Source organism: Abyssibius alkaniclasticus, from assembly GCF_020447305.1.
Taxonomy (GTDB): domain Bacteria; phylum Pseudomonadota; class Alphaproteobacteria; order Rhodobacterales; family Rhodobacteraceae; genus Abyssibius; species Abyssibius alkaniclasticus.
This window is the reverse complement of the sequence record NZ_CP095732.1, coordinates 1,645,979-1,702,743: the sequence shown is the minus strand read 5'-3', so window position 1 is coordinate 1,702,743 and position 56,765 is coordinate 1,645,979. Positions and strand designations below refer to the sequence as shown.

52 protein-coding genes (2 of these 52 running past the window's edge) are annotated in these 56,765 nt (G+C 62.3%); 31 read left to right on the top strand and 21 right to left on the bottom strand.

Annotated elements, in window-relative coordinates; all coding sequences use genetic code 11:
* On the bottom strand, positions 1-194 hold the 5' end (the start) of the coding sequence (locus LGT41_RS08470; RefSeq protein WP_274126436.1) for an ABC transporter ATP-binding protein. It extends 1,531 nt beyond the left edge of the window; only the first 194 of its 1,725 coding nucleotides appear in the window; it begins with the start codon at positions 192-194; its stop codon lies off the left edge, out of view.
* Positions 195-311: 117 nt separating this feature from the next.
* On the opposite strand from LGT41_RS08470, the gene LGT41_RS08465 reads away from it, so the two are divergent.
* Positions 312-1,511 carry a pyridoxal-phosphate-dependent aminotransferase family protein gene (locus LGT41_RS08465; RefSeq protein WP_274126435.1) on the top strand — a complete coding sequence of 400 codons (1,200 nt, stop codon included), beginning with the start codon at positions 312-314 and terminating at the stop codon, positions 1,509-1,511.
* Here the strand turns inward: LGT41_RS08465 and LGT41_RS08460 are convergent.
* The 6 genes from LGT41_RS08460 to LGT41_RS08435 all read right to left on the bottom strand — a co-directional run bounded on the left by LGT41_RS08460 (position 1,508) and on the right by LGT41_RS08435 (position 7,599).
* A complete protein-coding gene (locus LGT41_RS08460) occupies positions 1,508-1,972 on the bottom strand; it encodes an ureidoglycolate lyase (protein WP_274126434.1) in 465 nt (154 codons plus the stop codon). The genes LGT41_RS08465 and LGT41_RS08460 overlap by 4 nt on opposite strands.
* 2 nt (positions 1,973-1,974) lie before the next feature.
* Positions 1,975-3,078 carry a pyridoxal phosphate-dependent aminotransferase gene (locus tag LGT41_RS08455; protein WP_274126433.1) on the bottom strand — a complete coding sequence of 368 codons (1,104 nt, stop codon included), beginning with the start codon at positions 3,076-3,078 and terminating at the stop codon, positions 1,975-1,977.
* The gene (locus LGT41_RS08450; protein ID WP_274126432.1) at positions 3,078-3,866 is read right to left on the bottom strand and encodes an aldo/keto reductase; all 789 of its coding nucleotides are present in this window, start codon (positions 3,864-3,866) and stop codon (positions 3,078-3,080) included. The genes LGT41_RS08455 and LGT41_RS08450 overlap by 1 nt, the downstream gene beginning before the upstream one ends.
* 17 nt (positions 3,867-3,883) lie before the next feature.
* A complete protein-coding gene (locus LGT41_RS08445) occupies positions 3,884-4,111 on the bottom strand; it encodes a hypothetical protein (protein WP_274126431.1) in 228 nt (75 codons plus the stop codon).
* 36 nt (positions 4,112-4,147) lie between these two features.
* Positions 4,148-7,078 carry a valine--tRNA ligase gene (locus tag LGT41_RS08440; RefSeq protein WP_274129695.1) on the bottom strand — a complete coding sequence of 977 codons (2,931 nt, stop codon included), beginning with the start codon at positions 7,076-7,078 and terminating at the stop codon, positions 4,148-4,150.
* A 77-nt stretch (positions 7,079-7,155) separates the two neighbouring features.
* Positions 7,156-7,599, bottom strand: coding sequence for an Lrp/AsnC family transcriptional regulator (locus LGT41_RS08435; protein WP_274129694.1), 444 nt, complete (start codon positions 7,597-7,599; stop codon positions 7,156-7,158).
* A gap of 80 nt (positions 7,600-7,679) precedes the next feature.
* Here LGT41_RS08435 and LGT41_RS08430 point away from each other — a divergent pair, with 80 nt between their 5' ends.
* From LGT41_RS08430 to LGT41_RS08415, 4 genes are all read left to right on the top strand, one after another.
* On the top strand, positions 7,680-8,861 hold the full coding sequence (locus LGT41_RS08430) for a type III PLP-dependent enzyme domain-containing protein (RefSeq protein WP_274126430.1): 1,182 nt from the start codon (positions 7,680-7,682) through the stop codon (positions 8,859-8,861).
* 117 nt (positions 8,862-8,978) lie between these two features.
* Positions 8,979-10,034 (top strand): DUF2235 domain-containing protein, encoded by a 1,056-nt coding sequence (locus LGT41_RS08425; protein ID WP_274126429.1) that lies wholly within the window; start codon positions 8,979-8,981, stop codon positions 10,032-10,034.
* Positions 10,035-10,229 (top strand): hypothetical protein, encoded by a 195-nt coding sequence (locus LGT41_RS08420; protein WP_274126428.1) that lies wholly within the window; start codon positions 10,035-10,037, stop codon positions 10,227-10,229.
* A 77-nt stretch (positions 10,230-10,306) separates the two neighbouring features.
* The gene (locus LGT41_RS08415) at positions 10,307-11,701 is read left to right on the top strand and encodes a glutamine synthetase family protein (RefSeq protein ID WP_274126426.1); all 1,395 of its coding nucleotides are present in this window, start codon (positions 10,307-10,309) and stop codon (positions 11,699-11,701) included.
* Here the strand turns inward: LGT41_RS08415 and LGT41_RS08410 are convergent.
* The gene (locus tag LGT41_RS08410) at positions 11,681-12,367 is read right to left on the bottom strand and encodes a TetR family transcriptional regulator (protein WP_274126425.1); all 687 of its coding nucleotides are present in this window, start codon (positions 12,365-12,367) and stop codon (positions 11,681-11,683) included. The genes LGT41_RS08415 and LGT41_RS08410 overlap by 21 nt on opposite strands.
* Before the next feature lie 214 nt (positions 12,368-12,581).
* Between LGT41_RS08410 and LGT41_RS08405 the strand changes: the two genes are divergently transcribed.
* Genes LGT41_RS08405 through LGT41_RS08335 form a run of 15 tightly spaced genes read left to right on the top strand, consistent with a single transcriptional unit; the run spans position 12,582 to position 30,823 of the window.
* Positions 12,582-13,925, top strand: coding sequence for an aspartate aminotransferase family protein (locus tag LGT41_RS08405; protein ID WP_274126424.1), 1,344 nt, complete (start codon positions 12,582-12,584; stop codon positions 13,923-13,925).
* Positions 13,922-15,538, top strand: coding sequence for a phytoene desaturase family protein (locus tag LGT41_RS08400; protein ID WP_274126423.1), 1,617 nt, complete (start codon positions 13,922-13,924; stop codon positions 15,536-15,538). Before LGT41_RS08405 ends, LGT41_RS08400 begins: the two co-directional genes overlap by 4 nt.
* Complete coding sequence (locus LGT41_RS08395; RefSeq protein ID WP_274126422.1) at positions 15,525-17,075, top strand: phytoene desaturase family protein; 1,551 nt, start codon at positions 15,525-15,527, stop codon at positions 17,073-17,075. Before LGT41_RS08400 ends, LGT41_RS08395 begins: the two co-directional genes overlap by 14 nt.
* Positions 17,072-18,256 carry an aminomethyl transferase family protein gene (locus tag LGT41_RS08390; RefSeq protein WP_274126421.1) on the top strand — a complete coding sequence of 395 codons (1,185 nt, stop codon included), beginning with the start codon at positions 17,072-17,074 and terminating at the stop codon, positions 18,254-18,256. Before LGT41_RS08395 ends, LGT41_RS08390 begins: the two co-directional genes overlap by 4 nt.
* Before the next feature lie 8 nt (positions 18,257-18,264).
* Positions 18,265-19,407 (top strand): aromatic ring-hydroxylating oxygenase subunit alpha, encoded by a 1,143-nt coding sequence (locus LGT41_RS08385; RefSeq protein ID WP_274126420.1) that lies wholly within the window; start codon positions 18,265-18,267, stop codon positions 19,405-19,407.
* Complete coding sequence (locus tag LGT41_RS08380; protein WP_274126419.1) at positions 19,404-20,624, top strand: aromatic ring-hydroxylating oxygenase subunit alpha; 1,221 nt, start codon at positions 19,404-19,406, stop codon at positions 20,622-20,624. The genes LGT41_RS08385 and LGT41_RS08380 overlap by 4 nt, the downstream gene beginning before the upstream one ends.
* A 30-nt stretch (positions 20,625-20,654) precedes the next feature.
* The gene (locus LGT41_RS08375) at positions 20,655-21,758 is read left to right on the top strand and encodes a polyamine ABC transporter substrate-binding protein (protein ID WP_274126418.1); all 1,104 of its coding nucleotides are present in this window, start codon (positions 20,655-20,657) and stop codon (positions 21,756-21,758) included.
* Between the two features lie 29 nt (positions 21,759-21,787).
* On the top strand, positions 21,788-22,924 hold the full coding sequence (locus LGT41_RS08370) for an ABC transporter ATP-binding protein (protein WP_274126417.1): 1,137 nt from the start codon (positions 21,788-21,790) through the stop codon (positions 22,922-22,924).
* Entirely contained in the window at positions 22,921-23,886 is a 966-nt protein-coding gene (locus LGT41_RS08365; protein WP_274126416.1) for an ABC transporter permease, read from the top strand. The genes LGT41_RS08370 and LGT41_RS08365 overlap by 4 nt, the downstream gene beginning before the upstream one ends.
* Entirely contained in the window at positions 23,883-24,722 is an 840-nt protein-coding gene (locus LGT41_RS08360) for an ABC transporter permease subunit (protein WP_274126415.1), read from the top strand. The genes LGT41_RS08365 and LGT41_RS08360 overlap by 4 nt, the downstream gene beginning before the upstream one ends.
* Positions 24,715-25,626, top strand: a complete 912-nt coding sequence (locus tag LGT41_RS08355; protein WP_274126414.1) for a dimethylsulfonioproprionate lyase family protein — start codon at positions 24,715-24,717, stop codon at positions 25,624-25,626. The genes LGT41_RS08360 and LGT41_RS08355 overlap by 8 nt, the downstream gene beginning before the upstream one ends.
* On the top strand, positions 25,623-27,248 hold the full coding sequence (locus LGT41_RS08350; protein ID WP_274126413.1) for an amidohydrolase: 1,626 nt from the start codon (positions 25,623-25,625) through the stop codon (positions 27,246-27,248). Before LGT41_RS08355 ends, LGT41_RS08350 begins: the two co-directional genes overlap by 4 nt.
* Positions 27,249-27,251: 3 nt before the next feature.
* Positions 27,252-28,058, top strand: a complete 807-nt coding sequence (locus LGT41_RS08345) for a class I SAM-dependent methyltransferase (RefSeq protein ID WP_274126412.1) — start codon at positions 27,252-27,254, stop codon at positions 28,056-28,058.
* Positions 28,051-29,472: an aldehyde dehydrogenase family protein gene (locus LGT41_RS08340; RefSeq protein WP_274126411.1), complete on the top strand. Its 1,422-nt coding sequence runs from the start codon at positions 28,051-28,053 to the stop codon at positions 29,470-29,472. The genes LGT41_RS08345 and LGT41_RS08340 overlap by 8 nt, the downstream gene beginning before the upstream one ends.
* A complete protein-coding gene (locus tag LGT41_RS08335; RefSeq protein ID WP_274126410.1) occupies positions 29,432-30,823 on the top strand; it encodes an aminotransferase family protein in 1,392 nt (463 codons plus the stop codon). The genes LGT41_RS08340 and LGT41_RS08335 overlap by 41 nt, the downstream gene beginning before the upstream one ends.
* Positions 30,824-30,933: 110 nt before the next feature.
* On the opposite strand, the gene LGT41_RS08330 is transcribed toward LGT41_RS08335, so the two are convergent.
* Positions 30,934-31,665: a GntR family transcriptional regulator gene (locus LGT41_RS08330; RefSeq protein ID WP_274126409.1), complete on the bottom strand. Its 732-nt coding sequence runs from the start codon at positions 31,663-31,665 to the stop codon at positions 30,934-30,936.
* A gap of 144 nt (positions 31,666-31,809) precedes the next feature.
* On the opposite strand from LGT41_RS08330, the gene deoC reads away from it, so the two are divergent.
* The 4 genes from deoC to LGT41_RS08310 are packed head-to-tail and all read left to right on the top strand — an operon-like array spanning position 31,810 to position 35,810.
* On the top strand, positions 31,810-32,799 hold the full coding sequence (gene deoC / locus LGT41_RS08325) for a deoxyribose-phosphate aldolase (RefSeq protein ID WP_274126408.1): 990 nt from the start codon (positions 31,810-31,812) through the stop codon (positions 32,797-32,799).
* 12 nt (positions 32,800-32,811) lie between these two features.
* A complete protein-coding gene (locus tag LGT41_RS08320) occupies positions 32,812-35,178 on the top strand; it encodes an aldehyde dehydrogenase family protein (RefSeq protein WP_420720176.1) in 2,367 nt (788 codons plus the stop codon).
* Between the two features lie 30 nt (positions 35,179-35,208).
* Entirely contained in the window at positions 35,209-35,634 is a 426-nt protein-coding gene (locus tag LGT41_RS08315; protein WP_274126406.1) for a methyltransferase domain-containing protein, read from the top strand.
* Between the two features lie 20 nt (positions 35,635-35,654).
* Positions 35,655-35,810 (top strand): methyltransferase domain-containing protein, encoded by a 156-nt coding sequence (locus LGT41_RS08310; protein WP_274126405.1) that lies wholly within the window; start codon positions 35,655-35,657, stop codon positions 35,808-35,810.
* On the opposite strand, the gene cueR is transcribed toward LGT41_RS08310, so the two are convergent.
* A complete protein-coding gene (gene cueR, locus LGT41_RS08305) occupies positions 35,807-36,205 on the bottom strand; it encodes a Cu(I)-responsive transcriptional regulator (protein WP_274126404.1) in 399 nt (132 codons plus the stop codon). The genes LGT41_RS08310 and cueR overlap by 4 nt on opposite strands.
* Positions 36,202-38,643: a heavy metal translocating P-type ATPase gene (locus tag LGT41_RS08300; RefSeq protein WP_274126403.1), complete on the bottom strand. Its 2,442-nt coding sequence runs from the start codon at positions 38,641-38,643 to the stop codon at positions 36,202-36,204. Before LGT41_RS08300 ends, cueR begins: the two co-directional genes overlap by 4 nt.
* Before the next feature lie 124 nt (positions 38,644-38,767).
* On the opposite strand from LGT41_RS08300, the gene LGT41_RS08295 reads away from it, so the two are divergent.
* A complete protein-coding gene (locus LGT41_RS08295; RefSeq protein WP_274126402.1) occupies positions 38,768-39,556 on the top strand; it encodes an alpha/beta fold hydrolase in 789 nt (262 codons plus the stop codon).
* Here the strand turns inward: LGT41_RS08295 and LGT41_RS08290 are convergent.
* Positions 39,553-40,467 (bottom strand): LysR family transcriptional regulator, encoded by a 915-nt coding sequence (locus LGT41_RS08290; protein ID WP_274126401.1) that lies wholly within the window; start codon positions 40,465-40,467, stop codon positions 39,553-39,555. The genes LGT41_RS08295 and LGT41_RS08290 overlap by 4 nt on opposite strands.
* A gap of 231 nt (positions 40,468-40,698) precedes the next feature.
* Here LGT41_RS08290 and LGT41_RS08285 point away from each other — a divergent pair, with 231 nt between their 5' ends.
* Entirely contained in the window at positions 40,699-42,516 is a 1,818-nt protein-coding gene (locus LGT41_RS08285) for a DEAD/DEAH box helicase (protein ID WP_274126400.1), read from the top strand.
* Here LGT41_RS08285 and LGT41_RS08280 read toward each other — a convergent pair.
* From LGT41_RS08280 to LGT41_RS08255, 6 genes are read right to left on the bottom strand one after another with little or no spacing between them, the layout of a single operon-like run.
* Positions 42,513-43,550, bottom strand: a complete 1,038-nt coding sequence (locus tag LGT41_RS08280; protein WP_274126399.1) for an AbrB family transcriptional regulator — start codon at positions 43,548-43,550, stop codon at positions 42,513-42,515. The genes LGT41_RS08285 and LGT41_RS08280 overlap by 4 nt on opposite strands.
* Positions 43,543-43,845, bottom strand: a complete 303-nt coding sequence (locus LGT41_RS08275) for a DUF4387 family protein (protein WP_274126398.1) — start codon at positions 43,843-43,845, stop codon at positions 43,543-43,545. The genes LGT41_RS08280 and LGT41_RS08275 overlap by 8 nt, the downstream gene beginning before the upstream one ends.
* Positions 43,842-45,200 carry an acyclic terpene utilization AtuA family protein gene (locus tag LGT41_RS08270; RefSeq protein ID WP_274126397.1) on the bottom strand — a complete coding sequence of 453 codons (1,359 nt, stop codon included), beginning with the start codon at positions 45,198-45,200 and terminating at the stop codon, positions 43,842-43,844. The genes LGT41_RS08275 and LGT41_RS08270 overlap by 4 nt, the downstream gene beginning before the upstream one ends.
* A 1-nt stretch (position 45,201) precedes the next feature.
* A complete protein-coding gene (locus LGT41_RS08265) occupies positions 45,202-46,707 on the bottom strand; it encodes a tripartite tricarboxylate transporter permease (RefSeq protein ID WP_274126396.1) in 1,506 nt (501 codons plus the stop codon).
* Between the two features lie 9 nt (positions 46,708-46,716).
* Positions 46,717-47,160: a tripartite tricarboxylate transporter TctB family protein gene (locus LGT41_RS08260; protein ID WP_274126395.1), complete on the bottom strand. Its 444-nt coding sequence runs from the start codon at positions 47,158-47,160 to the stop codon at positions 46,717-46,719.
* On the bottom strand, positions 47,157-48,125 hold the full coding sequence (locus LGT41_RS08255; protein ID WP_274126393.1) for a Bug family tripartite tricarboxylate transporter substrate binding protein: 969 nt from the start codon (positions 48,123-48,125) through the stop codon (positions 47,157-47,159). Before LGT41_RS08255 ends, LGT41_RS08260 begins: the two co-directional genes overlap by 4 nt.
* A gap of 118 nt (positions 48,126-48,243) precedes the next feature.
* On the opposite strand from LGT41_RS08255, the gene LGT41_RS08250 reads away from it, so the two are divergent.
* The 3 genes from LGT41_RS08250 to LGT41_RS08240 are packed head-to-tail and all read left to right on the top strand — an operon-like array spanning position 48,244 to position 51,301.
* Positions 48,244-48,909, top strand: a complete 666-nt coding sequence (locus LGT41_RS08250; protein WP_274126391.1) for a response regulator transcription factor — start codon at positions 48,244-48,246, stop codon at positions 48,907-48,909.
* Entirely contained in the window at positions 48,906-50,294 is a 1,389-nt protein-coding gene (locus LGT41_RS08245) for a sensor histidine kinase (RefSeq protein ID WP_274126389.1), read from the top strand. The genes LGT41_RS08250 and LGT41_RS08245 overlap by 4 nt, the downstream gene beginning before the upstream one ends.
* On the top strand, positions 50,255-51,301 hold the full coding sequence (locus LGT41_RS08240; protein WP_274126387.1) for an ABC transporter substrate-binding protein: 1,047 nt from the start codon (positions 50,255-50,257) through the stop codon (positions 51,299-51,301). Before LGT41_RS08245 ends, LGT41_RS08240 begins: the two co-directional genes overlap by 40 nt.
* On the opposite strand, the gene LGT41_RS08235 is transcribed toward LGT41_RS08240, so the two are convergent.
* On the bottom strand, positions 51,295-52,020 hold the full coding sequence (locus tag LGT41_RS08235) for a UTRA domain-containing protein (protein WP_274126386.1): 726 nt from the start codon (positions 52,018-52,020) through the stop codon (positions 51,295-51,297). The two genes, LGT41_RS08240 and LGT41_RS08235, sit on opposite strands and share 7 nt — an antisense overlap.
* 43 nt (positions 52,021-52,063) lie before the next feature.
* On the opposite strand from LGT41_RS08235, the gene LGT41_RS08230 reads away from it, so the two are divergent.
* Positions 52,064-52,582, top strand: coding sequence for a HutD/Ves family protein (locus LGT41_RS08230; RefSeq protein WP_274126384.1), 519 nt, complete (start codon positions 52,064-52,066; stop codon positions 52,580-52,582).
* Between the two features lie 64 nt (positions 52,583-52,646).
* Positions 52,647-54,185 carry a histidine ammonia-lyase gene (gene hutH, locus LGT41_RS08225; protein WP_274126383.1) on the top strand — a complete coding sequence of 513 codons (1,539 nt, stop codon included), beginning with the start codon at positions 52,647-52,649 and terminating at the stop codon, positions 54,183-54,185.
* Between the two features lie 254 nt (positions 54,186-54,439).
* Here the strand turns inward: hutH and guaD are convergent, their stop codons facing one another.
* Both guaD and LGT41_RS08215 read right to left on the bottom strand, forming a co-directional pair.
* Positions 54,440-55,738 carry a guanine deaminase gene (guaD, locus tag LGT41_RS08220; protein WP_274126382.1) on the bottom strand — a complete coding sequence of 433 codons (1,299 nt, stop codon included), beginning with the start codon at positions 55,736-55,738 and terminating at the stop codon, positions 54,440-54,442.
* Positions 55,728-56,765: the 3' portion of a urate hydroxylase PuuD gene (locus tag LGT41_RS08215; protein ID WP_274126380.1), read on the bottom strand. It continues 192 nt past the right edge of the window; only the last 1,038 of its 1,230 coding nucleotides appear in the window; its start codon lies beyond the right edge, outside the window; it ends in the stop codon at positions 55,728-55,730. The genes guaD and LGT41_RS08215 overlap by 11 nt, the downstream gene beginning before the upstream one ends.

Sequence of the window (56,765 nt, the reverse complement as noted above, 5' to 3'; positions counted from 1 at the left end):
AGCGCCAGCACCAAAAGCGGCCCCCACCAGATGACAGAGACCGACTTCACCTCGAACGCCGCAATAATCAGCTGGATGATCTTGGCATAGCCCGCCGAGGCCGCCGCCGATACGACAATGCCCAGAAGCGCCAGAAGCACCGCACCGAGATAGCGCCGCATCCAGCCGCGCCATAACCGTTTATAGCTGTTCATCCGCCGCACTCCAATTGCCACGCCCCTACATATTCGCGCAAAGCCCGCATCACAACCGCCGCTTGACGCCACGGCGCTGCCGGATAATGTCAGCCACGAAACTTCCTGGGGAATTCCATGTCATTGTCATTTGGTCGCGACCTTTACCTCACCCCCGGCCCGTCGGTCATGCCCGATTCGGTGCTGGCCGCCATGATGCGCGCCGCTCCCAGCATTTATGACGGCCCGATCGTGGACCTGACCGAAAGCATCGTGACCGACCTTAAAACGATAGCCGGAACCCGCCACCAACTTGCCATGTATATCGCCAATGGCCACGGCGCCTGGGAAGCGGCGCTTGAGAATGTCTTTGCCCCCGGCGAGAAGGCGCTTGTCGTGCATACCGGCAATTTTGCGCAAAGCTGGGCGAATGTGGCCGAGCGGATGGGCATTGAAGTATCTTACCTGCATTTTGGCACCGACCGCGCCGCCGATGCTGCGGTTCTGGCCGAAACGCTGCGCGCCGATGCCACCCACGGCATCAAGGCGGTGTTCTGCACACAGACCGACACGGCCAGTTCCGCCAGCAACGACATTCCCGCACTGCGCGCCGCTTTGGATGCGGCTGGCCACCCGGCGCTGCTGATGGTTGATTGCGTCGCCTCCTTTGCCTGCGAACGCTTTGAAATGGATGCCTGGGGGGTCGATGTCATGCTGACCGCCAGCCAAAAGGGGCTGATGTGCCCGCCGGGCATTGCCTATGTGTTCTACAATGAAAAGGCCGAAGCCCGCGCCCGCCCGAAACCCGACCGCGCCCCCTATTGGGATTGGACCGATCGCGCCAATCCGGGCCTGTATTACCAGTATTTCTTTGGCACCACGCCCACGCATCTGCTGTATGCGCAGCGCGAAGCCCTGAACCTGCTGCTGGCCGAGGGGATGGAGAATGTCTTTCGCCGCCATGAGATTTTCGCACAAGCCGTTTGGGCGGCGGTCGAGGCCTGGGGCACTGCCGGGCCTTTGCGCCTGAATGTTGCCAACCGCGCGCATCGTTCTCGCGCGGTAACGGCGGTGCGCGCGAAGGGGGTTGATTGTTTCGCGCTGCAAAAATGGCTGCGCCATAAAACCGGGCTGACCCTGGGCAAGCCCATTGGTTTTGACACGCCCGAATTCGGCAATGGCGCACATGCCTTTCGCATTGGTCATATGGGCCATATGAACCCGCCCATGCTGCTGGGCGGGCTGTCCAGCTTGCAGGCCGGGCTTATCGCCTGTGGTATCGCGCATGGTGCGGGCGGGGTTGATGCCGCCGTGCAGGTGATTGCCGCCAACGCCTAAGGTGCTGCGGCAATGGCGACGGGGTCGAAAAACACCTCTTGCAGGTTCGGCCCCCGGCCCGCGCGGTCGACAATCAGAAAATCTTGCGCAGCGCCCAGCACCAGAAGCGGGTGGTGCCAGACGCCCGCGCGATAGTTCACACCCTGATCGCCCCGGCAGTAGAACGCGCGCAAGGCACTGGCATCGGGCGTTTCGGCCACAACAGCCAGCCACGCCTGCCCGCCAAGCGGCACAAAGGCCTGGCTGCCAAGCGGGTGGCATTCGAGCATCGCAGCTTCCAACGCGCGGGGGCGGCCGCGAAAGATCGAAATGATCGCCGCATCATCGGTTTGAACCTGCGCCAGCGCATGAAAGCGCGTGGTGTATCCGGCGTTGATCTCGACCGCCGAGTCTGGCCTGGCCTCGATCACATCGCCAAACGGCGCAAAGGCTTCGGCGGTCAGGATTTCGGGGCGCAGCATGGTTATTTCACCTTGTCCAAAGCACGCGGCAGCGCGGCGGCAAGTGCATTCAGCGCATCATCCGGCCCGGCAGAAATGCGAATGCAGCGGTTTTGCGGCGCGGCAAAGGGCATCCGCACGAAAATATCTTCAGCCGCCAGCGCGGCCACCAAGGCACGGGCATAATCGCCATCGCGCCCGCAATCGAGCGTCACGAAATTGGTGGCCGAGGGCAGCGGCACCAGCCCGTTGGCGCGGCCAATTTCGGCAATCCGCGCCTTGGCGGCTTCGATCTTGCCCAACACATCGGCCAGATAGGCATCATCGGCCAAGGCCGCCAGCGCACCCGCCTGTGCGATGCGGTTCACACCAAAATGGTTGCGCAGCTTGTTGAAGGCCCGCACCATGTGCGCCGCCCCAACCGCATAGCCAATGCGCGCGCCCGCCATGCCATAGGCTTTGGAAAACGTGCGCATCCGGATCACCCGTGGATCATCGCAATCAAAGGCCGGTGCCGTGCCCTGCGGGGCCATTTCGATATAGGCTTCATCCAAACACAACAGGCAGTTATCCGGCAGGCTGTCGATCATTGCCGCTATGGTTGGCGCATCATGCCACGTGCCCATCGGATTGTCGGGGTTGGACAGATAGATCAGCCGCGCACCCACCGCGCGCGCCCGCGCCACCAGCGCCGCCGGGTCTTCACGGTCATCGGTATAAGGCACCTTTTCAAGCTGCCCGCCCATGCCCGCCACATGGTAGTTGAAGGTCGGGTAGGCCCCGTCCGATGTGACAACCCGGTCGCCTTCAGCCACCATCAGCCGCACCAGCGTGCCAAGAAGCGCATCAATCCCCTCGCCCACAACGATATTGTCAAAGCCAATACCATGATGCGCGGCAAGCGCGTGGCGCAGATCGTAGCTTTCGGCATCGCCATACATCCAGACATCGCGCGCGGCACGCTGCATGGCGGCAATGGCGGCAGGCGACGGGCCGAACAGGCTTTCATTCGCGCCAAGCCGGGCCACAAACCCCTTGCCGCGCGCGCGTTCCTGCGTTTCGGGGCCGACGAACGGCACGGAATCGGGCAGGGTTTCAGCCAGGGGGCTCAGGCTTGGGGGTTTCATCAATTGTCCCAGTCCGGATTGTCGCTGTCGCGCTCGCAAAACCGCTGGCTGGGGCTGGACAGTGCGTCGATCCTTGCAATCTCATCGGGCGAAAGCGCAAGGTCGCAAGCCCCAAGATTGCTAGCCAGATTGGCGCGCTTGGTCGACATGCAGATCGGCGTCACCCCCTTGGCCATGACCCATGCCAGCGCCACCTGTGCGGGCTGCGCGCTATGGGCGGCGGCGATCTCCTGCACCACCGGATGCTCTGGCACCTTGCCGCGCGCAATCGGCATATAGGCGGTCAGGCGAATGCCAAGATCATTGGCCACGGCCAGCAATTTGCGCTGGTCAAGCAGGGCGTGGAACTCCACCTGATTGGTGGCAATCGTGTCCAGCGCCGCCGCCTCGGCCATCAGCGCAGAGGGGAAGTTCGACACACCGATGCTGTGCGCCAGCCCCTCATCGCGCGCCGCTTGCAGGGTTTCAATGATCTGCGCAACCTTCAGGCGCGGGTTGGGCCAATGCACCAGAAGCTGGTCGACCGCGCCAACGCCAAGTGCTGCAATACTGGCGCGCGCGCGTTCCAGCGCCGTGCCGTCCTCAAATGATGATGGCCAGATTTTCGTGACCACAAACAGCGCGTCCCGCTCGAGCCCGGCATCGGCAATGCCCTGGCCGACTGCCGCTTCATTGGCATACATCTGCGCGGTGTCGATATGGCGATAGCCAAGCTCCAGCGCGGTTGCAACCACCTCACGGCAAAGCGAATCCTTCAGCGGCCATGTGCCCAGGCCAATTTTCTGCATCTGCGCCACAACGCCCCCTAACGATTGCTGGAAAAGATCATCGACAAAAAGGCCAGCACACCGCCAATGCCCATTATCACCGTGCTGGCCAGCGTCAGCCCGATATTTTCTTCGGTTCTGGCCATCAGGTCCTGAAAATTGGCCGAGCCGCTTTCAGCCGCATAGGCGCTCATCCTGCCGCTGACCACCAGATAGGCGACCAGCCCGAATGCGGTAAATATGAACACCGCCCTGAAAATCCGCATGATTTGCCCCCTTGTGGCTGCGCGATTCGCCAAAGCCTAGCCAATTGCCGCCATCCGATCTAGCGCCGCGCGCAATTTGCCCATTTCATCGGCGGCCTGCGCCAGCCGCTCGCGGTTTTCGGCCACAACCTCTTCGGGCGCATTGGCGATGAACTTTTCGTTTGAAAGCTTCTTCTCCAGCCCGCCCATTTCACCGCCCAGCTTGGCGATGGATTTTTCGAGCCGCGCCTTTTCGGCCGCCACGTCGATGATATCACCCAGCGGCAGGCAAAACGCCCCACCTTCAACCGGCAGCGTGATCGCACCTTTCGGGGCGGTTTCAACATCGGCCACGCTGGCAATGCGCGCCAAGCGTTCAATCAGCACCGCGTTGCGTGCATAGGCCGCGCGCCCCGCCTCATCCAGCGACAGGCGCAGCATGGGGATTTTCGCGCCCGCATTCACATGCATTTCCGCGCGGACCGAGCGGATCTGCTCGATCAGCCCAATCGCCCAGCGCATTTCCTTGTCGGCCGCGTCATCGGCGAAATCCGCTTCGCTGTAGCTGGGCCAGTCGGTATGCACCAGCATTTTGGGCCGCTGTGCAATATCGCCCCACAACTGCTCGGTCATATAGGGCATGATCGGGTGCAGCAAAATCAGGCATTGGTCGAGCGCCCAGGCCATTGTGGCGCGGGTTTCGGCGACCACGGCCGCGTCATCAGATTGCAGCAGCGGCTTGGCAAACTCGACATACCAGTCGCAGAACGTGCCGCGCACATGGGCATAAAGCGCCAGCGCGGCCTCGTTGAAACGATAGCTGTCATAGGCGGCATCCACCGCCGCGCGCGCCCGCGCCGTCTCGCCCACAATCCACTTATTGGCGGTTTGTGTGGTGGCTTTGGGGTCGAACCCTACGACCGGTTTGCATTCGTTCATCTCGGCAAATCGCGCGGCATTCCACAGTTTGGTGCCGAAATTGCGATAGCCTGCAATGCGCTCGGTGGAAAGCTTCAGCGTGCCGCCAAGTGCTGCCATAGAGGTCATGGTGAAGCGCAGCGCATCGGCGCCGAACTCGTCAATCACATCCAGCGGGTCGATGACATTGCCCAAGGTCTTGGACATTTTCACGCCCTTCTCATCGCGCACCAGGGCGTGCAGATAGATGGTGTGGAAGGGTTCCTTATCGACCACCTCAAGCTGCATCATCATCATGCGCGCGACCCAGAAGAACAGAATGTCAAAGCCGGTGATCAGCACCGAGGTCGGGAAATAGCGCTTCATCTCCTCGGTATCATTCGGCCAGCCCAGCGTGCCGATGGGCCAGAGGCCGGAAGAGAACCAAGTGTCGAGAACGTCGGGGTCGCGGGTCAGCGTTTTGCCGCCGGCCATGCTTTGTGCTTCCGCTTCGCTGGCGGCGCAATATTCCTTGCCATCTTCGTCATACCAAACCGGCACCTGATGCCCCCACCACAATTGCCGCGAGATGCACCAAGGCTCGATATTCTCCATCCAATGGAAATAAACCTTCTTCTCCCGCTCCGGCAAAATCTGCGTGCGGCCTTCGTTAATCGCATCCATCGCCGGGCCAGCCAGTTTGGCGGCATCAACATACCACTGATCCGTCAGCATCGGTTCGATGATCACCTTGGAGCGGTCACCAAAGGGCTGCATGATCTTTTTGTTTTCAACATGGGGAATGAGCGCGGGCACATCCCCTGCGCCGCCCCGGACTTGATCCGGGGCCTCTGTGCCGCTCGGTAGAGGCCCCGGCTCGGGGGCCGGGGCGGCTTGTGCTGCTGCATCGGGGTTGGCGACCATCACGGCAAGTCCCTCGGCGTTGATGGCTTCAACCACGCGTTTGCGCGCCTCAAACCGGTCGAGCCCGCGAAACTCGTCAGGCACAAGGTTGATGGCATCCACGCTTTCAACGGTAAATTCACCGCCCTGCGCAATCGCAGCCGCCTTGCCAGCCTCCTCGGCATAGGGCGCACCATCGGCGCGCATCGCGCCCTTGGTGTCCATCAGCCGATAGCAGGGAATGTTGTTGCGCTGCGCAACGCCATAGTCGTTGAAATCATGCGCGCCGGTGATTTTTACAGCACCGGAGCCAAAATTCATGTCCGGATAGTCGTCGGTGATGATCGGGATCAGGCGGCGATGTGCCTTTGGCCCCACCGGAATCTCGCACAGCTTGCCGACGATCGGCGCATAGCGTTCATCATCGGGGTGAACGGCCACCGCGCCATCGCCGAGCATGGTTTCGGGGCGCGTCGTGGCAATGGAAATATAGTCGCGCATCTCGCGCAGGGTTACATTCCCGTCCTCATCCTTCTCGACATATTCATAAGTCTCCCCGCCAGCCAGCGGGTATTTGAAATGCCACATATGGCCGTCACGCTCGATATTCTCGACCTCAAGATCGGAAATCGCCGTTTCAAAATGCGGATCCCAGTTGACCAGCCGCTTGCCGCGATAGATCAGCCCCTTGTTGTAAAGGTCGACAAAGACCTTCAGCACGGCATCGTGGAAATTCTTGTCCATCGTAAAGGCGTTGCGGTCCCAGTCTGCCGAACAGCCAAGGCGCTGAAGCTGGTTCACAATCGTGCCGCCCGATTGCTCCTTCCACGCCCATACCTTGTTCACAAATGCCTCGCGCCCCAATTCGCGGCGGCCCTCATTGCCCGCAGCGGCAAGCTGCTTTTCAACAACAAGCTGCGTGGCAATGCCGGCATGGTCCTGCCCCGGCTGCCACAGCACATCAAAGCCGCGCATCCGGTGCCAGCGGGTGAGGATATCTTGCAAGGTGTTGTTGAAGGCATGGCCCATATGCAGGCTGCCGGTCACGTTGGGCGGTGGAATCATAATGCAGAACGGTTCTGCCCCCGGCTTGGCATTCGCTCCGGCGGCAAAGGCTTTCGCCGCCATCCAGCGGGCAAAAATCGCCGGCTCGGCGCGGGCGGCATCAAAGGTTTTTTCCATCGTCATCATTCATTCCAGTTCGGACACAGGCGGCAGGTTCAGGCTCGGCGGGTTTTAGCTTTTGTGCGGGCCAAGGAAAAGGCCTAACCGATGCGGCGTTCGATCTTGGAGGACAGATGCACCAGCGTTTCATGCCCGCGCACGCCCACCAGCGCGGCAATCCTGTCAAGGGCGGCATCCAGCGCCTCGGGGTTGGCGGCGGCGACTTCAAGCGTCAGGTCAAACCGGCCCGAGGTGGTATAGGCGGCCTCGACCTCGCTCATACGGTCCAGCGCGCGCAAAATCCCCGCCTGGCTGCGCGGCTCGATCTGCACCAGAACCGTGGCGCGGATAACCTGCGCGCGCGCGCGGTCCGAGAGGCGCAAGGAATAGCCCGCGATGATGCCGCGATTTTCCAGCCGGTCGAGCCGCGCCTGCGCGGTGGTGCGCGCAATCCCAAGGTCGCGCGCCAGTGCCGTTACGGAAAGCCGGGCATTGCTGGCCAGCAGCGCCAGCATCCGCCGGTCGGTCTCGTCAAGGTCTAGCATCATTTCGCCTTTGGATTCGTCATATCGCCCGAAGAATTTCGTTTATTCGTCATAAAGTCCAGTCATATCGACGCAGATTCATGGCAGAATCGCCCTTGCAGCACGTGCTGAACCCGAAAGTGACCGAGGTGATGATGACCGAGCATAACCATGTCTGGGACAAACCCGACACCTACCTGTCCAAGACAACCCCGGACCAGCCGGTGCATTTCTTCGTGCCCTCGGCGCTCGATGCCGCCTTTCAGGGCTTCCGGCAGGGCTTTCCGGGCCTGGTGACCTATGCGGTCAAGGCCAATCCGGACAGGCGGGTGCTGGCCCAGCTTGTCGCATCCGGGATAGACGGGTTCGACGTGGCCTCGCCCGATGAAATCGCGCTCGTCCGCTCGCTCTCGCCCGATATCCGGCTGCATTACCACAACCCGGTGCGCTCGCGCTCGGAAATTGCCACAGCCGCGGCGGCGGGCATTGCAAGCTGGTCGGTCGATACATTGGGCGAGCTTGAGAAAATTCTGCCCTATATCACCAAAGACAGCCAGATCGCCGTGCGTTTCAAACTGCCGGTGGCCGGGGCGGCTTATGATTTTGGCGCGAAATTCGGCGCAACGCCAGAGCAGGCCGCGCTGCTGCTGCAAGCGGTTGGCACAACCGGCGCGCAGCCCGCGCTGACCTTCCACCCCGGCACGCAATGCGAAGATGCCGGGGCGTATGCCACCTATATTCAGGCCGCCGCCGAAATTGCCAAACGCGCGGGTGTCAAGATCAGGGCGCTCAATGTCGGCGGGGGGTTTCCTTGCGATACGGCCGGCGGCCCCCCGAAGCTCGACCTGCATTTCGCCGCCATCCGCAAGGCCATGTCGGCCTTTGACACAGCACCGGAACTGGCGTGCGAGCCGGGGCGCGCAATGGTCGCTTCGGCCTTTGGCCTTGCGGTGCGCGTCAAATCCTTGCGCGGCGATACCGTCTATCTGAATGACGGAATTTATGGCGGGCTGGCCGAGTTCAGGGCGATGGACCTGCCGCGCGGCCAGCGCGTGCTGACCAGCCTTGGCAAGCCGCGCCAGGGCCAGCATGTGGCGCGCCATGCCTTTGGCCCCACCTGTGATTCCATCGACAAATTGCCGCTGGATCTGCAACTGCCCGACACTTTGGCCGAGGGCGACTATATCCTGTTTTCAGCAATGGGCGCCTATGTGATCGGGCTTACGGCCTTGTTCAACGGCTATGGCGCGCTTGAAACCGCGACCGTGCGCAGCCTTTCGTGAAACTGCGCGCATTTTGGGCTGGACGGCGCTGCGCAAGCTCGTAGTCTGACAGGCAGTAAACGGGGGAAAAATGCCGGTTTCCGCCTATGACAGCGCGCTGCAAATTTGCGGGCCGCGATGAGCAGCGCGCCCAAAACCCATGTCTATGTGATTGACGGCACGCTGTCGCGCATGGATGACGGGCAGGAAACCAATGCCGGGCTGCTTGTCAAACTGCTGAACAGCGCCAACAACCCCGATATTTGCCTGAAATATGACCCCGGCGTGCAGGGGCGCGGCTGGCGCAAATGGCTCGATGTGGCCTCGGGGCTGGAGGTGAACCAATCCATCACCCAAGGCTACAGACATCTGTGCGAACACTATCGGCCAGGCGACCGGATCATGCTGTTCGGCTATTCGCGCGGGGCCTATGCCGTGCGCTCGATCGCCGGGCTGATCGACCGTGTCGGGCTGATCCGCGCCGAGCATGTGAATACGCGCCGCGTTGAGATGGCCTATCGCTACTACCAGACCAAACACCTGTCGCGCTCGGCCCGGGTCTTTACCCGCCGCTATACGCATCGCTTTGCGGTCAACATCGAGCTGATCGGCTGTTGGGATACGGTAAAGGCGCTGGGATTGCCCTATCCCATCCTGTCGCGACTTGCGCCAATGGTCACGGATTTTCACAACCACCAGCTTTCACCGCTTATCCGCAATGCGTTTCAGGCGCTGGCGCTGGATGAGAACCGCAGTTCCTATACGCCGATCCCCTGGCGCCCGGTGCCGGGCTGGTCGGGGCATATGGAACAGGTCTGGTTTGCCGGTGCCCATGCCGATGTGGGCGGGCAGGTGCAAGGCGCCAAGGCTTCGCGCCCGCTGTCCAACATTCCGCTGGTCTGGATGCTGGAACGCGCGGCGCGCTGCGGCCTGCCCCTGCCCGATGGCTGGCGCGCGCGGTTTGAAACCGATGCAACCGCCCCCATGCTTGGCCCCTATGCCGGGGTGTCGCGGTTTTTCCTGTATCGCGAACCGCGTTATATTCGTGCGGGCCGGGGCGACAGGCTTCACGCCAGCGTATCGGCCCGGATGCAGGCCATTCCTCATTACTGGCCAACCGCGCTTGGCGTGCTGCAAACCCCGCTGGAGCCCGCGCTTGAACACAGCCAGACCCTGCTGAGCAAGGCCAATTGAATGACTGACCCGGCCCAATGCCAATGCAAATCGGCCCGCGGCGACCCGCGCCGCCAGACCGGGCTGTTTGTGCTGCTGCGCGATACGCGCTTTGCCGGCCATAGCGAAATGCTGGTGCAATGCACAAACTGCGGCGCACGTTATCAGGTATCTGAAGATATCGGCTATCACGTGCCGCAATATCACTGGCGCTAGCACGGCCCTTGCTGCGCTTGTGCGGCTGGGATATGGCTGGCCAATTGCCCGCTTTCCCCCGTTTGACCGAGAGTTTCATGAGCGACACATCCAGCCCTTCGGGCAGCAGCATTGCCGAGGCCGAAGCCTTTCTGGCCGCGCATCCCGAAATTGAATCCATCGACCTTGTGCTGCACGATTCCAACGGCATTGGCCGGGGCAAGATCATCCGCCGCCACGAATTGCTCAGCGTCTACAAGAACGGCCGCAATTACCCGATTTCCATTCTTGGCCTCGATATCTGCGGCGAGGATGTGCATGAAACCGGGCTGATCTGGGATAGTGGCGATGGCGATGTGCAGAGCTGGCCAATTCCCGGCACGCTCAAACCGCTGCACAACACCAAGCCGCCCCGCGCCGAGGTGTTGATGAGCATGTATGCGCTCAACGGCAGCCCCATCACATCGGATCCGCGCCACGCCATGCAGCGCCAGGTTGATGCGCTGGCCGCCGAGGGGCTGCACCCGGCCGGCGCCTTCGAGCTGGAGTTCTTTTTGCTCGCCAATGAGCGGGATTCGAGCGGCCGCGTGCAGCCCGCCCGCGATGTGCTGGATGGCCGTGCCAGCCACAAAACCGAGGTCTATTCGGTCGACCATCTGCACGGGATGTTACCGCTGTTTTCCGACATCTATGCCGGCGCCGATGCGGCGGGCATTCAGGCCGAAACCATGATTTCGGAATACGCCCCCGGCCAGTATGAGCTTACCTTGCATTACCGCACAAACATCATGCAGGCCGCCGATGACCTGATCCGCCTCAAGCGCATCGTGCGCGCGCAGGCCCGTGCGCATGGCGTCACCGCCTGTTTCATGGCCAAACCGGTTGAGGCCTATGCAGGTTCGGGGATGCATCTGCACGTTTCCATGCAGGATGATGCGGGCCGCAATATTTTTGCCGAAACCCGAGGCGGCGACTGGAACGAGGCCATCCGCCATGCGCTAGGCGGGCTGCGCGCCACGATGGGCGAAAGCATGTTGGTCTTCGCCCCCCACGCCAATAGCTGGCGGCGCTTTGCCAACCAGTCTTACGCGCCGGTTTCCCCCACATGGGGGGTGAATAACCGATCAGTTGCGCTGCGCATTCCGGCGGGCGATGCCGCCGCGCGGCGCATCGAACACCGCCCGTCGGGGGTGGATGCCAACCCATACCTGGTCGGCGCCACCGTGCTGGCGGGCATTCGCCACGGGCTGGCCAACAAGATAGACCCCGGCCCCGAAACCACCGGCAACGGCTATGAGGACGGGCAGGACGCGCCGGACATTCCAAACGACTGGCGCGCGGCGCTGACGGCGGCGCGCGACTCCGACTTTCTGAAATCCGCGCTGGGGGCGGACATGCACCGCACCTTTACCGCCATCAAGGCGGCGGAATATGCCCGCGTGGCGCGCACAATCTCCGAGGTCGATTACGACCTATACCTGCACACCGTCTAGCGGGCGCATCCCATCGGGGGTGAAGAATTCGGGGAAGAAGGCCGCAAGGCAGGTCAGCAGGGTGCGCTTGCCTTCCTCGCGCGCATAGGGCGCTGTCATATTGATCATTTCCAGCCAGACACCGTCGCTACAGGTGCGGATGACGCGGGCAATATACTGGGCGTTATCGTCGCGCCCGAGCCTGTTCAGCAGGGCGGCGCACAACCCTTCCATCACGTCCATATGGTGCTGATCATTGTTGCCGCAATGCTGTTGATAAAGCGGGCGGCTCTGCGCCTCGCCCCAGAAGGCACACCAGCTTGACAGCCGCTCATGCGTGCAAATCTGCGGGGCAAAATCGGCGGCAACCATCGCATGAAGCTGGGCTGCGGGGTGCGGGCCTGCTGCCGCCATCGCGCTTGTCCAGTTGGTGCGGTATTCCTCGGCCAGAAAGACCAGCGTTTCCGACAGCAGGTTGTCCTTGGTCTTGAAGTGGAAATTCACCAAACCGTGCGAAAGCCCGGCGCGCAGCGCCACATCGGTCAGTGTGGTGCGCGCATAGCCCTTCTCGGCCAGCGTGGAAATGGTCGATTCGATAAGCTGCGTGCGCCGCGCATCGCGGCTGGCCTTGCGCGGCGGCTGTGTTTCGCTTGCTTCGGCGGCCTCGGTCATGGGTGGTCCTGCCATTCGTTCTGCTGGGTTTCAGCGCGGGGTTTCAGCGCGCATATAGCGGGTTTTGCCACGTTTTACAGCATTTTTTGCAGCACCTTGCAGCCTGTCATAATTCTGACTGACAATCCAGTCAAAATTCTGATTGACAGCCCAGTCAAAATCCGGCGATGCTGTCGATGCGCGTTTCAGAACCCTGTTTCGCCCCAAAACTCATTCTATGGACCCGTCTATGACCCTCGCCGATCAGCGCAATCTTACCAAATCCAATGCCCAGTTTCAGCGCGCGCTCAAGCGCCTGCCGCTGGGCGTGGCCTCGTCTTTCCGCTATTGGGGCGATGATCGCACGATCTATGTGGCGCGCGGCAAGGGCGGGCGCATCTGGGATATCGACGGCAATGGCTATGTCGACTACCGGCTTGGCTATGGCCCCGCGATTCTCGGCTATGCCGATGCGCGTGTCGATGCCGCCGCCCGCAAGGGCATGGAGGTGGGCGGCGTGTTTGCGCTTTCAACCGAGCGCGAGCTGACCGTGGCCGACCGTATCGCCAAAATGGTGCCGGGGATGGACCTTGTGCGCTATTCCAACTCGGGCACCGAGGCGGTGATGGCCGCCCTGCGCCTGGCCCGCGCGCATACCGGGCGCGACAGTTATCTGCTGGTTGAAGGCGGCTATCACGGGCTGTTCGACGCGGCCATGTGGATGGCCGATGTCGAGGATTGGGAGGCCGGCTCCAACCGCGACCCGGACATAATCTCCTATTCCAAGGGCATTCCGCAAACCCTGAAATCCCTTGCGCATCTGGTGCCCATGAACAACATGCAGCGGCTCGAAGATGTGTTCCGCCGCTATGGCAACACAATGGCCGCCATGCTGATCGAGCCGATCCAGGGCAATTGCTGCGGCATTCTGGCCACGCCCGAATATGTGCGGCTTGCCCGCAAGCTCTGCGATGAATACGGCGTGCTGCTGATCATCGACGAGGTGAAAACCGGCTTTCGCGTGGCGCGCGGCGGCATCCAGTCGCTGCTGGGTGTCATCCCCGATATCTCGACCTTTGCTAAGGCTATGGCCAATGGCTACCCGATTGCCGCCATCGCCGGGCGCGAGGATGTGATGCGCACCTTCGGCTATAACGGCGCCGCGCATGGCGGCACCTATACGGCGCATTCGGTCTCTATTGCCGCCGCCGAGGAATGCCTGCGCATTCTCGATGAAACAGACGCGCTGGCCAACCTCGCGACCTATGGCAAGACCCTGCAAAACGGCATCGCCAAAATTCTGGATGATCGCAACATCGTGCATTCCTTCACCGGGCATGATTCCATGTTCGGGCTTTTCTTCGCCGAAAAAGCGCCAGATAATTATCGCGATTGGAAAAAGTCCGACTATACTTTCTACGACACGATGGCCCACCATTTGCACGATCTGGGGATCATCGTCGAACCCGATAGCCGCGAGCCTTGGTTTATGTGTGAAGCGCATGATCAATCCTGCCTGAGCGACACGCTGAAAGCCGTGGAAATTGCCGTGGACCAAACCCAGCAAGACCTTGAGGATGCTGCCAGATCATGAGCCGCCATGACACCATCATCATTGGCGGCGGCCATAACGGCCTGGTTGCGGCCAGCTATCTGGCCCGGGCCGGGCAATCGGTGCTGGTTGTCGAAAAGAACGACTGGGTTGGCGGTGCGGCCGTGTCGCGCAGCCTTTACCCCGGCTTCACCTATTCGAACTGCTCCTATGTCAGCAGCCTGTTCCGCCCCGAGATCATGCGCGATCTGGAACTGCCCAAATACGGGCTGCAAATTCTGCCCTATGAGGGTGGCGCCGTGCTTACACAAGATGGCGGCTATCTGGCCACCCATCGCAACCACGATGCGAACCGCCGCGAATTTGCCCGCCATTCCCCGCGCGATGCCGAGGCTTACGACCGCTATTCGCGCGATGTGATGCGCCATTGCCGCTTCATTCGCCCGCTTCTGATGCGCACCCCGCCCGACCCGAGCCGCTTGCGCCCGCGCGACCTGGGCGAGCTGGCCTATCTGGGCCGCAAGGTTTTCGAAATGTCCGAACGGCAGATCTACGAGATGATCCGCTTCTGGACGATGAGTATTTCGGACTATCTGGATGAGTATTTCGAGAACCCAGTGATCAAAGGCTATCTCGCCGTGTCGGCCATTATCGGCACAGCACTTGGCCCGATGTCGCCCGGTTCGGCCTATGTTCTGCTGCATCATTATATGGGCGATGTCGATGGCAATGTCGGCGCCTGGGGCTTTGCGCGTGGCGGCATGGGGGCGATCACGCAGGCGCTGAAGAACTCGTTCGAGGATGCGGGCGGCGAAATTCGTGCAGGTTCCGGCGTGGCCAGGGTGCTGGTCAAAAACGGTCGTGCCTACGGTGTGGCGCTTGAGAATGGCGACACATATATGGGCAACCGCATCGTGTCGAACATGGATGTGAAGCGCACGTTCCTCAAGCATGTCGACGAGGATGATCTGCCCGGCGATTTTGTCCGGCAGGTGAAAAACTTCAAAATCCGCGGCTCCTCGGGCAAGCTCAACATCGCGCTTGATGCTGCCCCGAAATTCACCGCCCTGCCCGAAGGCGCGCCGATGTATCGCGGCGATCTGCATTTCACCGATTCCATCGAACGGATGGAGCGCGCCTATGATGACTGGAAGGCAGGCCATTTCAGCCGCGACCCGTTCCAGGACATGATGATCCCCACAATGATCGACCCGACGATGACCCCGCCGGGCAAGCATTTCATGAGCTGTTTCGTGCAATATGCCCCGCCGAAAATCGAGGGCCGCGACTGGTCCGATGCCGACCGCGACGCCTTTGGCCAGACGGTGATCGACCAGATCGAGGATTACGCCCCCGGCTTCAAGAACCTCATCCTTCATGCTGAAGTGCGCACCCCGCGCGAGTTGGAGGCCGAGGTTGGCCTGACCGAGGGCAATATCTTTCAGGGCGAGTTGACCTTCGATCAGCTTTTGTTCAACCGCCCCGTGCCGGGCTATGCGCAATACCGCTCGCCCATCAAAGATTTGTGGATCTGTGGCTCCTCCACCCATCCGGGCGGCGGGGTGATGGGCGCGCCGGGGCGCAATGCCGCTGCCGAAATCCTGCGCGAAACCCGTGGCCCGAACCAGATAAGCGATGCCTATGCCGTCTTTTAACCATATCGTGATCGGGGCCGGCCCCAACGGTCTGGCCTGTGCCACCAAACTGGCGCAAACCGGCGCGCGTGTGTGCCTGCTTGAGGCGGGCGCCGCCGTAGGCGGTGGTGCCGCAGGTTACGAATTTGCCCCCGGCTACCCGACCAGCCTTGCGCATATTCTGCACGCGCTCGATACGCGGGTGATCAGCGGCATGGGGCTGGAGAGCCACGGGCTGGCCTATGTTTCGCGTGATCTTGATACCGTGGCGTTGTCCGAGGATGGCGCGCATCTCACGATCAACGGTGCTGCGCTGTCCGGCGATGGCGCCAAGGCGGACCGCGCCGCCTATGAAGCACTGCACGCAAAACTCAGCGAATTTGCCCGCGTTCTGGCCCCGTTCAAGGCGCTGACCCCGCCGCGCATCGCGCGCGGCGTTGGCAACCCGATGGTGAAGCTCGCCCAGCTTGGCTGGGGCATCCGCCGCCTTGGGCGTGCGAATTTCCGCGAGTTTTTGCGGATGATCCTGATCAATGTCGCCGATGTGCTTGAGGATGATCTGAGTGATGACCGTTTGCGCGGCGCGCTGGCCTTTGATGCCACGCTTGGCGCATGGCTTGGCCCGCGTTCACCCAATTCGCTGATCTTGCTGCTCAACCGGCTGGCCAATTCCGCTGCCGGCAAAGCCGCCGCCCTAACCCTGCCTGCGGGCGGCATGGGCGCGGTCTCTGCCGCCATGCAAAAGGCAGCCGAGGCGGCGGGCGTTACGTTACATTGTAACAGTAAGGTCGCGCAGATTCTGGTGCAAAACGACCGTGCCAGCGGTGTGCGGCTGGAAAATGGCGACACGTATATGGCGCAGACAATCATCTCTGCCATCAGCCCCAAAACCACCCTGCTCGATCTGGTTGGCCCCGCGTATCTGGACACCGAATTCCTTCGCCGCATCCGCAGTGCCAAAAGCCGTGGGGCAGCGGCGCGGCTGCATCTGGCGCTGAAATCTGCACCCGATTTTCGCGGGGCAGATCTGAAATCCCGCCTGCTTGTCGCGCCGGGCGTGAACGCGGTTGAAAACGCCTTTAACGCGGTGAAATACGGCGAGGTGCCGGATGCGCCGGTCATGGAAATCACGCTCCCCTCGGCGCATGAATCCGGCCACGCGCCCGACGGCAAACACCAGCTTTCCGCCATCGTGCAATTCGCCCCGCACGCGCCGAAAGACGGGTTGGAGGCGGCGCGCGCGCAGATGCTGACCAATTCTATGGCCATGCTCGAACGCTTTGCGCCCGGCATTGGCAAGCTGGTCGACCATGCCGAATTGCTGATGCCACAAGACATCGAGGCGCGCTTCGGCATGGTCGGCGGCAACTGGCATCATGGCGAGTTGGCCGTTGAAAACATGCTGTTTTTGCGCCCCACCTACGATGCTGCGCAATATGCCACCCCCCTGCCCGGCCTGTGGCTGGCAGGCGCGGGCAGCCACCCCGGTGGCGGCATTTCCGGCGCGGCGGGCTGGAACGCGGCCACGCGCATTCTGTCGGGAAAGGGCGGCGCATGAACCAGCATTACAAACAACCGCTGCAACGCTCGGTCTTTTACCCGCGTATGGAGGCCGCGAATGTGCTGGCCGAATGGGGCAACTGGGGCGGCTATATCTCCGCGCTGGCCTATGACGACCCTGAAATGGAATATACCGCCATTCGCAACGGCGCGAGTGTCTATGACCTGACCCCGATGGTCAAATACGCCGTGCAGGGGCCCGATGCGCTTGCCTATCTCAACCGGCTGACCGTGCGCAATGTCGCCAAGCTTGCCGTGGGTGCGGTGCATTACACCATATGGTGCGATGATGCGGGCAAGATTCTGGATGACGGCACACTGTTCCGGCTGGCCGAAAACAGCTTCCTGATTTGCTGTCAGGAACGGCATCTGCCCTGGCTGAGCGACTCGGCCATCGGTTACAATGTAACTGTTGCCGAGGTGACGGAAAACATCGCCGCGCTGTCGCTTCAAGGCCCGTGCAGCGCCAATGTTCTGCGCAAAATGGGCTTTGCTATTGATACATTGAAACCCTTTCGCATGGTCGATCTGCCGTTTGAAAGCGGCAATTTGCGCATTTCGCGCACGGGCTTCACCGGCGATCTGGGCTACGAGCTTTGGTGCGATCCTGCCGATGCTTTGGCGCTGTGGGATGGGCTGATGGAGGCTGGCGCGCCTTGGGGCATTCGCCCGATCGGCACACATGCGCTGGATATGGCCCGTATCGAGGCCGGGTTCATCATTACGAATATGGATTTCATTCCCGCCAACCAGGCCCTGCGCGAAGACCGTGTGCGCTCGCCCTTCGAGCTGGCGCTTGATTGGATGATCGACTGGGACAAGGGCCATTTCAACGGGCGCCGCGCGCTGCTGGCGGAAAAGGCCAAAGGTTCCAGATGGGCGCTGGTGGGGCTGGATATCGAGGGCAATGTCTCTACCGAAGGCTCGATCATCTATCACGATAAAAAGCACGAGGTTGGGCATATCACCGCCGCTGTCTGGTCGCCCACGACCAAGCGCAACCTTGCCATTGCCCAGCTTGAACGCCCCTATGACGATGCCAAATCCGGCAACCTCTGGGTCGAGGTCTATGCCCTGCGCGAGTTGCAATATGTCAAGCTGATGCTGAAGGCCACGCCCACCAAACGCCCGTTTTTCAACCCCGCACGCCGCCGCGCAACGCCGCCCGGCACGTTTTAAGGCCAACCATGCACGAAAGCCCATCGCCCCTGCTGAACCACTGCCCGGAAGGTCTTCCGGCTGAGGCGTATTTCGCGCCCGACTGGTTTGCGCGCGAACAGGCGGGCATCTGGGGGCAAAGCTGGGTCTATGTGGGGCGGCTGGCGGACCTGCCCGGCGGCACCATGCGGCGCATTACCGTGGCGGGCGAAAACCTGGTTCTGTGCCGCAACGCGGCGGGCGAAATTGCGGCATTCCACAACACTTGCGCCCATCGCGGGGCCGAGCTTTGCGAGCTGCATGAAAAGCCGATGAAGGGCAAGCTCATCACCTGCCCCTATCATGCCTGGGCCTATGCGTTTGACGGGCGGCTGGTTTCCACCGCCTTTGCCACACCAACCGATGATTTCAACAAGGCCGACCACGGGCTTCACAAGGTCCACCACAGGCTGTGGAACGGGCTGATCTTCTTGAGCCTTGCCGAAACACCGCCCGAGCTTGCCCCCGATATCGGGCTGAACGCGCTGGACAACTGGCCGATGGATGACCTTGTCACCGGCCATAGCCTTACCCGCGATCTGGCCTGCAACTGGAAGGTCTTCTGGGAAAACTACAACGAATGCCTGCATTGCCCCGGCATCCACCCCGAACTGGTCGACCGTGTGCCGGTCTATCAAAAGGGCATCATGTCGCCCGCCGAGGCCAAGGATTATGCGCCCGGCGCCCCGCAGCCCGCCGCGCTGAAGGCGGGCACCCAAAGCTGGACACCCGATGGCGCGCCCTGTGGTCCGGAATTTCCCGACCTTACGGCTGCCGAACGCGCGGCGGGCTTTACCTTTGCCACGCTCTACCCGACCATGTTTATCGTCGCACATTGCGACCATGTGCGCCTTGTGCGGCTGGAGGCGACGGGGCCGGAAACCACACGGCTGACCGCCGAATGGCTGTTTTCTGCCGAAACGCTTGCCCAGCCGGGGTTTGATGCCGAACATGTCGCCTCGTTTGCCGCGCTCGTGATGGAGCAGGACGCGGCGGCCTGCGAGATGAACCAGCGCGGCCTGCGCTCCTCGCGCTTCCGATGCGCGCGGCTGATGCCGCAAGAGTTTGACATTCACAACTTTCACCGCTGGGTGCTGGCCCGCATGGCCCCCCGGACCGGAGCGCAAAAATGACCATGATGACCCGCACAAAACCCCGTAAAATGCCCAATGACTGGGACCGCCGCGGCCTGCCCGCCTGGACCTATCATTCCAAGGCCATGTTCAACCTTGAATGCGAAACCCTGTTCCTGACCCATTGGCAGATTGCCGGCCATGTCGGCGATATCGCCGCCCCCGGCGACTGGCTGACCTTCGATTTGCTGGGCGAACGCGCGCTGGTGATGCGCGGGCAGGATGGCGTTGTGCGCGCCTTTCACAACCTTTGCCGCCACCGGGGCGCGCGGCTGGCCGACGGCACATCGGGCCATTGCAAGGGCGCAATGGTCTGCCCGTTTCATGGCTGGGTTTACAACCTCGATGGCAGTTTGCGCGGCGCCGCCCGCCCCGAAAGCTTTGGCGAGATGGACCGCGATGAATTTGGCCTGAAGCCCATTGAGATGGATATCTGGCACGGCTTCATCTTTCTGCGCTTCGCCCCCGGCCCGCAGCCCAAAATCGCCGATCTGATGGCCCCCTATGACGCCGAGCTTGCCGCTTACCGCGCCGCCGGGCTTTTGCCCGCCGAGGAGGTGCAATGGGCAACCACCCTGCCGGTGAACTGGAAATCGGTGCGCGATGTCGACAATGAGGGCTACCATGTGGCTATGGCCCATCCGGCGCTGCAAGAGCTTTACGGCCCCACCTATCGCGACGAGTTCAACACCAATGGCATCAACCGCTCTATCGCCACCTATGGCGACCGGCCGGGGCGCAAATGGTCGGTGCGCAACTATGTGAAAATCTCACCCCTGCAAGACTGGTTGCCGCAGCATCTGCAACGGGCATGGACCTATTACGGGATTTTCCCGAATGCCGTGATCGCCTTCACGCCGGAAGGGGCGCAATATTATCAGGATATTCCGATCAGCCCGCAGGAAACCCGGCTTCAGGGCCGGCTCTATCGCCATGCCCATGAAGACCGTGCCACCCGCGCGGCGCGCTATCTGGCCATGCGGATTGACCGCGATACATCGGCAGAAGACCAGCAGCTTTCGATCTGGTCAAACGAGTCGATGAAATCCACCGCTTTTGAGAATTTCCATTTGTCAGACCTCGAATACGGGCTGCGCGCCCACCATGATGAATTGCGCAAGATTTTACCCGTGATGAACCGGGAAACTGCACCCGAGGAATGGGAAATCGCCGAGATCAACGCAGATTTGGTCTCCAACCGGACAGAGAAGCCGTAACCTGAACCTTATCCAACAAAGGAGCCTACCATGACCAAACTGAACCGAAGGACGGCCCTGACAGCACTGGGTGGCGCGCTTGCCATGCCCTATGTGCAACCGGCCTGGGCGCAAGCGCGCCGGGTCAATGTGTATAACTGGGCCGATTATATTGGCGAAACCACGCTGGAGGATTTTGAAGCCGCCACCGGCATCACCCCGATTTATGACACATATTCATCGGCCGAAGAGATGGAGGCCAAGATGCTGGCCGGCTCGACCGGGTATGATGTGGCCTTTTCCGCCGGTATCTCCTCGCCGCGCTTCATTCAGGCCGGGGTCTATCAGGAGCTGGACAAATCGCGCTTGAGCGGGTGGAGCAACCTCAACCCCGAAATTTTGCGCATCATGAATGGCTGGGATGACGGGTCGAAATACGGTGTGCCCTATATGTGGGGCACGGTCGGCTTTACCTTCAACATGGATCTGGTGCGCGAGCGTCTGCCCGATGCCGACCTGACCAGCATGGACATTCTGTTCGACCCGGCCAATGCCGCGGCACTGGCCGATTGCGGCATTTCCATTCTGGACAGCCCGACCGACATCATGCTGATGGTGCTGCGCTATCTGGGGCTCGATGGTGACACGACGAACGTGGCCGATTATGACAAGGTGGTCGAGGCGTTCCGCCCGATCCGGCAATATATCCGCACCTTTGACAATGCCAACTACCTCAACGCCATTCCCAATGGCGAGCTGTGCATGGTCAACAACTGGTCGGGCGATTATGCCACCGCGCGCTGGCGGGCCGAGGAGGCGGGGATTGAAATGGACCTTGCCTATTTCGTGCCCAAAACCGGCGCGCCTGCCTGGATAGACGTGATGTCCATTCCCGCCGATGCGCCGAATATGGACGAGGCCTATGAATTCATCAACTTCATGCTGCAACCCGAAGTGGCGGCAGGCTGCGTGAATTATGTGAACTATGCCTCGGCCAATGCGGCGGCAGACCCGTTCATCGAAGATTACATCATCAACGATCCGGCGGTTTACCCCGATGCCGAAACCCTGTCGCGCATCTGGGCACCCAAGCCCTTCAACGAAGAGCAGGACCGCGCCATGACCCGCGCCTGGCAGCAGATCAAAACCGGCTAGGGCACTATGTGAAACGGAGTTGACCGGACATGAACACAACAGAGCGCGCCGCCCCTGCCCCCGATCCTGACCAACCCTTCATACGGGTCGAGGGGGTTTCCAAGAAGTTCGGCGCTTTCACGGCGGTCGACACTGTTTCACTTGAAATCAGGAAGGGCGAAATCTTCGCCCTTCTTGGCGGTTCCGGCTGCGGGAAAACCACGCTGTTGCGCATGTTGGCCGGGTTTGAAGCCCCAAGCGCGGGCAAGATATTCATCGACGGTCAGGACATGACCGATGTGCCGCCCTATCGCCGCCCCGTGCATATGATGTTCCAATCCTACGCGCTGTTCCCGCATATGACGGTGGAAAAGAATGTCGGCTACGGGCTGAAGCACGAGGATATGACCAGCGCCGAGCGCGCCGCGCGCGTGGCCGAAATGCTGGAGCTTTTGCAGCTTACCCCGCAGGCCAAGCGCAAACCGCACCAGATATCCGGCGGGCAGCGCCAGCGCGTCGCCCTTGCCCGCGCCTTGGCGCGCAAACCCAAGCTGCTTTTGCTCGATGAACCGCTCGCCGCGCTCGACAAGAAGCTGCGCGAGAAAACCCAGTTTGAGTTGACGAATATCCAGCACCAGACCGGCGTGACCTTCGTCGTTGTCACCCATGATCAGGAAGAGGCGATGACGCTCGCAAGCCGCATGGCGGTCATGGACAAGGGCCAGATCATGCAGGTTGGCGTGCCGACCGATGTTTATGAATATCCCGAAAGCCGTTTCGTGGCCGATTTCATTGGCTCGATCAACTTTTTCAGCGGGGTCGTCACGGCGAAAAACGGCGACGCGGTGCAACTGGACGTGGCTGAAACCGGCGGCACACTTACAGCCAGTTCACCGCTTGACGCCCAGATCGGCGAGCGGCTGACACTGGCGCTGCGGCCCGAAAAGATCCGCATTTCGCGCGACCAGCCCGAAGGTGGCAATGCCGTGCCGGGCATGGTTGAAGACCTTGGCTATTTCGGCAAGGATTCGCTTTACCGCATCAAACTCGCCTCGGGCCATGTGCTTTCGGTCAGTTCGGTGAATGCGCGGCGCGCTGGCGAAAGCGCGCGCGTGGCGCAATGGGATGACAGGGTCTGGCTGTCCTTCGACCCCGGCGCCATTATTTTGCTGCGGGGTGAGGCATGAGCATCGCCAGCAATAACGCCCCCAAACCCGCACAGCGCGCGGAATCGCGCTTCGTGCGCTGGTTCAACCGCCGCGGCTGGGCGAATATCACCATTTCCACCCCCTATATCTGGCTGCTGCTGTTCTTCCTTTTGCCTTTCATCATCGTCATCGCGATGAGCGTGGCCACCCGCACACCCACGGCCCCGCCGTTTTCGTTTTCCGGCGAACGCGGCGCGATCAATTTTGAAACCTATGAGCGGCTGTTCAGCGATACGCTCTATATCCGCGCCTTCCTCACCTCGATCTGGAACGCCGCGATTGCCACCTTCCTGTGCCTGATCATCGGCTACCCGATGGCGCTTGGCCTGACCCGCGTGTCGAAATCATGGCGCAACATATTGCTGATGCTGGTAATCTTGCCGTTCTGGACCTCGTTTTTGCTGCGTGTTTATGCGTGGATGGGGATGATGGGCAGCAATAGCTGGTTCAACAAACTCATCACATCCGGCTACAACCTGATGGTGCCAGGCGACATGGCGCTGCGCTACATTCCGATGATGAACACGAATTTCGCGGTCATTCTTGTGACCGTCTATTCCTACCTGCCCTTCATGATCTTGCCGCTCTATGCCAACCTTGAAAAGCTCGACATAACGCTGAACGAGGCCGCGCATGACCTTGGCAGCCGCCCGTTCAAGGTGTTCCTCGATGTCACATTGCCGCTATCGGTGCCCGGCATCATTGCCGGTGGCTTGCTGGTCTTCATCCCCGCCTCGGGCGAGCTGATCATCCCGACACTGGTGGGCGATGCCGGCCGCCCGATGATCGGGCGGGTCATTTCAGACGAGTTCGCCTCGGCGCGCGACTGGCCTATGGCCTCGGCCGTGGCGGTGGCGCTGCTCATGCTGCTGGTCGTGCCGATGATGCTCTATTCGTATTTTGAATCCAAGAACAACAGCAAGAAGGCACAGGAAGAATGAACAACCGTCCGCGCTTTCTGATCACCATGCTCTGCTTTGGCTTTGCGTTTTTCTACATCCCGATCCTGTCGATGATCGTCTATTCCTTCAACAATTCGCGGCTGGCCACGGTTTGGGGCGGGTTTTCGACCAAATGGTATGTGAAGCTGTTCGAAAACCAGCAGGTTATAGATGCGGCGATCCTGTCGCTGAAGATCGCGCTGCTCAGCGCCACATTGGCCACAATTCTGGGCACGATGGCGGGCATCGCGCTGGCGCGGTTTCGCAAGTTCAAGGGGCGCACCCTGTTTTCCGGCCTTGTCACCGCGCCGCTGGTCATGCCCGAGGTCATTACAGGCATATCATCGCTCATGCTGTTCATTCTGATGGCCGAATATATCGGCTGGCCGTCGCAACGCGGCTTCACCACGGTGACGCTGGCGCATATCACATTTTCAATGGTCTTCGTGACAACCATCGTGCATTCGCGGCTGGCGCAGGCCGATATCGATATCGAAGAGGCGGCGATGGACCTCGGCTCGCGCCCCTGGCAGGTGATGAAGGACATTACCCTGCCGGTCATCTCGCCGGCCATCCTGTCGGGCTGGCTGCTGGCCTTCACCATTTCGCTGGATGATGTGGTGATAACCTCGTTCACCACCGGGCCGGGCACCACCACGCTGCCCATTCTCATCTGGTCCAAGGTCAAGCTAGGTGTCACCCCCGATATCAACGCGCTGGCCACCATTACCGTGCTGATCGTCGGCATCGGCGTGGTGCTGGCCGGGGTCATTTTGCAGCGGCAGGAGAAGCGGCGCGCGCGCGAATCGCAAATGGCCTATCAGGCGAATGAATGAGATCTTGATGCAGCGCGAGGAACGCCAGCTTGCATTGCTCAACACCCCGCTTGGCCAGCCCGGCTCGGGGCGGTTGCGCTATGGTGCGGCAATGTATTTCCACCAGCAGGGCAGGCTTGATGCCCGCGCGCTGGAAGCCTTCCGCATGGCGGCGGCAAGCGATACGGATGATGTGCGCAGCGTCATGGGCGCGCATGGCATAGACGCCACGGCACTTGCCGCCCTGCTGGCTGCACCAGATCCGGCCCCGGGCGCACAGCTTTTGCACCTGCTCGACGAGATCGACCGCTACTTGCAGCCCTTTACCGGCCCCGGCATTGCCGAGGCACGAACGGGCATTGCAACGGCGCGCGCGCAAAGCGTGAATATGGCGCAAGACCCGCCGGCAAACTGCGTGGTTGGCACCCATCTGCCACCCGCGCTGGCCGCGCTTGCGCCAGACTGTCCGGCGCTTGCCGCCGATATCTCTGCCACCACGCCCCTGCTGCTTTGGGAAACCTATGCCGATTATGCCCCCGGCGCTGTGGGGGAAGATTTTGAGAAAGGCCACGCCTTTACCTCGCTTATCGGGGCAAATGCCCCGCTTTATGCCGAAGATTTCGACCTTGGCCTGTTCCTGATCGCGCCCGATACGCTGTATCGCGACCATTACCACCCCGCCCCCGAGCTTTACGCCCCGCTGACCGGCCCGCATTTATGGCGCTTCGGGGTCGATGCGCCGCTGCGCGTCAAGCCCGCGCATGAACCTGTGTGGAACCAGCCCAACGCGCCGCATATGACCAAATCCGGCCCCGTGCCGTTCTTGTGCATTTTCTGCTGGGCGCAGAATGCCAACGCCCCCGCCCATATTCTGCCCGCCAATGATTGGGACAGGCTGGCCACCCTCGACTTTTTGGAGGAATGATGCAGATCGAGCTTGTTGTGCATAACGCCGATATCCGCACGATGCGCGCCGAGCGCCCCCGCGCCGAAGCCCTGGCCGTGGCAGGCGGGCGGATTGTAGCGCTTGGCAGCAGCGCCGATATGCTGGCGCTGGCGGGGCCAGAGACCCGGCGGCTGAATGCCGGCGGGCGCATGGTGCTGCCGGGCTTGCAGGATGCGCATATCCACCTGCTGAATGGCGGCACCGATATGGTCTCCGGCCCCGTGCTTTACGATGCGACCAGCATTGAGGCCTTGCAGGCCGCATTGCGCGGCTTTGCAAAGGCCAACCCGAACGGGCCGGTCATGGGCATGGGCTGGCAGGCCGGTATCTTCACCGACGAAAACCTTGGCCGCGCCGTGCTGGATGCCGCCATTCCCGACCGGCCATGTATGCTTTATGACAGCAGCTTTCATAATGCCGTCATCAACACCGCCGCCATGCGCGCCGTGGCGCTGACCACCGGCCAGCCCGACCCGCCGAACGGCCATTTCGTGCTGGATGCCCAAGGCATACCCACCGGGATGCTGCACGAAGCGGCAACCGGCTGGGTGCGGAACAGGCTGCCGCCCACCAGCCATGAAACCCATATGAAAGGGCTGGCAATGGGCCAGGCCCATGCCAACAGGCACGGCATAACCGGCGTGCTTGATGCGATGATCGTTGATGACAACGCCCGCGCCTATGCCGAGGCCGCCGCCAATGGCACCCTAACCTTGCGCGTTGCGGGCACCGCCCTTGTGCGCCCCGAAGATACCGCGCAAACCGCCCTGGAACGGCTGAGCGCGCTGCGCGCCAGCCACCGCGACCCGCTGTTCACCGTCCATTCCGGCAAGTTCTTCTTTGATGGCGTGCTTGAAAACCGCACGGCCGCCATGCTGGAACCCTATGCCGACAGCCCCGGCGGCAATGCCCCGCTGATGTTCGAGCCCGCCAAAATTGCCGAGCTTTTCAAAGCCCTCGACGCCGCGCGCTTTCAAATCCATGTTCATGCGATTGGGGACAATGCCGTGCGCGCCGCACTTGACGGGATAGAGACCGCGCGCCGCGCCAATGGCAACTGGCCCGCTTTGCACCAGATCGCCCATATCCAGATGCTGCACGGCTCCGATCTGCCACGGTTTCGCGCGCTGGGTGTCATGGCCAACATGCAGCCGCTTTGGGCGATGTATGACCCTGTCGTGCCGGATTTATGGATGGATATGGTTGGCGAGGCGCGCCTGCCAATGGTCTATGCGCTGCGCGATTTGCTGGATGCGGGCGCGCCGCTTTGCCTGTCATCGGATTTTCCGGTCAGCACGCTCAACCCGTTCGAGATCATGCAAACCGCCGTCACCCGCGCAGCCAGCGCGCAGGCCCGCCCCTTTCAGCCGCATCAGGCCATAACCATTGCCGAGGCGCTGGCCGGCTATACCACCGCTGCCGCCGCCGCCTGCTGGCGCAGCCACGAGACCGGCGCGATTTTCCCCGGTGCCCATGCCGACCTGATTGTCATCGACCGTGACATCAGCACATGCGACCCGTTTGAAATTGGCGGCACAAAGGTGCTTGCAACCCTGCTGGCGGGGGTGGAAGTTTACCGCGACACGCAATTTGATGGATAAGCCATGAGTGACGCGCCGCTCTATTCAAACGATCTTGTTGCCATGCTGCAGCTGGTCTGGGGCGATGGCTTTCTGTCACCCGGTGGCCCGGCCGAAGTGGCGCTGCTGCTCGAAGGCCACAGCCTTGCCGGCAAAACCCTGCTCGATATCGGCTGCGGTGCGGGCGGTGTCGATATCGCCCTGGTGCGCGACCATGATGCAGGCTTTGTGACCGGCATAGATGTCGAAGACCCGGTGCTTGACCATGCCCGCGCCCGCATTGCCAAAGCCGGATTGCAGCACCGTATCGGGCTGGCCAGGGTCGCCCCCGGCCCGCTGCCCTTCGGCCCGGCCAGCTTTGACATTGTCTTTTCCAAAGACTCCATCGTGCATATTCCCGACAAACACGCGCTCATGGCCGAGGTGGCGCGCATTCTGCGCCCCGGTGGCTGGTTCATCGCATCCGACTGGCTGATCGGCCATGACAACACCCCAAGCCCCGAAATGCAGGCCTATATCGCCGCCGAGGGGCTGGAATTTGGCATGGCCAGCCCGGCGCGCTATGCCGATGCGCTGGCACAGGCCGGGTTCGAGGACATCTCCCTCACCAGCCGCAATGCCTGGTATCAGCAAACAGCGGCGCGCGAATTGAACCAGATGCGCGGCCCGCTTTATGCCGCCGCAACCGCGCAGCTTGGCGCGGCCTTTGTCGATCATAACATCGAAATCTGGACGCGTATGCTGCCTGTGCTAGAAAGCGGCGAACATTGTCCAACCCATATCCACGCCCGAAAACCCCTTCAGCCGAAAGATGAGGACCATCATGCATAACGAAGACTTTTACATCAACGGCGCTTGGGTAAAGCCAAACTCTCCCGCGCGGCTCGACGTGATCAACCCGGCAACCGAAGCCCCCTGCGCTACCATCGCGCTGGCCAATCAGGCCGATGTGGATGCCGCCTTTGGCGCGGCGCGCGCAGCCTTCCCGGCCTTCAGCCAGACCAGCAAGGCCGAACGGCTGGCGCTGATGCGCGAAATTCTTGCGCAATACGAGGCCCGCGCACAGGACATGGCCGATGCCATCCGCACCGAAATGGGCGCGCCTGCTGCTTTTGCAATGGATGCCCAGGTCTGGGCCGGCTCCGCCCATATCGGCGCAACCATAGAAGCACTCGAAAAAATGGCGTTCGAAAGCCGCCGTGGCGATACGCTGATCATGCACGAGGCGATTGGCGTGGCCGCGCTGATCACGCCGTGGAACTGGCCGATGAACCAGATCGCCTGCAAGGTTGCGCCTGCCCTTGCCGCTGGCTGCACAATGGTGCTGAAACCCAGCGAAATCGCCCCGCTTTCCGGCCTGCTTTTTAGCGAAATCATGCACAAGGCGGGCGTGCCTGCGGGCGTTTACAACATGATCAACGGCGATGGCCCCGTGGCGGGCAATGCCATGTCGGGCCATGCCGAGGCGGATATGGTCTCCTTCACCGGCTCGACCCGCGCGGGCATTCTGGTTGCCAAGAATGCCGCCGATACGGTGAAGCGTGTCGCACAAGAGCTTGGCGGCAAATCGGCCAATATACTGCTTGATGATGTCGATCTGGAAGACGCCGTGACCGGCGGTGTCGATGCCGTGATGGCCAATTCCGGCCAGTCTTGCGATGCGCCCACCCGCATGTTGGTGCCCGCCCATCTGCATGACCGCGCCTGCGATATTGCCGCCGCCGCCGCTGCCGCCACGATTGCGGGTGATCCCCAGGCAGAGACGACCACCATCGGCCCGGTCATCAGCCAGCAACAGTTTGACAAGGTGCAGGGGCTGATCGAGGCCGGGCTTGAAGATGGCGCGCGGCTTGTGGCCGGTGGCCCCGGTCGCCCGGCGGGCCTGAACCAGGGCTATTACGTGCGTCCCACCGTATTTGGCGATGTCCGCCCCGGAATGCGCATCGAGCGCGAGGAAATCTTCGGCCCCGTCCTGTCGATCATGCCTTATGAGACCGAAGACGATGCCGTGCGCATGGCCAATGACACGGTTTACGGCCTTGCCGCCTATGTGCAGGGCAAGGATATGGCGCGTGTGCGCCGCGTGGCCCGCCAGCTGCGCGCCGGGCAGGTGCAGATCAATGCGCCGGAATGGGATTTGTTCGCCCCCTTTGGCGGCTACAAGCAATCGGGCAATGGCCGCGAATATGCCGATTGGGGCATCCATGACTTTCTGGAAGTCAAAGCCCTCATCGGGCATGGCTGAAATGGAGCGCGGCGCGCCGGTTCAGGCGTTCTACGGCCCCGCCAGGCTGCCGGTAATTGAACGGGCCAGGGGCGTTTACATGTGGGATAGCGCGGGCAAACGCTATCTCGATGGGTCATCCGGCCCCATCGTTGCCAATATCGGCCATGGCAACACGAAGGTGCTGGCGGCCATGGCCGAACAGGCGCAAAAGGTATGTTTCGCCAGCCGCGCGGTGTTTGAAAACGCCCCCAACCGGGCACTGGCGCAACGGATTGTCGGGCTGGCGGGGCCGGCATTCGATCAGGCCTTCATCGTCTCTGGCGGCTCGGAAGCAACCGAGGCGGCGCTGAAGCTCGCCCGCCAATATGCCGTGGCCAAGGGCGAGGCGCACCGTTTCAAGGTGCTCTCGCTCATGCCCAGCTACCACGGTGGCACGCTGGGCGCGGTGGCGATAACGGGCGACAGCGACAGCGCCGCAATGTTCGCCCCCATCACGCGGATGATGCCCAAAATCCCCGCGCCCCTTTCCTACCGCCCGCCGGAAAACCACTCTGCCGAAAGCTATGCCCGCCACTGCGCACAGTCTTTGGAGGATACGATACGCGCCGAAGGGCCGGAAAGCGTGCTGGCCTTCATTCTGGAACCCGTTGGCGGGCTTGCCACCGGCGCCAATGTGCCGCCTGCCACCTATATGCGCGCCGTGCGCGAGATCTGCACCCGCCACGGCGTGCTGCTGATCTTTGACGAGGTGATGTCGGGCGCCGGGCGCACCGGCGCTTTTCTGGCCGCCGAACATTGGCCCGATGCCACGCCCGATATCGTGACCCTCGCCAAGGGTCTGGCGGCGGGCTACACGCCGCTGGGTGCCGTGCTGGCCCCAAACCGGATCGTGGAGCCAGTGGTCGCATCCGGTGGCTTCATGCATGGCCATACCTATGCCGCCAACCCGCTGTCTTGCGCGATTGGCGATGCGGTTCTGGGCGAGCTTGTGGCGCAGAATATGGTGGAAAATGCCGCCGAAATGGGGCGCTATCTGGCGGAAAATCTGCGCGAGATCGCCGCAAACAGCACGATCATTGGCGATATTCGCGGCAAAGGCTTGCTGATGGCCGCCGAAATCGTGGCCGATAAAGCGAGCAAAGCGATGCTCCCCGCAACGGCCCGCGCGGTCTATCGGCTGCTGGAAATCGGCACGGAACTGGGGCTGATGCTTTATGCGCGCAAAACTTCGGGCGGGGCGTATGGCGAATGGCTGATGATTGCACCGCCGCTGAACATTACCCGCGCCGAGGCCGATGAATTGCTGGCGCTGTTTGTCGCAACCATCGCGGCTTTCGAGCGCGAATTGCGCGACGCGGGCCTCATCTGACACCCGTTGCAGCCAGGAAATGAGCCGCCCCGGACCCGATCCGGGGCCTCTCGGGGCGGGGGTCGAGGCCCCGGGTCAGGCCCGGGGCGGCCTGGGGAGCTTGGCCGCCCTCACGCGCCATCGCGGCGCAGCTCGATCGCCAGTTGCGTATGGTCGGGGTGGTGCCAGCTTTCGTAATATTCCAGCACATCCCCCGCCTGATCGCGGGTAATCTCGCGGTTGAACATGGCGCGCGAGCCGGGCTCCAGCCCCAGCAATTCCGCCACATCGCCCGGCGTGCGCCCAACCTCCAGCAGGCGGCGGCCGGTTGTGGCGATAATCCCGTATTTCGCCGCCATATGCTGGTAAAGCGAGGTGGTCTCGAACCCCTCAAAGCCCAGCAAATCGGGGGTGCGCGCATAGGGGATGTAGTTTTCGACCAGCAGCAGAATCTGCCCGTCGGCATAGCGCAGACGCTTGAGGTAGATCGCGCGGCTATCGCCGATCTGTTCGGCAATATAGGCGGGGGCGTCGATCAGCTTTTGCGCCAGCATCCGCGTGGTCAGCCTGAAACCGGCCTTGTCCAGCTCGGTTTCCAGCGGGTCGAGCCGGGCGTGCAGCGCCACAGGCACACGCCGCGCGCGCACAAACGCCCCGCGCCCGCGCTGCGTTTCTACCAGCCCATCGGCCACAAGCGCCGCCAAAGCCTGCCGCACGACCGAGCGCGACACGCTGAATTGCGCGCATAGCGCATGTTCCGAGGGCAGCTTCGCAGCAGGCGGCAGTTTGCCCGAGGAGATCTGGCCGCGCAGATGTTCGGCAATCTGGTGATAAAGCGGCACGGGGGTTGCGCGGGTGATCATGGCAGGGCCTTCACTTGTATGGACAAGATACTATGTTGGCATACTTGTATTGGCAAGCCCCGCGAAATGACTTTCTTTTCGGAAAATCTTAACATAAGTTGTCCGGACAAGATGGCAGCAACCACGATTCGCCGGAGAAGCCCGATGTCCAGTGACGTTCAAGAACCCAGCACCGAATTGATGCGCCCGACCCGCAATACGGGCATGGCGCTCAACCTCGACCTTGTGGCCGAGCAACGTGTGAACCTATCGGCGGTGGAACGGCGCTGCGCCGCCCTTGGCGGGCGGCGCACGGTGAAAAAGGCACATCAGGCGGCCTGGTTGCTCAAGGCCATTTCCTGCATGGACTTGACCACCCTGGCAGGCGATGACACGCCGGGCCGGGTGCGCCGCCTTTGCGCCAAGGCGCGCAACCCGCTGCGCCCCGACCTTGTGGCCGCGCTTGGCATTGCCGATTTGAAGCTGACCACCGGGGCGGTTTGCGTTTACCACGAAATGATCGCCCCCGCCGCGGCCGCGCTGCACGGCACCGGCATTCCGGTGGCCGCTGTCTCCACCGGCTTTCCTGCAGGGCTGACCCCGCATCATCTGAAGGTTGCCGAGATCAAGGCCTCGGTTGCGGCAGGCGCACGCGAGATTGACATCGTCATTTCGCGCCGCCATGTGCTGACCGGCGACTGGGCCGCGCTTTATGATGAAATGGCCGAATACCGCGCCGCCTGTGGCAATGCGCATGTGAAGGCAATTCTGGCCACGGGCGAGCTTGGCACGCTGCGCAATGTCGCCCGCGCAAGCTGGGTATGCATGATGGCCGGGGCCGATTTCATCAAAACCTCGACCGGGAAGGAAGGCGTGAACGCCACCCTGCCCTTCACGCTGGTCATGCTGCGCGCCATCCGCGACTACCATGCGCTGACCGGCCACAAGATCGGCTATAAACCGGCGGGCGGCATTTCCAGGGCGAAAGACAGCCTTGGCTATCTTGCGCTGATCAAAGAGGAACTGGGCGACGCGTGGCTTACACCGGCGCTGTTCCGCTTTGGCGCCTCCTCGCTGCTGGGGGATATCGAGCGCCAGCTCGAACACCATGTCACCGGCGCCTATTCGGCTGCCAACCGCCATGCGATGGCCTGATCGGAGATGGAAATGGACATTATGACCGCATTCAAAACGATGGATTACGGCCCCGCCCCCGAAAGCGCAGCCGAGGCGCAGGCCTGGCTTGAGCGCCATGACTATACGTTCGGCCATTTCATCAATGGTGCATTCACCACCCCCAACGACCTGTTCGAAACCCGCAACCCGGCCACGGGCGAGGTGCTGGCACAGGTTTCGACCGCCGGCGAAGACGAGGTGAATGCCGCCGTGACCGCCGCACGCCAGGCCCAGCCCGACTGGGAGTCGCTGGGCGGGCCGAAGCGTGCGCGCTTTCTATATGCGCTGGCGCGGCTGGTGCAGAAAAACAGCCGCCTTCTGGCCGTGCTGGAAACGCTGGACAATGGCAAACCCATCCGCGAAAGCCGCGATATCGACATTCCGCTGGTCGCCCGCCATTTCTACCACCATGCGGGCTGGGCGCAGCTGCTTGAAGCCGAATTTCCCCACCATCAGGCTGTGGGCGTGGCCGGGCAGGTCATTCCGTGGAATTTTCCGCTGCTCATGCTGGCCTGGAAAATTGCGCCCGCCTTGGCCGCTGGCAATACCGTTGTGCTGAAGCCCGCCGAATACACCCCGCTGACTGCGCTGCTATTTGCCGAATTGTGCGTGCAGGCTGGCTTGCCCAAGGGCGTGGTGAATATCGTCACCGGCATGGGGGCCACGGGGGCCGAAATTTCCGGCCATCCCGATGTGAACAAGGTGGCCTTTACCGGCTCGACCGAGGTTGGCCGCATCATTCGCCGCCAAACCGCGGGCCAGGGCAAAAAGCTGACGCTTGAGCTTGGCGGCAAATCGCCCTTCATCGTGTTTGACGATGCCGATCTTGATGGTGCGGTCGAAGGGCTGGTCGATGCGATCTGGTTCAACCAGGGCCAGGTCTGTTGTGCTGGCAGCCGCCTGTTGGTGCAGGAAAGCGTGGCCGACAAGCTGCTGGCCAAGATCAGGGCGCGCATGGGCAAGCTGCGCGTTGGCGCGCCGCTCGATAAATCCATCGACATCGGCGCCATTGTCGACCCCGTGCAGCGCAACCAGATCGCCGATCGTGTGGCGGCTGGCGTGGCCGAGGGGGCGGAAATCTTCCAGCCCGATATTGCCATGCCCGAAGGCGGCTGCTTTTACCCGCCCACGCTGCTTTACAACACCGAACCCGCCATGACGGTCGCTCAGGAAGAAATTTTCGGCCCCGTGCTGGTGTCGATGACTTTCCGCACACCCGAGGAAGCCGTGCAGATCGCCAATAATTCGCGCTACGGGCTGGCCGCGAGTGTGTGGAGCGAGAATATCAATCTGGCGCTTGATGTTGCTCCCAGGCTCAAGGCCGGCATTGTCTGGGTGAACGGCACCAATATGTTCGATGCGGCGGCCGGTTTTGGCGGCTACCGCGAAAGCGGCTATGGCCGCGAAGGCGGGCGCGAGGGGATGTTCGAATATCTCAAACCGCGCTATGCCAGCGCATTGAAGCCCGTCAAGCTGGTGCTGAACAACGAAGCACATATGCAACAAAAGCTCACCACATCGGTGGACCAGACGCGCAAGCTTTACATCGGCGGCAAACAGGCCCGCCCCGATGGCGGCTATGACCGTCCGGTTTTCGGCCCCAAGGGCGCGCTGATCGGCCAGGTGGGCGAGGGCAACCGCAAAGACATCCGCAACGCGGTTGAAGCCGCGGCGAATGCGGGCGCATGGGCCAAGGCCACCGCGCATAACCGCGCGCAGGTGCTGTTCTACATCGCCGAGAACCTGTCGCTGCGGGCCGATGAATTCGCGCAGACGCTGAACACGATGTCGGGCGGCAGCGATGGGGACGACGAGGTGAGGGCCGGCATCGACCGGCTGTTCCATTGGGCGGCATGGGCCGATAAATACGATGGCGCGGTGCATTCCGTGCCCATTCGCGGCGTGGCGCTGGCCATGCACGAACCGATGGGCGTGATCGGCATCGCCGCGCCTGACGAGGCGCCGTTGCTTGGCTTCCTGTCGCTCGTCGCGCCGGCCATTGCCTTTGGCAACCGCGTTGTGGCCCTGCCCAGCGCGCACCAGCCGCTTGCCGCGCTCGATATGTATCAGGTGTTCGAAACCTCTGATCTGCCCGGCGGGGTGGTGAACATTGTCACCGGCAACCGCGATGCGCTGACCAGAACCCTGACCGAGCATGGCAATGTCGATGCGATGTGGTATTTCGGCAGCTCCGAAGGCAGCGCAATGGTCGAGGCGGCCTCGACCGGCAATCTCAAACGCACATGGGTGAATGACGGGTTTGCGCGCGACTGGTTTGACGCAACCCAGGGCGCTGGCTGCGATTTCCGCCGTGCCGCGACGCAGGTCAAGAATATCTGGGTGCCCTACGGAGAATAGGCGCGCAACAATCGCAGGCAATGGCCGGATTTGGCCATTGCCGCCACCTGTGCTACCCTGTCCTTCATGCTTGAGTTTGATGAAGCCACCGCGCGCCAGCTCGAAATCGCCTATCAGGGTGCCGACATTGTGCAACGCCGCCGCGCGTCGTTCGATGCAATCGATGCGCAGCCCGATGAGACGATCGTCGATATTGGCTGCGGTAACGGGCTGCTGACGGCCGAACTGGCCCGCGCTGTTGGCCCCGCTGGCAAGATCATCGGCGTTGACCCGAGCCATGCGATGCGCAGCGCCGCCACGCTTCGTTGCCAGAACATGCCCTGGGTTGCGCTACATGATGGCCTGGCAAGCGCCTTGCCCGCCGCGACATTCCCGCCGTTCTGCCGGCAAAAATGGTTGAAGCCGGATTTGCGATCGAGCGTATCATCCCGGTCACACTTTATGACCGGGCATTGAAGCCCGATGGCTTGGCCCGCATGATGATGCAGCTCATGCAGGCCTATATCACAAAAGAAAACCTCGCCCCGAAGGGCGAGGTTGGCGCCTGGGCGTCCGAGCAGGCACATCTGGCGGCTGCGGGCCGTTTCTTCTTTTCCATCACGCAGTTTGTCATCTGCGCGGTCAGGCCCTAAACCGCGTCTGGCGCGCCTGCCAGATCGGCCAGTATCGGGCAATCGGGGCGGGTATCGCCCGCGCAGCATTCCACCAGATGTGCCAGCGTTTCGCGCATCGTGGCCAGTTCAGCAAGCTTGGCATCTATGCGCGCCAGATGCTCGCCTGCCAGTTTGCGCACATCGGCGCTGGCGCGGTCTTTATCTTCATAAAGCGCCAGCAATACACGGCAGTCTTCCACGCTAAAGCCCAATGACCGTGCGCGCCCGACAAAGCCAAGCTTATGCACATCGCTTGGCCGATATTGCCGATAGTCGTTCTGGCTGCGCCTTGGAGTCACCAGACCGATGGATTCGTAGTAGCGGATGGTTTTGGCGGGCATATCCAGGGTTTGGGCGACATTTCCGATATTCATACGACCTCCTTTGTTTTGAATTTCTGCAAGCGCAACGCATTGCCCAGCACAAAGACCGATGACAGCGCCATTGCCCCGGCCGCCAAAGCGGGCGAGAGCAGCAGCCCGAACCAGGGGTAAAGCAGCCCGGCGGCAACCGGGATAAGCAACACATTATAGCCAAAGGCCCAGACAAGGTTCTGGATGATGTTGCGCATGACCGCGCGCGACAGGGCAATCGCCTGCACCACGCCGCCAAGATCCCCCGACATCAGCACGATATCGGCCGATTCGATGGCCACATCGGTGCCGGTGCCAATGGCAATGCCGGTATCGGCCCCCGCCAAAGCGGGCGCATCGTTGATGCCATCACCGACAAAGGCCACAACCGCGCCCTCGTCTTGCAGGCTGCGCAAAGCGGCGACCTTGTCTTGCGGCAGAACTTCGGCGCGGAAATCATCGATGCCCAGCTCTGCGGCGACATGCGCGGCCGTGGCGGCATTGTCGCCGGTCAGCATGACCACCTTCAGCCCCAGGCCGTGCATCGCGGCAATCGCCTTCGGTGTGCTGGGCTTGATCTGGTCGGCGACCGTGATCACGGCGGCAAGCCTGCCATTCAGCGCCACATAAAGCGGCGTTTTGCCGGCTTTTGCCAAAGCGCCCGCCTGCCCGGCAAGCGCATCCATTGCCACATTCTGCCGGGCGAGCAAACGGTCGGCACCGATGGTGATGTCATCGCCGCCAACACGCGCGGTTACGCCGAACCCGGTAATCGCCTCGAATTCGCCAACCTCAGGCAGTTTGAGCCCGCGCGCCTGTGCCTCGGCCACAATCGCCTGTGCAATCGGATGTTCCGAGCGCGACTCGACCGCGGCAACCTTGGCCAGAACCAGATCGGCGTCAAACCCATCGGCAAGCAGGAAATCTTCAAACGCCGGGCGCCCCTCGGTCAGCGTGCCGGTCTTGTCCAGCGCGATATGGGTTGTGTTGCGCAGGCTTTGCATGGCGGCGCCCCGGGCAAACAGCACGCCCATGCTGGCCCCGCGCCCCGTGCCAACCATGATGGAAGTGGGCGTTGCCAGCCCCATCGCACAGGGGCAGGCGATGATCAGCACCGTCACCGCTGCGGCAACCCCGGCACCAATCGGCGCGCCCGCCAGCAGCCAGACGGCCAGCGTCAGCGCCGAAATTACCATGACCACCGGCACGAACACCCCGGCGATACGATCGACCAGGGCTTGCACCGGCAGCTTGCTGGCCTGTGCCTGTTCAACCAGATGCACGATTTGCGACAGCACGGTATCAGAGCCGATGGCGGTGCTGCGCATGGTCAGCGCGCCCTGAGCGTTGATCGAGCCGCCAACCAGATGGTCGCCCGCGACCTTGTCCACCGGCATCGGCTCGCCCGAAATCATGGATTCATCCACCGCCGAGCGCCCCTCGACCACCACCCCATCGGTGGGGATTGCGGCGCCGGGCTTGACGAGCAGCAGATCATCAAGCGCAATGGCCTCCAGCGGCACTTCGACCGCCTCGCCATTTTCCATGCGCAAGGCGGTTTTCGGGCGCAGCGCCATGAGTTTGCGAATGGCCTGCCCCGTGCGCCCCTTGGCGCGGTGTTCCAGCAGACGGCCAAGCAGAATAAGCGCAATGATCACGCCCGCCGCCTCGAAATACACAACGCGGCTATCGGCGGGCAAAAGCAGCGGTGCAAATGTAACCAGTGTCGAATAGAGCCAGGCCGCCGACGTGCCCACCACGACAAGGCTGTTCATATCGGGCGCACCGCGCAGCAGGGCCGGCACACCATGTGCAAAGATCCGCCGCGCCGGAAAGGCCAGCACCACGGTGATCAGCACGAATTGCACAAGCCAACTGCCCTGCATTCCAATGCTGTTGTTGATGGCAACATGAATGGCGGGCCATAAATGCCCACCCATTTCGGCAACAAATACCGGCAATGTCAGCGCAGCCGCCAGCAAGGTATCGCGCAGCAGGGCTTTTTGCGTGGCCTCGTGCTGCTCCTGGCGCTCATCGCTGCTGCCAAGCGCCGCGCTGGCCTTGTAGCCCGCCGCCGTGACCTTGGCCGCCAGATCTGCCGGCGTGACAGCCCCCGCCAGATAGCGGATCGTGGCAGAGTTGCGCGCCAGGTTGGCGCTGGCTGAAAGCACGCCGGGCTGGGCGGCCAGCACACGCTCGACCTTGCCAACGCAGCTTGCGCAACTCATGCCTTCAACGGCAATTTCCGTGCTGGTCTCGCGCGCCGGATAGCCCGCATCGGCCACGGCTTTCACAAGCATATCGGCCGTGGCGGGCGCGTCATATTCCAGCGTTGCGGTATTGGTTGCCAGATTGACCTGTGCCGCACCAACCCCCGGCTGGGCGCGCAACACACGCTCGACCCGCCCCACGCAGCTTGCGCAGCTCATATTGTTCAATTCGAGTGATAGATTTGTCATGATGTCCCCTTTGACACCCCAGATAAGGGTTCCAGTCACGGGAAGGTCAAGAGGGTTTACAAACTTTTTTGTGAAGATTGCGCATTGGTGTAGGCTTCAGCCTGAATCTGGATGAACGCAGCGCATGAAAACCCCCGATGGCACCGCCTATGACTGGACTGGCAGCAGCCCGCAACAGCCGGTTGTGGTGCTGGTGCATGGGCTGGGGCTGAACCGCGCAAGCTGGGCGCCCCAATCGCCGGGTTTCGCGGGCTTTGCCCGGCTGCGCTATGATCTGCCCGGCCACGGCGAAAGCGCGGCTTTGGATGGGCGCGCCACCCTGCCCGGCCTTTCGGCGCAACTGGCCGGGCTGCTCGACCATCTGAAAATTGGCTGTGCCGTGGTGATCGGCTTTTCGCTTGGCGGCATGATCGCGCGGCATTTCGCGCAAAGCCATCCGCACCGAACACAGGGTCTGGTGGTGATCAATTCCGCCCATGCGCGTTCGGCCAGGGCGCAGGCCAATATCCTTTTGCGGCTGGCCGAGGCGCAAAAATCCGGCCCTGCCGCCACGGTGGAGCTGGCGCTCAGCCGTTGGTTTACCCCCGGCTTTTACGCCCGGAACCCGGAAATTGTCGATGCCATCCGCCAAACCATTCTTGCCACCGACCCCGACCAATATTGCAGGCTTTACCGCGTTCTGGCCGAGGATATGGCGCAGATCATCGCGCCAGTGCCGCCAATCAGTTGCCCCGCGCTGGTCATGGCGGCCGAACTGGATTATGGCCAATCCCCCGATATGGCCCGCGCAATGGCAGCCGAAATTGCCGGGGCCGAGGTCAGCATCGCCCAGGGCCTCAACCACATGTCGCCCACCGAAAGCCCCGCCGCCATCAACACCCCGCTTGCCGTCTTTCTGCGCCGGTTCCGCTAGCCGCTCATCTGTGCGACGCGGTTTCGGCATTGGGTGATCATATAGTCGACAAACAGCCGCACCTTCGGGTCTTGCAGGCGGCGATGCGGATAAAGACAGGCAAAGCGCGACGGCGGTGGCGGCGTTTCGGCCAGCACCCGCACCAGCGCGCCGCTCTTGATATGGTCAGCGACCTCAAACAGCGGCTTGTTCACAATGCCATGCCCGGCCAGCGCCCAATCGGTCAGCACATCGCCCTCATCGGCATCATAGGGGCCGGATACAGTTACCTTTTGCGGCCCGTCCTCGGTTTGCAGCATCCATGAATTGCCAGCCGAGCCGGGAAAGCGCAGCAGCAGGCAGCGGTGCTTTTGCGTGGTCAGGTCGCTTGGCACGCGCGGTGTGCCCCTTGCCTGCAAATAGGTGCTTGCCGCACAAAGAATCCGCGGGCAATCGCTGATCTTGCGCGCCTTCATATCGCTATCCAGCAATGTGCCCAGCACAAAGGCCACATCCACCCCCTCGGCGAAAATATCGACCTTGCGGTCGGACAGGCGCAGCCGCACCAGAATATCGGGGTAAAGCGCGTTGAAATCCGGCACCAGCGGCGCGATGATCCGCCGGCCAATGCCCAGGGGCGCGGTGACGCGAATTTCGCCATTCGGCTTGTTGGAAAACCCCGCAACCATCGCCTCGGCATCGCCCAGCGCATCGAGGATACGCCGCGCATGGTCGTAATATTGCCGCCCGGCTTCTGTTGGGGTCAGTCGGCGGGTCGTGCGGTTGAACAGACGAATGCCCAGCCTGTCCTCCAGCGCCTTGATGCGGTTGCTGGCCACGGCGGGCGACAGGCGCAAGTCGCGCCCGCCCGCCGTGATGCTGCCCAAATCGACCACGCGCACAAAGACGCGGATAGAATCCAGATAGGCCATGCTCCCCCCGATTTTCAATGCTCTCAATAAAATGCCACGGTGCGTTCAACGAAACAAGCAAGATGAACCCGGCGCAAAGCGGCAAATTTGCGCCAAATTCCGGCCCGCGACACACACACCCTATACAGTGCGCCAAATCCACGATAGGCAGCGCCCGAATGGGCTGCGCCACAAGGCTGGCGGCTAAGCGGGCATGGGCTCGATCTATGGCCCGATCTGGAAAGAAATGACATGAGCGAATTTGAAGGCGTGCATCCGGCGCTGGCATCGGCATTGGCCGGCCGCGGATATGAGATCCTGACCCCCGTGCAGAAGGCGGTCATCGCCTCGGACCTTGGCCAGGCCGATGCGCTGGTCTCGGCGCAAACCGGCTCGGGCAAAACCGTGGCCTTTGGCCTTGCGCTGGCCGAAGGCATTTTGGGCGATGCAGAAAAATTCGCCCCCGCCGAGCGCCCGTTGGCGCTGATCATCGCGCCGACCCGCGAGCTTGCCATGCAGGTGAAGGCCGAGTTGATGTGGCTTTACGCCGGCACCGGCGCGCGCTTTGCAAGCTGCGTTGGCGGCATGGACAGCCGGAGCGAGCGTAAAATGCTGCAATTCGGCGCGCATATCGTTGTGGGCACGCCGGGCCGCTTGCGCGACCATATCGAAAAAGGCGCGCTCGATCTTGGCGCTTTGAAGGCGGCCGTGCTGGATGAGGCCGATGAAATGCTCGACCTCGGTTTTCGCGAAGACCTTGAGTTCATCCTCGACTCTGCCCCCAATTCGCGCCGCACGCTGATGTTTTCGGCCACCGTCTCCAAGCCGATTGCCGCGCTGGCCAAAACCTACCAGCGCGATGCCGTGCGCATTTCCACCGTCTCCGACAGCAAGCAGCATCTGGATATCGACTACCGCGCCGTTTCGGTCGCCAAGGGCGACAAGGAACACGCCATCATCAACCTGCTGCGCTATTACGACGCGACAAACGCGCTGGTCTTCTGCGCCACGCGCGCCACGGTCAACCACCTGATGGCGCGCTTCAACAACCGTGGCTTCCGCGTTGTGGCCTTATCAGGCGAGCTTAGCCAGGCCGAGCGCACCCACGCCCTGCAAGCCATGCGCGACGGGCGCGCCAATGTCTGCATTGCCACCGATGTGGCGGCGCGCGGCATCGACCTGCCCAATCTCGAACTGGTCATCCATGCCGACCTGCCCACCAACCGCGAAACCCTGCTGCACCGGTCCGGCCGCACGGGCCGCGCCGGGCGCAAGGGCGTTTCGGCGCTTATCGTGCAGGGCCATGAAAAGCGCAAAGCCGAGCGTGTGTTCGGCTTCGCCTCGGTCAAGCCGACATGGGTGAGCGCCCCCAGTGCCGATGAGATCAACAAGCGCGATGACGAACGCCTGATGGACCACCCCCTGCTGGCCGAACCCCTGCGCGAGGAAGATCAGGCGATGATCAGCGCGTTGCTTGAAAAGCACGGCGCAGAAACGCTGGCCGCCGCCTTTGTGCGCATGAACCGCGATGCAAAATCGGCCCCCGAAGATGTGGTTGCGGTAGCGCCCGGTGCCACCGCCGCCCCCACCCCGCGCGACGAGTTTGAGCAATCGGTCTGGATCGTTGCTTCGACAGGCCGCAACAGCGGTGCCGAGCCGCGCGCGCTGCTACCGATGGTGTGCAAGGCAGGCGATATTACGCGGCGCGACGTTGGCGCCATCCGCCTGCAGGATGATGAAAGCTTCATCCAGCTCAACGCAAAAATCGCCGATAAGTTCATGGCCAATGTCGGCCCCGACAATATGATCGGTGCCGGTATCCGCATTGCCCGCCTGCCCGGCGCGCCCGAATTCACCCCGCGCGGCCGTGGCACGACCGAGGCGCCCAAGTCGAAATACAAGGCCGACAAGCCCTATAAGCCCGGTGGCAAGCCCGGGGGCAAGCCAGGCGGCAAGCCCTGGGCCAAAAAGGGCGGTGACAAGCCGTTCAGGAAAGGCCCATCTGCCGCACCGAGTGCCGGGCCGGGCGCCAAACCCTTCAAGCGCAAGGCAAAGCCGAAGACCGACTAGCGTTTCAGCGTAAAGCGCGCCACGACCGGGGCCAGCAGAATGACCAGTATCAGCCGCAGCAAATGGTGGCTGACCACATAGGTCAGATCGGCCCCGGCGATGATGGCGATGACCACCATCTCGCCCTGCCCGCCGGGCAGGAATGATAGGAAGACCTCCAGATTCGGCGCCAGGTTCAGCCCGGTGATTGCCAGAAAAAACAGCGTGCTGATCAATGTCAGCGCAATGCTATAGGCCAGCCCCGCCAAGACATCGCGGCGCAGCTCGGCCAGGGTCACACCCACATATTGCGCCCCCACAGCGATGCCGATGAAGAATTGCGCCGCCCAGATGATTTCGGCGGGCGGGCGTTGGGTGATGATGCCGCTCAGGCTCAGCCCCGCCGTCAGGATCAACGGGCCCAGAATGGATGCGCCAAACAGCCCCACGCGCTGTGCGATCTGCCAGCCGAAAAAGCCGGCCGCGACCATCAGCGCAATCTGCATCGGCGGCACGTTGCTGGCCGCAACCCCCGGTGGCTGGCTCAAATCCAGGCCCCAGATGCCGGTCAGAATCAGCGGCGCAAGTGCGACGATGACCAGCACCCGCGTGGCGTGGATCAGCGAAAGCGCGCGCACATCGCCGCCCGCCTCTTGGCCAAACACCAGCATATCCTGCAGCCCGCCGGGCATGGCGGAATAAAAGGAGGTTGCAGGGTCGAACTTGAAGACATGGCGAAACAGCGGATAGCCCATTGCCCCGATCAGCCCCACAAAAAGCGGCACAAACAGCAGCGAGGTGGCGATTTGCGGCAGATCATGCACCAGTTGCGGGGTGACGGACGAGCCAACCGCCACACCCAGAAACGTGCGCATGAAGGTGGAAACAACCCCCAGCCCGGCCAGCCTGACGCCGGCCAGCGCCACCAGAAGGCAGGCAACCATCGGGCCAAGCAGCAGCGGCAGCGGCAGGCGCAGCACCATGAAGACCCAGGCGCCAAGGGCGGCAAGGGCAAGCGTCAGCAATCGGCGCAGCAAAAGTGTGCGCTCAAACATCCAGGTCAAGCTCGGCCAGCAGCACGGCATATTGCGCGCCGTGCATATCGCGATCATAGCGGCTGCCCTGCACCACCGGGCGCGGCAGGCTGAACTTGATGGCGTGAATATCGGCGATTTCAAAGCGTTTCAGCATCTGGCGCGGCTGGTCATACAGCGCGGCCACGGCTTCGGTTTTCAGCGCGGCGCGGATGGCCTCGAAGCGCGCCGCATCGCCGCAGAATACATCAATCGTTACCCAGAACGGCCCGGCGTTTTTGGAGCGGACCTTGTATGCGTAATCTCCAAGCCTCATGCGCCCACCTCATCCACACGCAGCCGGAACGCGGCCATAGGGTCATCGAGCGCCATGACATGGTTGAGGCAAAACTCGTAAATCGCCCCACGGTCGCTTTGCGCGGGCGAGTAGGGAAAGGCGAAAGTCGGCAATTCCTCATCCTCGGTCAGCGGGTAATGCAGCACGAAGGGGTTGATCATGCGGCCGATCTCATCGGCCATAGCTGCGGTTTTCGCGGTGATGATGCCCAGAACGCCAATTTCGGTTGGCGTGCCGCTGCGGTTTTCCAAAGCGCCCAGCGTGGCGTTTTCGCCGATCAGCCGGAATTCCAGCGTGTAATCCTCGGCCCCCAGCCCCATACGCTCGGCAATGCGATGGCTCAGAAAGCCGGTCATCTTGTCCACCCATGCCCGCGCATTGGCCACATAATGCGCATCGCGCAGAAGGGCGAGGATGGTGGTCTGATAGCCCGCAAGCCGCGCGCCTTCCAGCTTTACCGTATAGCGCGGCGCTTTTACCCAGTCCGCGCCCTTGGCGCGCACCCGCGCGGGGCTGAGCGCGCTGTAGCGCGCCGCGGTCACATCCAGATAGCCGCCCGGCTCGTGCAAATGGAACGGGTCGGAGTTTTCATAAAGCATATGGGCGGAAACCGAATGCGGGGTGCATTTCGCGCCTTTGGCCAGCGGCTCAACCTCAAAGCCGGCCGCATCGAAATCCACCATGATCACACCACTTGTGGGGTTGGTCGAACACAGCGCACCGCATTCGGCAATTTTTGCCCCATGCCAGGCACCGCCCGCATGGTCGCCCCGCGACAGGGGCAGCGCGGCAATACTGGCCGTGTCGGTCGTGCGCCCGGCCAGCACAATATCGGCCCCCGTGGCCAGTGCGGCAGAGATTTGTTCGGCCCCCGCCAGCGCCACAATGTTGCTGCATTCGGCAATCAGCCCGGCATCAATCGGCAGTTCCGGCGCCAGCGCGCTGATCCGCCCTTCCGCCAGGGCTGCCTGCACCGCAGCCGCCGGCTGGCTGGAATAAAGCCGTGCGATCTTCAGGTTTTGCCCAAGCTCGGCGGCCAGTTCGACGGTGATGTCATACATCCAGTCGACCGCGCTATCGGCCCCGCAGGTGCCGCAAGAGCCGATGACCAGCGGCACGCCGGCCACCGCGCGCGCCTGCAATATCTGCCGCCATTCCGATTTCGTGGCCGCGCGGCTGTATTTCGATGTGCCCGTGCCCAGATAGGCCGGGCCGCTATCGGTGGAACCGCCGTCAATGGCGATCAGGTCGGGGGCCATCGACGCCCCACGCGCAAGGGCCTCGGCATCAAAGCCAAGGCCCAGCACGCCCGATGGAACAAGTATGCGTGTCATATCAGTCTGTTATCAGCTCCGGTTTGCGGATGAAGCGGCGCAGGAAGAGCGGCGCCACAAAACCACCAATTGCCGCAACCCAAAGCACGATCGAGATGTTCGAGCTGAACATATAGGTCCATTCGCCATCGGAAATGACCATCGCGCGGCGCAGGCTGTCTTCCATGTTGTTGCCCAGCAGAATGCCCAGGATGATCGGCACCGTGGGCACATCGAGCTTGCGCAGGAAGTAGCCCATCGCCCCGAATGCCACCATCAGCACCAGGTCGAAATAGCTGCCCGACAGCGAATAGATGCCGACGAAGGAGATCATCGTGACCCCCGGCAACAGCACCCATGCAGGCACCGACAGCACCTTGACGAAGATTTTCACCAGCGGCACGTTCATGATGAGCAGCACGAAATTGGCGATCAGCAGGCTGGCGATCAGCCCCCAGACCACTTCGGGCCGCTCGGCAAACAGCAGCGGGCCGGGGGTAATGTTCAGCGTCATCAGCAGCGCCAGCAGCACCGCCGTGGTGCCCGAGCCCGGCACACCCAGCGTGAGCATCGGCACCAGCGCACCGCCCGCAGCGGCATTGTTGCCCGCCTCGGGCGCGGCAACGCCACGCGGATCCCCCTCGCCAAACTTGCCCGATTTGCCGGCAAAGGCCTTTTCGCTTGAATAGGCCAGAAAACTGCCAAGCGATGCGCCCGCCCCCGGCAGGACACCCGCAAAAAACCCGACGAAAGACGAGCGGATCATCACCCAGAAACTGTTGATGATATCGCGCACCGGAATTGTGATCTTGTCCAGCTTCACGCCGATTGCCGTATTTTTCCCGTGGCTTTCGATGAAGAAGAACACTTCGGCAATGGCAAACAGGCCGACAATGGCCACAAGGAAATCCACGCCATCGGCAAGCTCCATATTGCCCCCGGTAAAGCGCGGCATCCCCGAAGTATTGTCCAGCCCGATCATGGAAATGCCAAGCCCGATCATCGCGGCAAGCGCGGCCTTGGCCTGGTTCTTGCTGGCCACGCCACCCAGGGTGCAAAAGGCCAGCAGATACAGCGCGAAATATTCCGCCGGGCCAAAGAAATAGGCAACCCGCGCCAGCAAGGGTGCCAGCAGCATCAGCCCGATCGTGGCGAGCAAGCCACCCACAAACGAGGCAACACCCGACAGCACAAGCGCATCGCCCGCCCGGCCCTGTTTGGCCATCGGATAACCATCAAGCGTGGTCATCAGCGCAGGCTCATCGCCCGGAATGTTCAGCAGGATCGAGGAAATGCGCCCGCCATACATGGCCCCGTAATAGACCGATGTCAGCAGCACCAGCGACGAGGTTGCGTCGAGCTTCATGGTGAAGACCAGCGGAATGAGGATGGCCACGCCATTGGCCGGCCCAAGCCCCGGCAGCGCGCCGATGATCGTGCCGACAAAGCAGCCGATTATGGCAAGGATCAGCGTTTCGGGGCTAAGCGCAATGCTGAACCCCAGCGAAAGGTTTGAAAGTAGGTCCATGTTTTGCCCCTAGCCGAACAATGTTGGCGGCCATCCGACCAGGCCAAGTTTCAGCACATATTTGAAAATCACATACAGCCCGCCCCCCAGGCCGAGTCCGGTCAGCACCGCTGGCAGCGGCCTTGGGCTGATCTGGTAGGACAGCACCGCCGAGGCGATAACCGTTGGCAGGATGAAGCCAAAGGGTTTGAGGCTATAGGCATAGCCCACCAGCACAACCAGTGCGATGGCCAGCGCGCCGAATGTGCGCAAACTCGGCCATTCCGGGTCTGGCTCCGGCCTGAAAACCATGACCAGCCCGCACATCAACGTCACCACCGAAATTGCAATCGGAAAGGGTTTGGACCCAAGCGGGTCTGCAAGAAAGCTGGTCTGGATTTGCAGGGCGCTGGCAAAGAATGCCAGCGCCACAACAATCGCGACCAGACCGAGTATCCGGTCGCTTTTCATCATTGGATCACACCAATTTCGCGCGACAGGGCTTCGGTTTCGGCGATCACGCCATCAACCCAGGCCTGGAAATCGCCACCCACCTTGGTGAAGGGGGCCAGGCCGTTCGCGGCCATCGTTTCCTGCCATTCAGCCGATTCCGCCACGGCGCGCAGGCGCTCGGCCCAACGCTCATAGGCTTCATCGGAAATGCCGCCGGGCACATACAGCCCGCGCCAGTTTACGGCCACAACGTCATAGCCCTGCTCGCGTGCGGTGGGAATGTCTTCAAAACCCGGCACACGTTCTTCGGTCAGCACCGCAAGGGCGCGCACTTCGCCTGCACGGATAAAGCCCACGATTTCCGACATGTCGCCGGTCATGGCCTGGGTAAAGCCGCCAATGGTCTGGGTAATCGCATCGGCGCCGCCGTCAACGCCGATATACTTGATCGAACGCACATCGGTGAACCCGGCGCGCTGCAAGATCATCAGCGGTTTCAGGTGGTCAAAGCCGCCAGCGGCCGAACCGCCCGCAAAGGTCACCGAACCCGGATCGGCGATAATGGCGTTCACAAGGTCTGCCAGCGTTTCATAGGGCGAATCAGCCGCCACAACGATCACGCCGGGGTCGGCGCCAATCGCGCCCAGAAAGCGCACCTGGTCCGATGTCATGCCGCCAAAGGCGTTTTGTGCAAGCCGCGTGCTGGTGGCCGACGAGGCGGCGACAATCAGTTCCTCGTCTTCGTTGCGCTCGTTCACAACGTTGCTATAGGCCAGGCCGCCACCGGCACCGGCCATGTTCGTTACCTGAATGGGCGCATCGACCACGCCGATATCATACATGATCTTGCCGATCTGGCGGCAGGTGAAATCCCAGCCGCCGCCGGCATTGGCGGGGGCAATACACTCGGCGGCGCTGGCCGCACCGCCAAACAGCATGGCAAAGGCCGTGCCGGTTGCAAAAAGTTTCATTTTCTTGAGTTTCATAGGTTCCTCCCGGTTAAGCGTCGGGCGCGGCTTGCCGCAGCCCGTGCGATGTGCATGGTGGAAGGCAAAGCTGACACGAACCTGTCACGATACCGGGTTCACCGTAAAAAGGCGCAACATGCGATTCTTGCTGGTTGAAGACAGTGCCACATTGGCGCAATCGGTTGCCGAGCGGCTGGCGCTGGATGGTCATGCCATCGACATTGCCGCCAGCCTGGCCGATGCCGAAGACTGCCTTGCCATTGCCGGCTACGACTTGATTTTGCTCGATATCATGCTGCCCGATGGCGATGGGCGCAGCTTTCTGGCCCGCCAGCGCGCCGCCTTGCGCGAAACCCCTGTCATTGTGATGACGGCGCGCAGCTCGGTCTCGGACCGGGTGCATATGCTGGACATCGGCGCCGATGATTACATCACCAAACCGTTCGATTTTGCCGAGCTGGAGGCCCGCTGCCGCGCCGTCTTGCGCCGAAGGGGCGGTTCAGCCAGCAATATCCGCAGCTTTGCCGATGTCGAATTCGACATACTCGCCGCCACGCTGACCGTGGGCGGCATCCCGCGTGAATTGCGCAACCGCGAACTGCGCCTGCTCGAAATTCTCATCTCGTCCCCGGAACGGGTATTCTCCAAATCCCACCTCTCCGACCGGCTGTTTTCCTTCACCGAAGACGCTTCGGAAAATGCCATCGAGGTCTATGTCGGGCGTCTGCGCCGCAAGCTCGAAGGCAGCAAGGTGCGCATCGAAACCCTGCGCGGCGTTGGCTACAGGCTGACAGCGCAATGAGCCGGCGCGCCACACAATCGCTGCGCCGCCGGTTGCTGATCCAGCTTCTGGGGGTTGCCGCCGTGCTGTCGGCGCTTATCTATTTCGGGGTGCGCACCGTGGCCAACCAGGCCGCCGAAGCCACGCAAGACAATATTCTCGGCGCCTCGGCGGCCACAATCGCCGAAGAGCTTGGGTCGCGCGACGGGCAGTTGGTGGTCGACATCCCTTATTCCGCCTTTTCCATGCTTGGGGCCGTCAATGCCGAACGTGTGTTCTACCGCATTGAAACCCGCGACGGCACGCTGACCGGCTATAACGACCTGCCCCTGCCCGAAACCGCCCCAAGCCTGCTGCGCCCGGTTTACTATACCATCGCGTTTCGCGGCGTCACGTTGCGCGCCGTGGCGCTAAGGCGCGTTGTCACCGTGGTTGACAGGCCGGTTGAAATTACCGTGATCGTTGCACAAACCCGCAACGGGCTTGCGGGCATTGCCTCGCGCGTGGCCAATCTTGCCGCCGGGCTTGGCATCGGGTTTTTCATTGTCGCGGGCCTTTTGAACTGGGTTGCAACCGAACGCGCCCTTGCCCCGGTGCGCCGCGTGGCCGAAGCCGTGCGCCGCCGTGGCCCGGCCGATCTTTCGCCCCTGCGCCAGCCCGTGCCGCGCGAACTTGCCCCGCTCAGCGCCGCGCTCAATGAATTCATGGCGCGGCTGCGCGCAGCACTCGACCGCACCGAAACCTTTATCGTCGAGGCCGCGCATCATGTGCGCACACCCCTGGCCACGCTGCGCACGCAAGCGGAAATCGCCCTGCGCCTGGCTCAGTCCGATGACAGCCGCCGCGCGCTGCGCGCGGTCATTCGTGCCGCCGAAGAAAGCGGCCGCTCGGCGGGCCAGTTGCTTGATCATGCAATGGTCAACTTCCGTTCCGATCATATGGAGCTTGCCCAGGTCGATCTGCATGACATGCTTGGCCATGCTCTGCGCGCGCTTACCCCCAGCGCCGATATCAAGGATGTAACCCTGAAACTGCCCACAAAATACGGCCCCGCCTTTGTTTTGGGCGATCGATTGCTGATTGAAAGCGCCATTCGCAACATGCTGGACAACGCCATCAAATACTCGCCCGCCGACAGCTCGGTCACACTCACGCTGACCACCGAAGCCGGCCGGCACTGCCTGGCCATATGCGATGACGGGCGCGGGCTGGCCGGGGTCAGCCCCGAAACCCTCGCATCGCGCTTCAAACGCGGCAATAATGTCGCCGATGTGGTCGGCTCCGGCCTTGGCCTGACCATCATTCACGAAGTGGCGCGCAGTCATGGCGGGGCTTTCGCGCTGGAACAACAATCCAAGGGGGGCGTATGCGCCAAGCTGTTCTTGCCATCATCCTTGCCACATTAGGGCTGGGGGCCCGCGGCTACGAGGTTGAAAACCAGCGCCTGTTTGCCGCCGGGCCAGACAGCCCCGTGCTGCGCATCATCTCGACGGGCGATCTTGACCTGTTCGCGCCGCTCGTGCAGGCCTTTCAGCAGGAAAACCCCGATGTGGCGGTTGACTATACCGTTGCCAGTTCGGCGGCGGTTTACATGGCCATCGCAACCGAAGGGGCGGCCTTCGACCTTGCCCTGTCCTCGGCGATGGATTTGCAGACCAAGCTTGCAAATGACGGTCTGGCACAAACCTATTCCAGCGCCGCCACGGCCGCCCTGCCCGATTGGGCGCGCTGGGCTGACCGGCTGTTTGCCTTCACCCAGGAACCCGCCGTGGTGCTGATTTCGCGCGCCGGGCTTGGCGATTTGCCCGTGCCCAAAACCCGCCAGGACCTGATCGCGCTGCTGCGCGACAATCCGGAGCTGTTCACGGGCCGCGTTGGCACCTATGATCTGCGCAACAGCGGGCTTGGCTATCTGTTCGCCACGCAGGATGCCCGCCAGTCCGATGCCTATTGGCGTTTGGCCGAAGTCATGGGCAGCCTCAGGCCGCAGCTGTTCTGCTGCACCTCCGACATGATCAACGGCATCGACAGCGGCGCGCTTCTGGTTGCCTATAACGTCATCGGCTCTTATGCCGATGCGCGCCCCTCCGAGGAAGGCTCGGTCATTTACATGGGCGATTATACGCATGTGATGCTGCGCACCGCGCTCATCCCCGCAACCGCGGAAAACCCGGCGCTTGGCGGCCGGTTCATCGAGTTCCTGCTCAGCCCCAGCGGGCGTGCGGCCATCCGCACCCATACGGGCCTGCCGCCAATCGACGGGGCAACCCTGGCCGAATCGCCCTCGTTCCGGCCCATTCCGATGGGGGCCGGTTTGCTGGTCTATCTCGACCAGATGAAACGCGCCGCCTTTCTGGATGAATGGATTGCGGCAATGGTGCAGCCCACCAGCACAAATGCGCAAGGTCAATAGCGCGTTGTCATCCGGTAGCCGGGCGCAAAGCTCAGCACCGCATGGGTAACGGGCATCCCGTCTAGCCAAGTCGTGCGTTCGGCCTGAAACAGCGGCGTTGCGGGCTGGCAATGCAGATAGCGCGCCAGCGTCTCGCTGGCGGCAATGGCCGAAAAGCTGAGGTCGACATCGGTAAAGGGCACGGCATCAACCAGCCATTCATTCGGGCTGATCTGTTCAAGCTCTGCCGCCTCCACCCCCGGCACGGCGGCAATGTTGATCCAGCGATCCTCATACTGGAAAGGCGCGTTATTGGCGTAATGCATACAGGTGACATGCAGCATCCGCGCGCGCGCTTTCAGGCCAAGCTGGGCGGCAAGCCAGTCGGGCGGCGGGCAGATGTCGCGGGTGATCAGCGTATAACGATAGGCGGCGCCGGTCGCCTCGACCTCGGCGCGCACCAGCGGAATGGTGAATTTTGCGTGGCGTGCGCGCACCAGCTTCACCCGCGTGCCCGCCTTGCGCCGCCGGTCGATCACGCCATCTTCGGCCAATTCGCGCAGCGCCCGGTTGACCGTGGCGCGCGCGCAGCCAAATTCCGCCGCCAGTTCAACCTCACCCGGCAAAAGCGCGCCCGGCGCCCATTCGCCCGCGCGAATCCGGCGCAGTATTTCGGCCTTCACATCACGAAACTGCACCCGCGCGGCACCCATATGCACCCTTCCCTTAATGGCAGACATATCCCTATTATGTCTGATGATAGCAGGCTGAGAAGGGCTGGCAATGCAGATCATCCCCCCACAGGACTACACCGCGATGCCCTGGCGCAACGGCGGCGGGGTCACGCATGAGATATTCACCGACGCCGCCCCCTATACATGGCGCCTCAGCATGGCGGAAGTGGCACAAAACGGCCCGTTTTCGCCCTTTCCGGGCCTGTTTCGCATCCTAACGGTCATCGAAGGCGCGGGCATTGCCCTTGAAACGCCGCACGAAACCCTCACCGCCCTGCCCCGCCAGCCCGTCGCCTTCTCCGGCGAAATGCCCGTGCAGGGCCGCCTGCTGAACGGCGCGGTCCGCGACCTCAACCTCATCTACAATCCGCAGCTTTGGCAGGCCGAAGTTACCTTGCAAACCGGCGGCACCGTCACCCCCGGCCCCGGCCCGGTCGCGATTTTCGCGCTTGGCCCGCAGCCGTTCGGCAAGCTCACCACCCACGGCACCGCCTTGCTGCACGGCGCGCCCGTCACCCTGCCTTCCGGATTTGCGGCGCTCGTCATCCGCCTCACATCCGCAATATAATGTATAGACATAATAATCGCCAAGGCGTAGGTTTCCGGCAAATCCCCGCGATGAAGGACCAGCCATGCCCAGCCATATGCTTACCCCCGGCGCCACCAGCCTTGGCGCGCTTGCCGCAATTTTTGACAGCAATGCCGCCGCCCGGCTGAACCCCGCCTGCCGTGCCGCCGTGGACCATGCCGCCGATATGATCGCGCGGGCCGCTGCGGGCAATGCGCCGGTTTACGGGGTGAATACCGGCTTTGGAAAGCTCGCCAGCCTGAAGATCGAACCCGAAGATACCGAGACGCTGCAGCGCAACCTCATCCTGTCGCATTGCTGCGGTGTGGGCGAGGCGATACCCGACCGGCACGCGCGGCTGATGATGGCGCTCAAGCTGCTTTCGCTCGGGCGCGGGGCGTCGGGCGTGCGCTGGGTGATTGTCGAGCAGTTGGAGAATATGTTGGCCAAGGGTGTGACCCCCGTCATCCCCGCGCAGGGCAGCGTGGGCGCTTCGGGCGACCTTGCCCCGCTTGCGCATATGGCGGCGGTGATGATTGGCGAGGGTGAGGCGCGCTATAAGGGCGAGACGATGCCCGGTGGCATAGCGCTGGCCAAGGCGGGGCTGGAGCCTGTGGTGCTTGGCCCCAAGGAAGGGCTTGCGCTTATCAACGGCACGCAGTTTTCCACCGCCACGGCGCTTGTCGGGCTGTTTGCGGCATGGCGGGCGGCGCAGGCGGCGCTGGTCACCTCGGCGCTGTCAACCGATGCGATCATGGGCTCCACCGCGCCGCTCCAGCCCGAAATCCACGCGCTGCGCGGCCATCGCGGGCAGATCGAGGCGGCCGATGCTTTGCGCGACTTGCTGGCGGGCAGCGAGATCCGCGAAAGCCACCGCGAGGGCGATACCCGCGTGCAAGACCCCTATTGCATCCGCTGCCAACCGCAGGTGACCGGTGCTGCGATGGATGTGCTGCGCCAGGCCGCCGCCACGCTGGAAATTGAAGCCAATGCCGCCACCGACAACCCGCTCGTGCTGGTCGAGGCGGGGCTGATTGTGTCGGGCGGCAACTTCCATGCCGAACCCGTGGGCTTTGCCGCCGATATGATCGCGCTCGCAATGGCCGAGATCGGCGCCATCGCCCAGCGCCGCGTGGCGCTGATGGTCGACCCGACGCTGAGCCACGATTTGCCCCCCTTCCTGACCCCCAATCCGGGGCTGAATTCGGGCTTCATGATTGCCGAAGTCACCACCGCCGCGCTGATGAGCGAGAACAAGCACCGCGCCAACCCCTGTGTGACCGACAGCACACCGACCTCGGCCAACCAGGAAGACCATGTGTCGATGGCCGCCCACGGCGCGCGCCGCCTGCTGCCGATGGCCGAAAACCTGAACCGGATTCTGGGGGTGGAACTGCTCTGCGCCGCCCAAGGCATCGGCTTTCGCGCCCCGCTTACCACCAGCCCCGCGCTGGCGGGCGTGCTGGGTGAACTTGGCAAACACATCCCGCCCTTGGCCGAGGACCGCTACCTTGCGCCGGAGTTGGAACTGGCGGCGGATTTGGTGACAAATGGGAGGATTACAGCGGCCTGCGGGCTGAAGCTGCCGGCGCTTTGGGATTAGCGCAACGGTGCAGCGCGGCGCGGGCGCATAGCCGCAGTTAGCGCCATGTCGCCGCGCCGCCTTGGTGAGACGGAGCGGGCATGAAAGGCCGTCGATACATCGCGGAAGCGGTGATCAGTTTCGAGCGGGACCACATCAAGACCGGCACACCGTTCACAACTACAGAATAAACGCGTGTTGTTTTCTCTGCGCATATGTTGAAAGTCAAAAGACGGGCTAGATTCAGTAGTTAGTCATCAGGTTTGAGGCGCACCCTACCCCGGCTTACGCGCCACGCCCGCCGCATATGTCTCCACCACCGCCCGATCATCGCCCAGCACTTGCAGCAGGAATAGCTCTTCGGCCAGTGTTTCCACGCGCGCGTGGCGCAGGGCCATGGCGGGGGTGGCGGCGGGGTTCAGCACGGTGATGTCGGCTTCGGAGCCCGGTGCCAGCGTGCCGATTTTATCTTCCAGTCCCAGCGCGCGGGCATTTCCAAGGGTGATCCAGTAGAAGGCCTTGAGCGCCGTCAGTTTCTGGCCGCGCAGCGCCAGCACCTTGTAGCCTTCATCGAGCGTGCGCAGCATCGAGTAATTCGTGCCGCCGCCGATATCGGTGGCGATGGCGCGGCGCACGCCGGCTTCGGCCAGGCCCGCCTCGTTATAAAGGCCCGAGCCGAGGAACAGGTTCGAGGTAGGGCAGAACACCGCCACCGCGCCGGTTTCGGCCATCACGCCCATTTCGCGCGGCGACAGGTGGATGGAATGGCCCATCAGGCTGCGCGGGCCGAGCAACCCGTAGCTGTGGTAGATGTCGAGATAGTCTTTCGCCTTGGGGTATAGGCCAAGGGTTGAGGAAATCTCGTCATGGTTTTCGCTCAGGTGCGTTTGCACGGGGCATGTGGGGTGGGCGCGGGCAAGCGCGCCTGCGGCTTCAAGCTGTTCGGGGGTCGAGGTGATGGCGAAGCGCGGGGTTATCGCCACCTCGGCCCGGCCCTTGCCGTGCCATCTGGCGACAAGCGCCTCGGTCTCGTCATGCCCGCGCTGCGCGGTGTCGCACAAGGCAGGCGGCGCGTTGCGGTCCATCATGACCTTGCCGCCGATCACGCGCATGTTGCGGGCAGCGGCGGCGGTGAAATACGCCTCGGCAGATTGCGGATGAGAGGAGCAATAGGCCACCGGCGTGGTGGTGCCGTGGCGCAGCATCTCATCGAAAAACGCATCGGCGATGCGCGCGCCATGCGCCGGGTCGGCAAATTCGGTTTCCGCCGGAAATGTGTAGTTGTTGAGCCAGTCGAGCAGTTGCGCACCCCAACTGGCGATGACCTGCATCTGCACGAAATGCAGATGCGTGTCGATGAAACCGGGCAGGATCAGGTGCGGGCGGTGGTCGATGAGCGTGGCATCGGGGGCGGTTACGCGCAGGCTTGCGAAAGCGCCGCAAGCCTTGACCTTGCCATCCTTGATCAGCACGCCGCCATCTTCATCGAACAGGTAGCTGCCGTGATCATCCGGCGCCTTGGGTTCGGACACAAAGCGCAGCACACGGCCGCGCAGCAGGGTTTCAGCCGCCATTTGAAATACCTTCAAACCAGGCAACAATCTGCTGGCGCTCCTCATCGCTCATATAGGTGATATTCGCGGGTGGCATGGCGTGGCTGCGCCCGGCCTGCAGGTAAATCTCGCGCGCACGCAGCGCGATTTGCGCTTCGGTTTCCAGCATCACGCCCTTGGGGGGCCACAGCATCCCTTCCCAGGCGGGGGTTGCGGAATGGCACATGGAACAGCGGCCAAGCACGATGTCGCTGACATCTTCAAACCCGGCGGCGGCAACCATGCGCTGGGCGCGTTCAGGCAGGGCCGCGCGTTCATCCCCGCCAAGCACGGCCGGCACGGTCGACAGCCAGGCGATGATGATGAACAGGATCGCCGCCAGCGCCCATGTCCAGTTCGGCTTGCCCTTGCGCGCATGGACCGAGTTGAAATAGTGGCGGATGGTCACGCCGATAAGGAACACAAGGCTGGCGATGATCCAGTTATACTGCGTGGCAAAGGCCAGCGGGTAGTGGTTGGAGAGCATCAAAAACAGCACCGGCAGGGTGAGATAGTTGTTATGCGTGCTGCGCAGCTTGGCGATTTTGCCGTATTTCGCATCGGGCACGCGCCCGGCCTTCAGGTCGGCGACCACGATCTTCTGGTTCGGAATGATGACCATGAACACATTGGCCGACATGATGGTGGCAGTTATGGCCCCCAGATGCAGGAAAGCCGCGCGGCCCGTGAAGATTTGCGTATAAAACCAGGCCAGCCCGACCAGCAGCGCGAAAAGCAGCACCATCAGCGCGGTGGCATTGGCCTTGAGCGGCGATTTGCACAGCAGATCATACACAAGCCACGCGCCGATGATGCTGGCGATAGAGGTGAGGATGCCGATGAAGGGCGAAACATCCCAGACATTCGCATCGACCAGATACAGATCTGCCCCCGCATAATAGACCACGGCCAGCAGGGCGAAACCTGAAAGCCATGTCGCATAGCTTTCCCATTTGAACCAGGTCAGATGCTCGGGCATTGCCGCAGGGGCAACAAGATATTTGCGGAT

Excerpts from the sequence above, each read along its gene's own strand:
- LGT41_RS08465 (WP_274126435.1), top strand. The coding sequence starts at position 312 with ATGTCATTGTCATTTGGTCGCGACCTTTACCTCACCCCCGGCCCGTCG.
- LGT41_RS08460 (WP_274126434.1), bottom strand. The coding sequence starts at position 1,972 with ATGCTGCGCCCCGAAATCCTGACCGCCGAAGCCTTTGCGCCGTTTGGC.
- LGT41_RS08455 (WP_274126433.1), bottom strand. The coding sequence starts at position 3,078 with ATGAAACCCCCAAGCCTGAGCCCCCTGGCTGAAACCCTGCCCGATTCC.
- LGT41_RS08450 (WP_274126432.1), bottom strand. The coding sequence starts at position 3,866 with ATGCAGAAAATTGGCCTGGGCACATGGCCGCTGAAGGATTCGCTTTGC.
- LGT41_RS08445 (WP_274126431.1), bottom strand. The coding sequence starts at position 4,111 with ATGCGGATTTTCAGGGCGGTGTTCATATTTACCGCATTCGGGCTGGTC.
- LGT41_RS08440 (WP_274129695.1), bottom strand. The coding sequence starts at position 7,078 with ATGACGATGGAAAAAACCTTTGATGCCGCCCGCGCCGAGCCGGCGATT.
- LGT41_RS08435 (WP_274129694.1), bottom strand. The coding sequence starts at position 7,599 with ATGCTAGACCTTGACGAGACCGACCGGCGGATGCTGGCGCTGCTGGCC.
- LGT41_RS08430 (WP_274126430.1), top strand. The coding sequence starts at position 7,680 with ATGGCAGAATCGCCCTTGCAGCACGTGCTGAACCCGAAAGTGACCGAG.
- LGT41_RS08425 (WP_274126429.1), top strand. The coding sequence starts at position 8,979 with ATGAGCAGCGCGCCCAAAACCCATGTCTATGTGATTGACGGCACGCTG.
- LGT41_RS08420 (WP_274126428.1), top strand. The coding sequence starts at position 10,035 with ATGACTGACCCGGCCCAATGCCAATGCAAATCGGCCCGCGGCGACCCG.
- LGT41_RS08415 (WP_274126426.1), top strand. The coding sequence starts at position 10,307 with ATGAGCGACACATCCAGCCCTTCGGGCAGCAGCATTGCCGAGGCCGAA.
- LGT41_RS08410 (WP_274126425.1), bottom strand. The coding sequence starts at position 12,367 with ATGGCAGGACCACCCATGACCGAGGCCGCCGAAGCAAGCGAAACACAG.
- LGT41_RS08405 (WP_274126424.1), top strand. The coding sequence starts at position 12,582 with ATGACCCTCGCCGATCAGCGCAATCTTACCAAATCCAATGCCCAGTTT.
- LGT41_RS08400 (WP_274126423.1), top strand. The coding sequence starts at position 13,922 with ATGAGCCGCCATGACACCATCATCATTGGCGGCGGCCATAACGGCCTG.
- LGT41_RS08395 (WP_274126422.1), top strand. The coding sequence starts at position 15,525 with ATGCCGTCTTTTAACCATATCGTGATCGGGGCCGGCCCCAACGGTCTG.
- LGT41_RS08390 (WP_274126421.1), top strand. The coding sequence starts at position 17,072 with ATGAACCAGCATTACAAACAACCGCTGCAACGCTCGGTCTTTTACCCG.
- LGT41_RS08385 (WP_274126420.1), top strand. The coding sequence starts at position 18,265 with ATGCACGAAAGCCCATCGCCCCTGCTGAACCACTGCCCGGAAGGTCTT.
- LGT41_RS08380 (WP_274126419.1), top strand. The coding sequence starts at position 19,404 with ATGACCATGATGACCCGCACAAAACCCCGTAAAATGCCCAATGACTGG.
- LGT41_RS08375 (WP_274126418.1), top strand. The coding sequence starts at position 20,655 with ATGACCAAACTGAACCGAAGGACGGCCCTGACAGCACTGGGTGGCGCG.
- LGT41_RS08370 (WP_274126417.1), top strand. The coding sequence starts at position 21,788 with ATGAACACAACAGAGCGCGCCGCCCCTGCCCCCGATCCTGACCAACCC.
- LGT41_RS08365 (WP_274126416.1), top strand. The coding sequence starts at position 22,921 with ATGAGCATCGCCAGCAATAACGCCCCCAAACCCGCACAGCGCGCGGAA.
- LGT41_RS08360 (WP_274126415.1), top strand. The coding sequence starts at position 23,883 with ATGAACAACCGTCCGCGCTTTCTGATCACCATGCTCTGCTTTGGCTTT.
- LGT41_RS08355 (WP_274126414.1), top strand. The coding sequence starts at position 24,715 with ATGAATGAGATCTTGATGCAGCGCGAGGAACGCCAGCTTGCATTGCTC.
- LGT41_RS08350 (WP_274126413.1), top strand. The coding sequence starts at position 25,623 with ATGATGCAGATCGAGCTTGTTGTGCATAACGCCGATATCCGCACGATG.
- LGT41_RS08345 (WP_274126412.1), top strand. The coding sequence starts at position 27,252 with ATGAGTGACGCGCCGCTCTATTCAAACGATCTTGTTGCCATGCTGCAG.
- LGT41_RS08340 (WP_274126411.1), top strand. The coding sequence starts at position 28,051 with ATGCATAACGAAGACTTTTACATCAACGGCGCTTGGGTAAAGCCAAAC.
- LGT41_RS08335 (WP_274126410.1), top strand. The coding sequence starts at position 29,432 with ATGACTTTCTGGAAGTCAAAGCCCTCATCGGGCATGGCTGAAATGGAG.
- LGT41_RS08330 (WP_274126409.1), bottom strand. The coding sequence starts at position 31,665 with ATGATCACCCGCGCAACCCCCGTGCCGCTTTATCACCAGATTGCCGAA.
- deoC (WP_274126408.1), top strand. The coding sequence starts at position 31,810 with ATGTCCAGTGACGTTCAAGAACCCAGCACCGAATTGATGCGCCCGACC.
- LGT41_RS08320 (WP_420720176.1), top strand. The coding sequence starts at position 32,812 with ATGGACATTATGACCGCATTCAAAACGATGGATTACGGCCCCGCCCCC.
- LGT41_RS08310 (WP_274126405.1), top strand. The coding sequence starts at position 35,655 with ATGATGATGCAGCTCATGCAGGCCTATATCACAAAAGAAAACCTCGCC.
- cueR (WP_274126404.1), bottom strand. The coding sequence starts at position 36,205 with ATGAATATCGGAAATGTCGCCCAAACCCTGGATATGCCCGCCAAAACC.
- LGT41_RS08300 (WP_274126403.1), bottom strand. The coding sequence starts at position 38,643 with ATGACAAATCTATCACTCGAATTGAACAATATGAGCTGCGCAAGCTGC.
- LGT41_RS08295 (WP_274126402.1), top strand. The coding sequence starts at position 38,768 with ATGAAAACCCCCGATGGCACCGCCTATGACTGGACTGGCAGCAGCCCG.
- LGT41_RS08290 (WP_274126401.1), bottom strand. The coding sequence starts at position 40,467 with ATGGCCTATCTGGATTCTATCCGCGTCTTTGTGCGCGTGGTCGATTTG.
- LGT41_RS08285 (WP_274126400.1), top strand. The coding sequence starts at position 40,699 with ATGAGCGAATTTGAAGGCGTGCATCCGGCGCTGGCATCGGCATTGGCC.
- LGT41_RS08280 (WP_274126399.1), bottom strand. The coding sequence starts at position 43,550 with ATGTTTGAGCGCACACTTTTGCTGCGCCGATTGCTGACGCTTGCCCTT.
- LGT41_RS08275 (WP_274126398.1), bottom strand. The coding sequence starts at position 43,845 with ATGAGGCTTGGAGATTACGCATACAAGGTCCGCTCCAAAAACGCCGGG.
- LGT41_RS08270 (WP_274126397.1), bottom strand. The coding sequence starts at position 45,200 with ATGACACGCATACTTGTTCCATCGGGCGTGCTGGGCCTTGGCTTTGAT.
- LGT41_RS08265 (WP_274126396.1), bottom strand. The coding sequence starts at position 46,707 with ATGGACCTACTTTCAAACCTTTCGCTGGGGTTCAGCATTGCGCTTAGC.
- LGT41_RS08260 (WP_274126395.1), bottom strand. The coding sequence starts at position 47,160 with ATGATGAAAAGCGACCGGATACTCGGTCTGGTCGCGATTGTTGTGGCG.
- LGT41_RS08255 (WP_274126393.1), bottom strand. The coding sequence starts at position 48,125 with ATGAAACTCAAGAAAATGAAACTTTTTGCAACCGGCACGGCCTTTGCC.
- LGT41_RS08250 (WP_274126391.1), top strand. The coding sequence starts at position 48,244 with ATGCGATTCTTGCTGGTTGAAGACAGTGCCACATTGGCGCAATCGGTT.
- LGT41_RS08245 (WP_274126389.1), top strand. The coding sequence starts at position 48,906 with ATGAGCCGGCGCGCCACACAATCGCTGCGCCGCCGGTTGCTGATCCAG.
- LGT41_RS08240 (WP_274126387.1), top strand. The coding sequence starts at position 50,255 with ATGCGCCAAGCTGTTCTTGCCATCATCCTTGCCACATTAGGGCTGGGG.
- LGT41_RS08235 (WP_274126386.1), bottom strand. The coding sequence starts at position 52,020 with ATGTCTGCCATTAAGGGAAGGGTGCATATGGGTGCCGCGCGGGTGCAG.
- LGT41_RS08230 (WP_274126384.1), top strand. The coding sequence starts at position 52,064 with ATGCAGATCATCCCCCCACAGGACTACACCGCGATGCCCTGGCGCAAC.
- hutH (WP_274126383.1), top strand. The coding sequence starts at position 52,647 with ATGCCCAGCCATATGCTTACCCCCGGCGCCACCAGCCTTGGCGCGCTT.
- guaD (WP_274126382.1), bottom strand. The coding sequence starts at position 55,738 with ATGGCGGCTGAAACCCTGCTGCGCGGCCGTGTGCTGCGCTTTGTGTCC.